This is a genomic window from Segatella sp., assembly GCF_977051555.1.
Genome location: NZ_CDRSSE010000016.1, coordinates 1 through 57671, shown reverse-complemented (window position 1 = coordinate 57671; position 57671 = coordinate 1). Strand labels below are relative to the sequence as shown.

Below are 57671 nucleotides of genomic sequence, written 5' to 3'. Positions count from 1 at the left end.
CAGGAGCATCGTCGTGATACCGATATCAATGAACTCAAACTATATTTCAACGATGTCATTTCATGGATAGAGCAGACTTTTGATGATGTCTATCCCAAGATGAAGGGATTGAATTGGGGAGAACTCTACGAAAAGTACCATACTACTCCATACGATCATATCAAGGTTTCACAAAAGGTGAAAGAGCTTTATAACGATCCATGCGTTCAAGATAAAAAGAACGTATTTGAATATGTGCTTGGCGGTTGTAAGGATACAAGACTTCTGAATGTCCGTGTCTTCGATGATAATACCAAGCGCAGGGTTTATGAACGGCAGACGGTAGATGCCAAAAAGAAGCATGAAAGCAATTGTCGTCTTTGTGCTTGTGGCGTTGGACCCAATAAGGATAAAATTTGGGCATTAAAGGAAATGGATGCCGACCATGTACAAGCATGGAGCAAAGGTGGAGCCACAGATGAGAGCAACTGCCAGATGCTCTGCAAGACGCATAACCGTTCGAAAGGCAACAGATAAAATGAAATGTTTAGTTTAAATTAAAATATCAAATTTATGAAAAAGTATTTATTTTTAATGTTGCTCCTGTTTATTGGAGCATTTGCAACTACAGCTTTCACAAGCTGTAGTTCTGACGATGACGATTCTAAGGTTCAAGATTTAAGTATTGTTGGTACCTGGAAAGATCAGTCTAGGACAAAGGATGCTGTATGGACCTTCAACAAAGATGGAAAAGGCTATTGTGAAGAGAAAATGTCAGCGATATCCTATAAAATTGCTTTCACATTTACCTTTGATGGTAATACACTGGCAATTTCTTCAAAAGGCAATGGGAAAACATATAACCAAGCTTATAAAGTTATCATAAACAAAGTTAATTTGATTAAGGCAACAGGTGAAAATGGTGAAACTTTGTCCTTGGAGAAAATAAAATAAAGATTACTAACATTAAGTGTATATCTTTAAACGCGAATTCAACAAGTAATTACACTACCAGCTTATTCGCCAAAATCTCTCTCTTATGGATGAATTTTATTTCTTTGCAGAAAGAATGGCTTGCTGTTGTCATTTACAGGCTCATTTATCGGCTCATTTACAGGCTCATTTACAGGCTCATTTTGTATATGCAACGTTAATTTAATTGACGATAGTGCTGTATCGGTATCAAGCGTAGCGCTGTAATCGGTACCATGCTATCGTCACATTTTAAACAGAAACAAATTTCCCCAACCCGCTTGAGAAAGTAGGTTGGGGCTATTTGTTATGGTATCCTGCATAAAAGAAAAACGTTAGTTTTCACTTTTATCAGTAGCTCAGATTTTGAACCATATCCAAAGGTAGCTGGGTCGCTTTGGCAACCTGTTCTGTTGGAAATCCCATAGCCAGCAAACGTTTAGCCGTTTCTATGTTGGCTTCAGTTCTACCTTCTATTCTACCTTCCCTTTTCGCCGTATCAATAGAGTTCTTGATATCCCGATATGCCATCTTGCTTGCTTCATATTCCCGAATCTCCTGTGGTGTGAATTTGGCAATCTCGGCTTCTTCGAAAAGTCGGTCAAAAACCTTGTCGCACAGCTCCTTTGGGCGTTGGGTAAGCTTATAGAGGTTCTTCAGTGCATATAGCCATTTATCATACAATGTTTCCAGTTCATCCAAAGTCTTGTCGAATTTGGCAATCTCTACATAGATAAACTCCAGCTTGTCGTAAAAAATCTTATGGGTAGCGGTATCGCACAACTGTACATGGTGGCGGATTTCCTCCTTGTCGAAGGCGTCCTCATTCATGTTGAAGTTGAGCAGCGCAACTGTATAGACATGGTTGAGTTTGAAATCCCAGTCACTCCCCTTGGGTGCCTGTTCACGGATAGGGAAAGTAGAGTAGAAGAGGGAACGATCCTTAAAATATGCCTGGTAGGCATTTTGCATTTCAACGATGAACTTCTCGCCGTTTTCTCCTTCGCAATACACGTCGAAGATAGCCTTGCGGTCGGTATAAACATCACCGACGTGCTCTGGGTTCAGATACGAAACGTCCTTAACAACCTGTCTGCCATTAAACAAGCTGTTGAGGAAGCAAATGAGCAAATCCTTGTTCATTGCTGTTCCAAAAATACGCTTGAAGCCGAAATCGGTCAGCAAGCTGATGTATCGTTCTTCTACCTGTTTCATACGCTGTTTGTTTTATATCTTATGCAAAGATAAACTTAATATTTGTAACATCCAAACTTTTAGAGCGTTTTTTTTTTATTTTCTTCTGTCACAGCCTTCGTTCCTATCCTGATTTATTCAGGTTTCCCTGATTTCTTCAGTAAAGGGGCGAGGAACTTATAGGTATATCCTTTTTGCTGCTTTACCATTTCTTCTGGTGTACCGGCAAAGAGGAGCTGACCGCCGCCTCGTCCACCTTCTGGACCCATATCAATCAGCCAGTCGGCGAGTTTGATGACATCGAGATTGTGCTCGATGATGATGACTGTATTGCCACGGTCTACCAGCTTCTGGAGTACATCCATCAGGATGCGGATGTCTTCGAAATGCAGACCGGTTGTCGGTTCATCAAGGATATAGAGCGTCTTGCCCGTATCTCGCTTCGAGAGTTCGGTAGCCAGTTTTACGCGCTGACTCTCACCGCCAGAGAGAGTAGTGGAACTCTGTCCTAACCTGATGTATCCGAGTCCTACATTCTGTAATGCCTTGATCTTCTGCAGAATCTGAGGAACATTCTCGAAGAAATCTACCGCCTGGTTGATGGTCATATCAAGAACATCGGCGATGCTCTTTCCCTTGTATCTTACCTCCAGCGTCTCGCGGTTGTAGCGTTTGCCGTGGCATACCTCACAAGGTACGTAGACATCCGGCAGGAAGTTCATCTCGATGGTCTTATATCCGTTACCCTTACATTCCTCGCATCTTCCACCTTTCACGTTGAAGGAGAATCTGCCCGGCTTGTAACCGCGGATCTTTGCCTCGGGAAGTCCTACGAAGAGTGAGCGGATATCGCTGAAAACGCCTGTGTAGGTAGCTGGATTGCTGCGAGGCGTCCTGCCAATCGGACTCTGGTCTACATTCACCACCTTGTCGATATTCTCGATGCCCTCGATGCTGTCGTATGGCATCGGCTTCTTGAGCGAACGGTAGAAATGCTGAGAGAGGATAGGCTGGAGGGTCTCGTTGATGAGAGTAGATTTGCCTGAGCCGCTGACACCCGTTACGACAATGAGTTTGCCGAGTGGGAAATCAACATCCACCCCCTTGAGGTTGTTGCCCGTAGCTCCGTGAATGGTGATATGCTTGCCGTTGCCTTCTCTGCGGAGGGCAGGCACCTCAATAGCCATCTTGCCGTTGAGATACTGGGCGGTGATGGTATCGGTCTTGAGCATCTCCTGAGGAGTGCCCTGGAAGACTACTTCTCCTCCCTTGCGTCCTGCCTTCGGACCGATATCTACAATCCAGTCGGCAGCCCGCATCATATCTTCATCGTGCTCCACCACAATAACGGTATTGCCTAGGTCGCGAAGTTCCTTCAGACTGTTGAGCAGACGTTCGTTGTCGCGCTGGTGCAGACCGATGCTCGGCTCATCGAGGATATAGAGCACGTTGACCAGTTGGCTACCAATCTGAGTAGCCAGACGGATGCGCTGACTCTCACCACCCGAGAGAGAAGCCGACTGGCGGTTAAGCGAGAGATAATTGAGTCCCACATCCAGGAGGAAGGTAACGCGTGAGCGCAATTCCTTGATGATTTCGTGAGCCACCTTAGCTTTCATCGAAGGCAGATGCTGTTCTACTTCTTCGAGCCAATCGCGCAGTTCATCGATGTCGAGACTGGCTACTTCGGATATATTCTTATCCCAGATCTTGAAAGAGAGCGATTCCTTTTTGAGTCGCAAGCCGTGGCATTCAGGACATTCGATGGTAGAGATAAACTGGTCTGCCCATTTCTTGCCCGCTGCACTCTCGTCATCCTCCATCACCTTCTGCAGGTAATCAATGATGCCATCGTATGCGCAGAAGTAGTCGGTAGAGGTATGTACCTTCTCCTTTTCAATCTTCACGTTTTCGAGCGAGCCATAGAGAATTTCCTGCATGGCATCGCCCGGAATCTCGCAGATAGGCGTCTTCAGGTTGAGGTCATACTTGCTGAGCAATGATTCTATCTGCCAGAAAATCATCTGGTTCTTGTATTTGCCAAGCGGAGCGATGCCTCCTTCATGGATGCTGAGTTTATCATCAGGAATTACCTTCTTGATATCAATCTGGTTCACCTTTCCCAAGCCCTTGCAATGCGGACAGGCACCTTCGGGAGAGTTGAAGGAGAACATGTTAGGAGCAGGATCCTGGTAGGCGATACCTGTTACAGGGTCCATGAGTCGCTTGGAGTATGTCTTAGCCTCCTTGGCACCTTTCTCCAGAACCATCACCATGCCGTCGCCCTGTTTCATAGCCGTTGCCACACTCTTGCGGATGCGTTCCTCATCCTCTTCCTTTACCACCAGTTTGTCGACCACAGCTTCTATATTGTGGTTCTTGTAGCGGTCGGTTTTCATATTGGGAACGATTTCGAGGATGTTGCCGTCGAGTCGCACGTAGAGATACCCCTTTCTGCGCATGCTTTCGAAGAGTTCGCGATAATGACCTTTGCGCTGGCGAACGAGGGGAGCGAGCAGGAAGATAGCCTTGCCCTTATAATCGCTGAGAATCATGTCGATGACCTGTTCCTCGGTATATTTCATCATCTCCTCGCCACTCTGGTAGCTGTAGGCAGTACCGGCGCGAGCATAGAGCAGACGGAGATAGTCGTAAATCTCGGTGGTTGTGCCCACGGTAGAGCGAGGATTCTTGTTGGTGGTTTTCTGTTCGATGCTGATGACCGGACTCAATCCCGTAATCTTGTCAACATCCGGGCGTTCCATATTACCCAGGAAGTTGCGGGCATAGGCAGAGAAAGTTTCGATATATCTGCGCTGACCTTCGGCAAAGATGGTGTCGAATGCCAGCGAACTCTTGCCCGAACCCGAGAGTCCGGTAATCACGGTGAGGGAATCACGCGGAATCTCCACATCTATGTTCTTGAGATTGTGGACCCGTGCGCCCCATACATTTATCTTTTCTTCTGAATTCATATTCCAATTCTGCTAATTGCTGTTTGCCTAATAGTTACTGTTCTGCTCTTCGGTATAACCTCTGAGCAGGTTGACATCACGTTTGATGTTATACACCACGCCATCTGCCCCCTTTGCCTTGACGAGACAGAAGTAGACTCCTTCCTTTACCGGTTTTCCGCGGTAGGTACCATCCCATCCCGTGGCAGGATCGGTCCAATCATAGAGTTTCTGTCCCCACCTATTATATATATAGGCGTGGAACTCCTCGATATTCCGGTAACCATCCTTGGGCTTGTAGATGTCGTTGATGCCATCGCCATTTGGAGAGAAGGCATTCGGCATGAGAAGAGAACTGACCTTGGTCGTCTCTTCTGTGTTGGCCTCTTCGTCGTCGTTAACTTCCTGAGCGTGTAATTGACACGTCAAAAGTGGCAACATGGTGCAAAGTAATGCTATTTTTCGTCTCATTTCTAAAATAATTTGTGCAAAGATAATAAAAAGATGAGAGATATTGCGTCAGATGCAAGATTTTTTGTATTTTTGCAGATGAAAACATGAAATATTTGAAGATATCGTTAAAAAAATCTTGAGATATGAGACAAAAAATGAGATATTTCCTGCTGTTCGTTGGGCTTATGCTCAGTGTCAGCATTGGTGCGCAGACTGTAAAGTGGCGCGACATTTACACGGTTAAGAAGAAAGATACCATCTTTGGTATCGCCAATAAATATGGATTGAGCCTTCCGGAACTGATGGATGCCAATCCAGAGATGAAGCGTGAGGGATACATGCTGCAGAAGGGAGCTACGCTCTTTATTCCATACACCAAGGACCAGAAGAACCCTAACCAGGTGAACGGTCAGAAGTCGGGCAATGGGGAAACGGTTCAGAAAACAGCTACAGCTCCGGCCACTTCAAAGGCTGCTGTTGCCAGAAATGCGGTAAAGGTAGGCGTGATGTTGCCTTTGCACAATGTAGATGGCGACGGCAAACGAATGGTAGAATATTACCGCGGATTGCTGCTGGCTTGCGAAACCCTGAAGCAGCAGGGCGCCGATATTGATGTGCGTGCCTGGAATGTTCCTATTGATGCTGATATCCGGAATACGCTCTTACAGGAAGGTGCTAACCAATGCGACATCATCTTTGGTCCGCTTTATACCAAGCAGGTGGCTCCGCTTACCAACTTCTGCAAGACCTACGGCATCAAAATGGTGATTCCGTTCTCTATCAGCGGAGATGATGTAGAAAGGAACAAAGAGATTTTCCAGGTTTATCAGAGTGATGATGCGCTGAATGATATGACCATCAAGGCATTTCTGAATCGTTTTGCCAATGTGCATCCTATCTTTGTAGACTGCAATGATTCTACTTCTAGAAAGGGCAACTTTACGTTCGGTCTCCGCAAGGAACTGGAACGTAGGAAAATCAATTATAGCATCACTAATGTGAATTCAAGCATCGAGCAGTTTGCCAAGGCTTTCATGCCTTCAAAGCAGAATGTGATTATCCTGAATACGGGACGTTCGCCACAGTTGACTCAGGTGTTGAACAAGCTCGACGAATTTGATGCGAAGTTTCCTGGTGCAGCCATCTCGCTCTTCGGCTATACCGAATGGCTGATGTATGCCAAGTATAATCTGGAAAGATTCTATAAGTATGATACTTATATCCCTTCCACCTTCTATTATAATCCGAACTCAGCACAGACCAAGGCGCTTGAGAGCCGTTATGAGCGCTGGTTCCATCAGCCTATGATGGTGGCACAGCCAAGATTCGCCATCACCGGTTTCGATCACGGAATGTATCTGATTCAGGGTGTCAAGAGATACGGAAAGAACTTTACAGGTGAGCGCCAGCAGATGACCTACCAGCCAGTTCAGACTCCACTCCGTTTCGAGAAGACCAGCAGAGGAGGATACAAGAACAAGAGCTTCCAGTTGATTCACTATACCTTTAATCATCAGATAGAGGCGGTGAAGTACTAGTTTATAGTTTACAATTTATAGTTTACAATTAATAGTTGATAATGAATAGAAATATAGGGCTGCTGATTCTGATGCTGATCTTCGGAATCCCGGTTTCGGCACAGATAGGAGAACATCGTAGTGATTTCGCCATAGGTTTTAATGGGGGCTATATGATGAGTAGCGTAGGATTCACACCCGAGGTACAGCAGAAGCAGCACGGAGGACTGACGGGCGGTTTCTCGATGAGATATACCTGCGAGAAATATTTCAAGACCATCTGTTCTATCTATGCCGAGGTTAACTATTCGCAGGCTGGATGGGAAGAGGATATTCTGGATATGGAGAATAATCCGGTGATTATCACCGAAACCCAAGAGGCGATGGCTTACAAGCGTACCATCAACTATATTCAGGTTCCGATCTTTGCACATCTGGCATGGGGTAGGGAGACAAGAGGACTGAATATCTTCGTGAATGCCGGTCCGCAGTTTGGACTCTATCTGAGTGATTCGCAGAAGACGAACTTCTCGGTAGAGCACATGCCTGCAACCGATAATAACCGAGTAAGTCCGGTGGTAGCTCAGGATACAATGGCAGTCAAGAACAAGCTCGATTATGGTATCGCCCTGGGTCTGGGTGCAGAATACAGCATTCCGAAGGTGGGGCATTTCCTTGCCGAAGCCCGCTACTACTATGGCTTGGGTAATATCTACGGTGCTTCTAAGCGTGATTATTTCGGAAAGAGTAACTACGGACAGATTGTTCTGAAACTCTCTTATCTCTTTGATATCACCAGAACGAAGAACGTGAAGAGGAAATAGTTTACAGTTGAGAGTTGAAAGTTAATAGTTTATAGTTAATAGAAATTAGTAGATAGTGATAATGAAATTATCATTTATGTTTTAAAGAAAATGAGTACAATAGAAAAAATGCAGATGAAATTGAGCGACTCGAAGTCTGCTCGCTGGACCGCCCTCCTCATTGTGAGTATCACGATGATGTTCGGTTACTTTTTTACAGATGTGATGTCTCCACTGGAGCCTCTCTTGACAGCAGCCAAGGGAGCAGAGAATGGTCTCGGACTCGGATGGAGTTCGGATGAGTACGGCTTCTTCTCTGGAGCTTACGGATACTTCAATGTGTTCCTCCTGCTTCTCTTCTTCGGTGGTCTTATCCTCGATAAGTTTGGCATCCGTTTCACTGGTATCCTCTCTACCGTCTTGATGTTTGGTGGAGCCTTGTTGAAGTGGTATGCTTTAGGTCATGAGTTTGACGGAATGGTTGCTGTACCATTCTTTGGTACTTACAGTACGCAGGTAGTAATAGCTGCTCTTGGTTTTGCCATCTATGGTGTGGGATGCGAGATATGCGGTATCACAGTGAGCAAGGTTATCGTGAAGTGGTTTACGGGTCATGAGTTAGCTCTGGCAATGGGTGTACAGGTAGCTACGGCTCGTTTGGGAACTGCTGCAGCACTGAGTGCTTCTCTTCCTTTTGCCAAGGCGATGGGTGGTGTATCAGCTTCTGTTGCTTTGGGTGCAGTATTACTTTGTGCAGGTGTACTGGTTTATTTGGTTTATTGCGTGATGGACAAGAAGGAGGATGCTTCTGCGGCAGCTGTGGCTACTGAGCCGGAAGAAGGTTTCAAGTTTTCAGACTTGGGCGGTTTGTTCAAGACAACAGGTTTCTGGTATGTGGCATTCCTTTGCCTGATGTTCTATGCCGGTGTATTCCCATTCCTGAAGTTTGCTACCAAGCTGATGATTTTCAAGTATGGTGTGTATGCTAATTTGGCAGGTCTGATTCCTGCGATGTTGCCATTCGGTACCATCTTCCTCACACCGCTCTTCGGTAGTATATACGATAAGTATGGCAAGGGTGCTACGCTGATGATTATCGGCAGTTGCCTCCTGACCTTTGTGCACGTCATGTTTGCCCTGCCAATCAACTCATGGGTGCTTGCCATCGTGCTGATGCTCATCCTGGGCATCGCATTTGGACTGGTACCATCAGCCATGTGGCCATCCGTGCCAAAGATTATCCCAATGAAACTCTTAGGAACTGCATACGCCCTTATCTTCTATATCCAGAACATCGGACTGGCTCTCATTCCTGTATGGATTGGTAAGGTGAACCAGGCTAACACGGGTGCTGACGGTGTTATCGACTATACCCAGACGATGACCATCTTTGCAGCCTTTGGTGTAATTGCCATTATCATCTCTTTCCTCCTCTTGTTTGAAGACAAGAGAAAGGGATATGGATTGCAGAAACCTAATGTGAAATAAGTGAAGAGCGAAGAACAAAGAGCAAATTGAGTGAAGGGTAAAAAACGAAGAGTGTAGAATCCGTTTGTTCTTTGTTCTTCTAAATCTTTGAAAGTGTAATTTTTAAAAGAAAGGAAATAACCATGAATGCGACACCTGAATCATTGATTAAGGACTATGCTGACCCGATAGAGCAGCAGGAGATTGACAAGTTTGTATGTTCAGAGATGGGCAGACAGATACACCGGTATATCAAGGGTATGTCGGGTACCAAGCAAGCTATGTTGAAATTTGAGGAAAGGCTAGCCAGCCTCTCTGTACCAGAGAAGGAAAAGGCGATAGCCAAGTATATTGATCTGAACAGAAAAGCATTGGATGGTCTTGACTTGAAGATGATTCTGGTCCGTTCGGTAGCCAACTATTGTGATACCTTCCAGTATATGCTGGATTTTGTCAACGATAAGCGCAAGATGGTTTTCTATTACCAGCGCATCAAGGCGAAATACATTCAATATCATGAGGTATTTGAGCAGGATGGAAAGTTCGGTATGAAAGATCATCAAGGCAACATCTTACTCTCGCCAACTTATGATTTCTTGCGCACCTGCTACATTTATAATGATGACTTGAGCATCATGCCGGTAATAGCTGAGAAGAATGGCAAGATGGGACTTGTAATGCCGGATGGTAACGATACGGTAGTGGCGGATTTCCTTTACGACGAAATTTGCTTGCGTGATGAATATCCTTACTTCGAAGCATCAAAAGATGGCGAGAACGGATTTCTTGACAAGATTGGTAACTTTGTGAATAGTTTATAGTGATTAGTTATTAGTGATTAATTATTAGTGATTAGTTATTAGTGATTAATTATTAATTAATAGTAAAAAGAGAAAGGGCAATCAGGTTGGGATGAACCAACTGATTGCCCTTTTTTACTTTCGTTGCTATGAGCAACTTAGTTTTTATCTATTTTCTCTCGTCTTCTATCCGAATGAATTAATCACTAATCACTACTAATTATCCTAAGTATTTCATCAAGATTTTAATCTTGCCGCTATCACGGAGCTTGATGATACTCTTTTCGCGAATCTGGCGAACACGCTCACGGGTAAGGTTGAACTCGCTGCCGATTTCCTCCAAACCCTTCTCGTGGCAACCGATACCATAGCAGTAGCACAGAATCTTGCGCTCACGGTCTTTCAATACAGAGTTGAGAACTCGGTCAAGCTCGCTCGCCATAGATTCGAAGTCAACGCCCTTATCGGTACGGCTGTCATCACCCGAAGCCATCACGTCGACCATAGCATTGTCGTCATCATCGCTACCGAATGGAGCGTCGATACTCATGTGGTGATTGTCTGCCTTGATAGTCTGGTCGATTTTGCTTTCTTCCATCTTTGTGATTTGAGCGAGCTCAGCAACAGAAGGTTTGCGCTGGTTCTCCTGCTCAAACTTACTGATTTCTGCACTGATCTTACTCAAGGCACCTACCTGGTTCAAAGGCAAGCGAACGATACGGCTCTGCTCAGCAATAGCCTGCAGGATGCTCTGGCGAATCCACCATACGGCGTATGAGATAAACTTAAAGCCGCGGGTCTCGTCAAACTTTTCAGCAGCCTTTACCAAACCGATATTACCCTCATCGATGAGGTCGGTAAGAGAAAGACCTTGGTGCTGATATTGCTTAGCAACAGATACAACGAAACGAAGGTTTGCCTTTACCAATTTCTCCTTGGCACGTTCTCCCTCACGACCGCCTTTGCGAATCTTTTGGGCAAGTTCGATTTCTTCGTCGATAGAGACCATAGGCTCTCTACCAATCTCCACCAAGTACTTGTCGAGTGCTTCACTGGAACGGTTGGTTATACTCTTACTAATCTTAAGTTGTCTCATAAATATCCTTTTACCTTTCTATTTAGAATTTTTTGAAGTATTTTTGTGTATCCCGAAACCTCCTCATGGTTTCGGGGTGCAAAGGTACGAAAAAAAATGTAATTACGTTGTAATATAAACGGATTTTTTTAATCTGATTTGTCTGTTTCTTAGAATTTTAGCCGGTTTCTTGTAGAAAAATGCTATGAGAAGTGCGTTTTTTTGTGCAATAAGTTTGAAATATGGAATAATTTATGTATCTTTGCACAAAAATTGCGAGAAAAGAATAACTAAATAATAAAATAACAACAAAACAAAAAATTATGTTTGAGAATCAACCAAAAGGTCTGTGGGCCTTAGCTTTGGCAAACACGGGTGAGCGTTTCGGCTATTACACCATGCTTGCTGTGTTCTTGCTTTATTTGCAGGCCAACTTCGGTTTTGAAACCGGATTGGCAAGTACTATTTACTCTACATTCCTGATGATGGTTTATTTCCTTCCTATCATCGGTGGTATCGCAGCCGACAAGTTTGGCTTTGGACGTATGGTTACCACGGGTATCTTCATCATGTTCATAGGCTATCTTGTTCTCTCGCTTCCTCTTGGCAAGGAAACCGTTGCCGTTGCTGCCATGGGTATTTCACTTATCCTCATCGCCTTGGGAACCGGTCTGTTCAAGGGTAATCTGCAGGTGATGGTTGGCCGTCTCTATGATGAGCCACAGTATGCCAGCAAACGTGATTCAGGTTTCTCTCTCTTCTATATGGCTATCAACATCGGTGCCATGTTTGCTCCTACTGCAGCCATCAAGATTATGAAGTGGGCGCAGGAGAGCCTGAGCGTGTCGGTGGAAGATTCATACCACTTCGCTTTCGCTGTGGCTTGTGCTTCGCTTATCGTTAGTATCGCCATCTACTATGCCTTCAGCTTTACATACAAGCATGTTCTTGCTTCTGAGACCAAGAGTAAGGATGATAAGACTTCTGCCAAGGAGACAAACGAACTTTCTAAGGCTGAGACCAAGGAGCGCATCATCTGCCTCTGTCTCGTATTCGCTGTGGTTATCTTCTTCTGGATGGCTTTCCACCAGAACGGTAATACATTGACACTCTTTGCCCGCGATTATACTCAGAAGACATCTGAGGGTCTGCAGTCAATGGCGTTCGATGTTACCAACCTCGTAGCCTGCATCTTCGTGGTTTACGGTTGCTTCGGTCTGGCACAGAGCAAGACTGGCAAGGGTAAGGGCATCTCTCTTGGCGTAATAGTTGCTGCTATCGCTTTCCTCTTCTACAAGTACAGCAACCTTGAAGGTTCTGTAGATGTTGAGGCTCCTATCTTCCAGCAGTTCAACCCATGCTATGTAGTGGCATTGACACCAGTGAGCGTTGCTTTGTTCTCATGGCTCCACAAGATTGGCAAGGAGCCTACATCGCCTGAGAAGATTGGCTTGGGTATGCTCGTTGCAGCTCTTGGTTTTGTATGGATGGCTGTAGGTTCAATGGGTCTGGAGCTTCCTTTGACACAGGGCGATCCTGCTACAGAGGGTACACGTGTAAGTGCTAACCTCCTCATCTCTACTTACCTTATCCTTACATTCGCAGAGCTTCTGCTTTCTCCAATCGGTATTTCGTTTGTATCGAAGGTAGCTCCTCCAAAGTATGCAGGTTTGATGATGGGTCTCTGGTTCGGTGCAACAGCCATCGGTAACCAGTTGGTTATGATTCCTGGCATCATGTGGGGTCAGAACTTCAACCTTATTGCTATCTGGGGTGTTCTCGCAGGTATCTGTCTGGTTTCAGCCCTCTTCATCTTCTCTATCATCAAGAAGTTGAACCGCGTAAGCTAAATCAAAAATATCGAATATAAAAAACGAGGTAACAGGCGCATGACCTGTTACCTCGTTTTTATTAGTATTGGCTTTTTACCAATATCCTGTTTTCCTTTATTTCTTCTTGTATTGCGAAGGCAGGCAGCCGTATTCTTCCTTAAAGAATTTGGCGAACTGCTTGGGTGATAAACCTATATTATAGGCAATCTCTGAGATGGAGAGGTCGCCGTTTTGAAGATAGGCGAGGCCATGTTTAAGGCGGATGGCTCGCATAAATTCCAGTGGCGACTTGCCCGTGGTAGCCATCAGCTTCTTGTAGAGTGCGCTTCGGCTCAAGTTCATCTCTTCGCTGAAGTTTTCAACGCTGAACTCAGAATCTGATAAGTGCTGTTCTATGAGGGTTGTTGCCTTGGCTATCCAAGCATCTTCCTGCTTTCTTGTAATATCTTCCTGTTTTAGAGAAACATCATTCCCATCCTCATTCTCTTGCGCCACCGAAAGCTCCGGAGCGGATAGGGAGGCGTATGCTTCTTTCCTGGTATTCCTCCTTTTCCTTACTTGCCAGAAGATAAGAACAAGAAGTAGGACATAGAGCATGAAAGCTTTTCCTGACAGCCAGATAGGGGGCAGAACGTTTAACGATAGGGTAGCTATTGTATCATCATTGCCATCAAGGGCTTTTACTTGCAGGGTATGCTTGCCCCATGACAGTTGTACCAGTTGGATGCAATTTCCATCAGCCAGTTTCCAGTCTTCCTCCTCGTCCAAACGGTAAGTAAACTTTAGAGGTGCCGCATGTGTATAATCCAGTGTTGATACAAACAGTTTGATATTATCGTTATGCTTGAATTCCAGTCTCTGAGATTTGCTTGAAGGAAAAGGCATCACTTTATCGTTGACTTGCAATTCTGTGAACACCACATTTCTGGTTTTCATGCTTTCTTCCAGAAGAGAAGGGGTTAGGCGGATGTATTTGCCACAGCCTCCTGCCAGGATGTCTCCGTTGTTGGTACAGTAGATTGCCTTCTTGCAGAAGGTGATGTCGCCCAATCCGTCGCTATTCACAAACTTTCTGAGATGGAAAATGTAATTGCCTTTTTCGTTCTTGGCTACTCTTATATTGAAGAGAGCTTTGTTTGTGGTAATCCATATCTCACCCTGTTGATCGCCCGTGATGGCAAGAACATTGTTCAGTTCTTCGTTCCTGCCGAAGGTCTTGAGCAGCCGGAAGTGGGCATCATATATTCTTACGTCTTCGTTGGTGCATACCCATCTCAGTTTTCTGTTGTCTGCATATAGGGCATTGATGTTGGCTGTTTGCAGTTCCATAACGGGTACTTCTTTCAGCTGCTTCTGGGCATTGAGGATATACATACCTGTACTGGTGGCTATCAGCATGATATCTTCCTGTTCAGTGTAGACCAAATCGGTGATGGCATTGGTGCGCAAGATGGAGTTATGGAAAGTATAGTTCTTGAATCTGCCTTGTGGTGTAATGCAACACAGACCACTCATTACACCACCTATCCAAAAGTTACCTTCCTTATCCTGTATTATGCGTCGGACATATTTCAGCTGGACATGTTCTTGCCAGATGGGACGTATCTGTGCATCGGGTGTAAGCTGGTAGATGCTTCCACCATAGGTGCCCAGGTAGATGTTCCTGTCGTTGGCAATTCTGCCACCTATTACCTGATTGCTCAAGAGCTTGCTGTTTCCCGTTTGATAAAGTTTGCCGTTGGTTTCACAGTAGAGCCCATTACCATCGTAGCCTATCCATAGCTTGCCCATGGCATCCTGGCATAGGAAACCGATGTCCTCATTGAATGGAGTTGGAATAACGGAGATGCTGGTGTTGTTGAGATTTGTATAGGCAATGCCCACCTTTGAGCTACCTATCCAAGCCATGTTCTCGTCATCGATAAGGATGGTGCTAATATGGTTGCTCGTGAGGGGATAGAGGGCGTTCTCATTTCGAGTGATACGTTTAGCGTTTCCATCATCTTGACGGATGATGATGCCTGAACTGTTGGTGCCAATCCATAGGTTGCCATGTCGGTCTTCTGCCAGGGCGCTGACGTTTTCATCGCAGATTTTCTCCAATGTTATCGGTGATGATTTCTTCTCTCGTTCTGTTTTTGAGGAATTCTTGCCAATATGCAGACGGTACAGACCATTTATGTATTGGTCGTATGTCCAGATATTACCTTGGATGTCTTGATATATTCTGAGATTCTTCGCTTTGGCTTGTATAGGATAGGTTGCCAGGAGAAAAGCATTTTTTTGCTTCACGTTGACGCGATAGATACGTCCCTTGCTGGTTTGTGCGTATGCTACGCCTTCACGGCAAGTTACCGAGTTGATGGGTTCGGAAAGTTTCATTTGATAGAGACGGTTCTCATCGTATATATAATAATATAAGGTGTTGCCGGAGATGTACCATAGGTTTTTGTCCTGGTCAATGATGACTCTGCCTCCTGTATCCTTCTTCGGGTTGTGATGGCTAATCTTGATTCCTAAACGAGCCAGGATTTCGTTGGCATTATCTTGCATACAGTCTTTGTCAGGATTGTAGCAGAAGATATGGTGGTCGTATGTGGTAACCCAAATCTGGGATGACTTGTCTTGTGCAACCTCGATGATATTTGCATTCTTTTTTCCATCTTTCTGGGTGAGCGTATAGCTTCTGTTGTGGAAACCATCGTATCGGGAAAGCCCATTGAGGGTTCCAAACCAAAGGTAGCCCTGCTGGTCTTTCATGATGGAACGCACGTAATTATCGCTCAATCCAGACTGGATGTCGATGGAGCGGAAACTATATTGTGCCTGCGCACGGGTGGTCGACAATAATAAGATTGCGAAAACGAAAAGATATTTTAGTTTTTTCATACTGCAAAGATAGTGAGATTATTTGAAAATTCCAAATCAAGAAGGTGGAAAATGCGAGAATCGGGTGCCGAAATGTGTATTTTATATTCCCAAATGTGTATTTCACCATTTGGGAAAGCATCAAAACCATTTCAGGACAGTACTTTGCCCGATTCGACTTATCTTTGCATCCGTAATCAATTAACAACTAAAAAGTAAACAATTTTAAACATGAAAAGGTATTTCTTATTGCTCCTCTACCTGTTTATATATATAGGATTGAGAGCGGGAACCGTTGAGGTGAAGTCTAACCTCTGGACTGGAACCCAAGAGATGGGAGACTGGAAAAAGTGGGTCACCATCGAGTCTTCCAATTTCAAGGATGCCGAGGTAGGCAATGTGCTCTCGGTGGATGTTTCACAAATCTCTGACGCTTCGGCACAGATGATGCTTAACAACAGCGCATGGGAGGCGATGGCTGGAACCAGCAGCAAGAGCATTAGCAGTGCTCCTTGCGAGATTAAGTGGGAGATAACCGCCGAGATGCTCGCCGAACTGAAGAGCGGTGGCGTTATCGTAAAGGGTGCCAGTTATACTGCCACCAGTATCGACCTGATTAAGCAGGTTCAGACCAGTGATGCAGAAAAGGGAAATCCTGTAACCAATGTCTGGACTGGCAACAAGACCATCGACTGGTCTCCGGGTGTACAGAACGGTTGGCAGGTATTGGATAAATCATTCTTTGCCCATGTAAAGGTAGGCGATAAGTTGCGCTTCAACTATTCTAATCTTGCCATGGGTGCCCAAGGTCATATTTCTACAGGTGACTGGAAGGACATGCCTGATGGCTCAGCTTACAATAACTTGACATCAAGCTATTTCGAATATACTGTTACTACAGATATGTTGGCTAAATTGCAGGACAGCGGCTGTATCGTAAATGGTATCGGTTTTGTGCTGACCAGCGTAGAAGCCATCGACCCAACACAGATTCCTTCGCTCAACTGCCAGGTAGAGAAGGCCGACATCAAGTGCTGGGAGAAAGGCGAGACTCCTGTTATCAGAGTCAACGTACAGAGCATCGAGAGCAAGGATCAGGAAGTTACAGTGAAGGCGGTGGTTCGTACGGATGATTATAAGGAGTTCAAGACTTATAATCAGACTGTAACTGTTGCATCTGGTGAAACCAAGACTGTAACCATTAAGTTGACAGATTTGAAGCCTGGCTTCTATCATGCTGTAGTAACCGCCAACTATGGCGAGTTGAGCGATTTCAACATCGGCTACGACCCAACAAGTATCGTTTCAGCTCCCGATGCACAGAGCGACTTCATGGAGTTCTGGGACAAGGCTAAGGCAGATTTGGCAAAGGTGGCTCCTGAATATAAGCTCACCAAGATTGACTCTAAGTCAACCAGTAAGCGTAATGTTTATCTCGTAGAGATGAACTCAATAGATGATGGTGACGGCAATCCTGTAACCATCCGTGGCTATTATGCAGAGCCAGTGGCAGCAGGTACTTATCCTGTCATCATCACCCAGAACGGTTATGACAGCGATGCAAAAATCCCAGCCCTTAACTTCTGTCCTAATGGCGATCAGAACAGCGACTGGATTGAGTTGAACCTCTCTGTTCGCGGTCAGGTAATCAACAATCGTGGTGAGAATACGAACAAGTACGGCGACTGGTTTAGCTACAACTTCGGCAACAAGGACACCTATTATTATAGAGGTGCCTATATGGATGTAATTCGCGGCATCGACTTCATCGCCTCTCGCGAGAAGGCTCAGCAGGACAACATCTTCATGATGGGTGGAAGCCAGGGTGGTGCTCTCACCATAGCAGGTGCAGCCCTCGACAACCGCATCAAGGCTATCGCTCCATCTATCCAGTTTATGGGCGACTTCCCTGATTACTTCAAGGTAGGCGCATGGCCAGCATCTAGAGCCAAGGAGCAGCAGAAAGCAAAGAATCTGAGCGATGAGGATATGTATAAGTTCCTCTCATACTTCGACACCAAGAACCTGGCTCCATACATTACTTGTCCTGTTTCTACAGCGATGGGCTTGCAAGACCCGGTTTGTCCTCCTCATACCAATTTCGCCCCTTACAACAACCTGAAGGTGGAGGATAAGCAGTATGTAGTGAATGGCGACTGCAAGCATCAGACACCAAGCACTTGGTACAACGAGTGTCTTGACTTCTTCAAGAAGCATATCACCGACAATAAGGAATATGTTACCGTCAATCTGAACGTATGGAAGGGTGATGTTTCTGTGGATAGCTGGAGTGTTTATCAGAAGATAGAAGCAGACAAGTTTGCCAATGCAGCGGTAGGCGATGAGTTGGAAATTACCATTCCTAGCCTCAATGGTAGCAACCATCAGTTGTTCCTGCAGAATGGCAACTGGAAGACTTTGGCTGGAGTAGATGAAAAGTATACTATCTCAAAGGCTCCTTATACCTTCAAGGCAACTATCACAAAAGAGATGCTTGCTGAATTGCAGGACAAGGGTATTGTTGTTAAGGGAATCGGCTACGATCTTTCAAGCGTAGACATTAAGCACAAGGTAGCCAAGGGCGACTCTGAGAACAAGGGCAATGCCTATACTCCTCTCTGGACTGGTTCTGAGGTTATCAGCTGGGATCCGGTAAGCGGTAATTCTGTATTCGTAAAGGCTGCAGAACTCACTGATAAGTTGGCAAATGCCAAGGCTGGCGATAAGCTCCGCATGAGCTATTCCGGTTTGGGATTCGGCACAGCACAGGGCAAGATTCTTGCCAACTGGACTGCTCTTACCGGTTTGCAGACTGCCAAATTCTCTGGCGGTAGCTACTTTGAATATACGCTGACTGATGAATGGCTGACTGCCATTAAGAAGGATGGACTTCGTGTAAGCGGTACAGGATTTACATTGAACAGCATCGAACTGGTTTCCCCAGAAAAGGAATACACCATCTTCGCCAAGAATGATGATGATGACATCAAGGCTTGGGAAGCTGGTGAGACTCCAAAGCTCGGTATGACTATAACCAATGTAGAGAGCGTGGAAGTAACCGTGCCTTATAAGGTGACACTGATGAAGGATATGGTGGATGACGATACTCAGACACACAGCATCTATCAGACCTACTCTCAGAATGTAACGCTGGCTGCCGGAGAGACCAAGCATGTGGATCTGGTATTCGACAAATTGACAGAGCCTGGATTCTACAAGATGATAGCCAATGTAAACCATAATGATGTATGTTCTTACAACATCGGTTACGACCCTAAGAATGTGCCTGTAAAGGCTACTACTCCTAGCGACTTCTGGAGCTATTGGCAGGAAGGTCTCGACGAGTTGGCTGCAACAGATGCAAAAATCGAGATGGAGGAATTGAAAGATAAGAGTACCGACAAGCGCAAGGTTTATCTTGTAACCATGAAGTCGGTAGCTGATAGCAAGAATGGTACTCCTGTAACCATCCGTGGTTATTATGCAGAGCCAGTGGCTGAGGGCAAGTATCCTACAGTCATCTACTATCAGGGAACAGACGGAGGTTCTGGTACTCCATGGTGCATGAACGCTAATGACAATGCAGACTACTGCGAGTTCATCCTCTCTACCCGTGGACAGATGCTCAACAACCGTGAGCCAAATATCGCAGACAATGTATATGGACGTGACGCGAAGACAGGCAAGACCGATTACTATTCATACGGCTGGGGCGACAAGGAGAAGCACTATTATCGTGGCGCTTATCTCGACTGTGTAAGAGCCATCGACTTTGTGAAGACACGTGCTAAGGTGGATGAAAAGAATCTCTATGCTGCCGGTGGCAGCCAGGGTGGTTGCTTCACTTATGTAGCCGAAGGCTTGACTGGAGCATTCAGAGCCATTGCTCCTTCTATCACAGGTCATGCAGACTTTGAGGAAGGTATGAAGATTGTGAACTGGCCTCGTGCCAACTTCCTGGCTGCAGCAGAAAAGCTCGGTATGACAACAGAGCAGATGAACGAGTTCAACGCCTACTACGATGTAATGAACTTCTCAGAGCACGTAACCTGTCCGGTTATCTCTTGCTTCAGCTTGCAGGATACTACAGATCCTACACGTACCAACCTCGCTCCATTCAACCTGCTCAATAAGGTAAAGGCAGAGGATAAGGTTTACATCATCAACCCATTCCTGGGTCATGCAACACCAGCCGATTGGGGTACTAAGTACATGGAGTTCTTCAAGAAGTACTATTCTAAGTATGATAACCAGGGCTTTGTTCCTGTAACAGGTTTCATTGATGCAGCTAAGGCTGAAGAACTGAAGCTGCAGGAAGGCGTAGCCTTCGATTTGACCGATGCCACCCTTGCCGATGGCGTCAATGAGGTAAATTTTAAGAATCCCAACGCCCTCATCCTGGTGAAGGGTGCGGTAAATGAAGGAGTAGCTACCCCGGAAGTCGCTTTGAACAGCAACAGGAACCTGGTGGTTAAGGGCACAGATGATAACTATTATGCAGTGAAGCAGTTGGAGATTGCAGACCAGAATCCTGTTTATCGTGCATCTCTTGTCAAGACGGGAACAGCTGGTTACAAGTACACCCGTTCTTTGGCAGCCAACACATTTGCGACCCTCTATTTGCCTTGTGCAATAGAGGTGCCTGCAGGCTGCAAGGCTTACGGTTTTGCCAAGTCAGAGGGTAACACCATCATTCTGAAGGAAGTTGCTTCCCTGGCTGTCCATACTCCCTACATCCTGCATAATGGCAATGCTGAGACTGCCGAATTGGTTTGCACAGGCACTGGCGATATGGACTTCACTGCAGAAGATACAGATGAGTTATTCGGCAATCTGAGTGTTCACGGCACATTCAATTACTTCAATGGTGATGGCAGTATAAAGTATGGTATTCAGAAAGCTCAGGGTGAAAACCTCAACCTGAAGAAGGTGGGCACTGGAGCCGTCGTTCCTCCATTCCGTGTGTACTTCACCATTCCTGAGTCAAGCAATGCCAAGGCTTATAGCTTGCACCTGGGTGGAGGAACAACAGGTATCAATGGGGTAAATGCTGCTGAGGCAGTACATACTTGTGACATCTATTCTATTGATGGAAAACTGGTAAAGGCTGGTGCCGCTAGAGTAGAAGGACTTGCCAAAGGTATCTATATTGTCAATGGTAAAAAGCTGTTAGTGAAGTAATATTTGAGAACAATCTTTTAAAAGAAAACATCATGAAGAAACAAGTATATATAAAACCTGAGATTCAGGTTGTTGAATTAGAATCGCAGGGTGCTCTTCTTGCCGGCAGTACCGGTGGTGGAAGCAATACTCCTGGCATCACCAGAGATGAGGGCGGAAGCATAGATGAGGGCTATGTTGATGCCCGACCAAGATATGATATATGGTAGTTTATATATTAGTTTATGTTTGTAGGTTCACTTTTGACCGACTTCTACATTCTGGTAGAAGCTTAAGACATTTAATCACAACGATAAAGGGAATCCGTGAGGACTCCCTTTTTCTATTTTCTTTAACTGTTTATTTCTTCAACCACTTATCTAACCAGCCGAAGAAGGTGCGCTGCCAGAGCACGCCATTCTGTGGCTTCAATACCCAGTGGTTCTCATCAGGATAGATGAGGAGTTCGGCTGGGATGCCACGCATGCGGGCTGCATTGAAGGCGCCCATGCCCTGGTTGGCATTGATACGGTAATCCTTTTCGCCGTGGATGCAGAGGATAGGAGTATCCCACTTGTCTACAAACTTATGAGGACTGTTCTCGTAAGTCTTCTTGGCATTCGCTGTCTGGTCCTTGTTCCAGTAAGCATCCTCGTATTCCCAGTTAGAGAACCAAGCCTCCTCGGTATCGGTATACATGCTCTCCAGATTGAAAGCACCGTCGTGAGAAAGGAATGCTTTGAAACGCTTATTGTGATGACCGGCGAGATAGTATACAGAGAAACCACCGAAGCTGGCACCTACACAACCCAGACGATCCTTGTCTACGTAAGGAAGATTGTTGGCAGCATCATCAATAGCTGAAAGATAATCGTTCATGCACTGGCCTGTCCAGTCGCCAGAAATCTCTTCGTTCCATGCGCTTCCGAAACCAGGGAGACCGCGACGGTTTGGCAATACGATGACATAACCGTTGGCAGCCATGATCTGGATGTTCCAGCGGTAGCTCCAGAACTGGCTTACCGGACTCTGAGGACCACCCTCGCAGAAGAGAAGGGTAGGATACTTCTTGTTGGCATCGAAATTAGATGGCAACATGATCCATACCAGCATCTGCTTGCCGTCGGTAGTCTTTACCCAGCGCTGCTCACACTTACCCAGGTTCAACTGGTTCAGAATATGGTCGTTCTCGCGGGTAATCTGCTCTACCTTGGTACTCTTGGCATCCTTGCCTGGAGTTACGATGTAGATATCAGTAGGGTGGCTCATGCTTGCCTTGGTAGCGAGAAGCTTGTTGCCGTTGTTGGCAAGCGAGATGCTTCCGTAGTCAGCCCACTCGTTGGTAATCTGCTTTACTTCGCCCTTGAAGTTAGCCTGATAGAGGTTCAGGGTTCCGTGCCATACACCGATGAAGCTGAGGCTCTTGTTGTCCTTGTTCCATACGAAGCCCTCTACGCTGGAATCAAACTTGTCTGATACATAGTTCTTCTTGCCGGTAGCGAGTTCGTAAACACAGAGGCGGTTGCGGTCGCTCTCATAGCCATCGCGAGCCATGCTCTGCCAAGCGATGTACTTACCGTCTGCAGAGAACTGAGGGTTCACGTCGTAACCCGGATTGTTCTTCAGATTTTCAGGTGCGTTGACAGCTTGGTTCTTCATGCTCTTTGTAGCATCAATCTTAGGCTCCACATAGCCAGCCTCCTTGCAGAGGTTCTTTGTCTCGCGCGTACCTATATTATATAGGTAGATATCAGAGTCGGTAGAGATGGCATACTGAACGCCCTCTTTCTTGCGGCAGGTGTAGGCAATGGTCTTGGAATCCGGGCTCCATGCTAACTGCTCGATGCCACCGAATGGAGCCATAGGGCACTCGAATGGCTCATCCTTCAGGATGTCTTCGCCTGCGTTGATGGTACCGTCGGCAGCTACATCAGCCACGAATGGGTGGAGAAGGCTCTCTACGTAGTGGTCCCAGTGGCGATAGTTCATATCAGTTACGAGACGGCCGGTTGCCAGAGGGAGATCAGAAGGATTCTCCTTGATGGTTCCGTGGTAAGGGAGTTCCTTGATGAGGATGACCTTCTTGCCGTCAGGAGAGAAGCGGAAACCCTGGATGCCCAACTTGTCGTTGGTGAGCTGCTTGCGGTCGGTTCCGTCTGGGTTCATGCTCCAGAGCTGTCCGTCGCGGATGAAGGCAATCTTCTGTCCGCCCTGAATCCATGCCGCATCTGTTTCGCTCTTGGCATCGGTGGTCAATGCCTTCTGGTTCTTGCCGTTGGCATCCATGATGAAGAGCATCTGGTGGCCCTTGTTTTCCTTTACACTGTAGTAACCCACCTGGTACACCACCTGCTTGCCGTTAGGCGAAGCTTCGGCGCCACCGATACGACCCATAGCCCAGAGAGCTTCAGGAGTCATCAGGTGGTTTTCTACCTTGATGTCATTTTTCTGAATCATAGTCTGTGCATCAGCTGCTGTGCCCATCGTGAGAGCCGCAGCAGCTAAAATCATAGCTTTAATCATGTTTCTAATTTTCTGTTATAATGTTGCTTTGATGTTATTTTGTTATCTTAAATCTTGTCCAAAGCCTGCTTGATATCATCGAGGATGTCTTCTACATCTTCGATACCTACGGAGAGGCGAATCAGGTCTGGTGCAACACCAGCTTCCTTCAGCTGCTCTTCGCTGAGCTGGCGATGGGTGTGACTGGCTGGATGGAGTACACAGGTGCGGGCATCGGCTACATGGGTTACGATGTTGATCATGTCGAGAGAATCCATAAACTTGATGGCTGTCTCGCGATCGCCCTTCAATCCGAAGGCGATAACGCCACAGGTGCCGTTTGGCATATACTTCTGGGCAAGCGCATGATACTCATCGCCCTCCAGACCGCTATAATGAACCCAAGCCACGCGCTCATCGTTCTGCAGGAACTCTGCTACCTTCTGGGCATTGGCACAATGCTGGCGCATACGGAGGTGGAGACTCTGAAGACCGAGGTTGAGGATGAACGAATTCATTGGGGCTGGGATGCTGCCGAGATCGCGCATCAGCTGAGCCACGAGTTTGGTGGTGTAGCCCATCTTGCCGAAAGCCTTCACGTAGGTCAGACCATGGTAGCTGTCATCTGGTGTGCAGAGACCTGGGAACTTATCAGCATGAGCCATCCAGTCGAAGTTGCCGCTGTCTACAACCACGCCACCTACCTGTGAAGCGGTACCATCCATATACTTGGTTGTACTGTGGGTAACGATGTCGGCACCCCATTCGAATGGGCGGCAGTTGATAGGCGTAGCGAAGGTGTTGTCAACGATGAGAGGCACCCCATTCTTGTGAGCGATGCGTGCAAACTTCTCGATGTCGAGAACTGCGCAGCTCGGGTTGCTGATGGTTTCGCCGAAAACAACCTTGGTGTTAGGGCGGAAAGCCTTCTGGATTTCTTCTTCGCTATCGTTCGGATTCACGAAAGTACACTCGATGCCGAGTTTCTTCAGGGTTACGCCGAAGAGATTGAAGGTACCACCATAAATCTCATTAGATGTAACGATATGGTCGCCCGCTTCGCAGATGTTGAATACTGCATAGAAGTTGGCAGCCTGACCGCTGCTGGTCAGCACGGCTCCCACGCCACCCTCGAGTTCGGCAATCTTCTTAGCCACAACATCGTTGGTAGGGTTCTGGAGACGGGTGTAGAAGTAGCCTTCCTTCTTCAGGTCGAAGAGCATAGCCATCTCCTCAGAGTTGTCATACTTGAAAGTGGTGCTTTGATAAATTGGCACTTCAATCGGTTCGCCGTTCTTTGGCTCATAGCCTCCCTGCACGCAGATAGAGGCGGTACGTAAATTCTTTTTCATTTGTCGGTTATTGTTTTCTTTTAAACTTCATGTTTTTGCGATATGACATGTTATGCTGCCCATTGCAAGATGCAAAGATACGGCAAATCCTTGAGAATTAAGAATAATTTGCGTAAAACATTGTTCTGTAGCCAGTTTTTTTTGTACTTTTGCAGTCAAATTTGCAAAATAATAGCGATATAGTTTTATTTAAAGTAGTATGAAGATAGGTTTCGATAACGAGAAGTACCTGAAGATTCAGTCAGAACACATCAAGGAAAGAATCTCACAGTTTGACGGAAAGCTTTACCTCGAATTAGGCGGTAAACTTTTTGACGATCATCATGCCAGCAGAGTTTTGCCGGGTTTTCAGCCTGACAGCAAACTGTGCATGTTCCAGAAAATCAGCGATAGCATTGAGATTGTTATCGTGATTAGTGCAGCCGATATAGAGAAGAACAAGAAGCGTGCCGACTTGGGCATTACTTACGATGAGGACGTACTGCGTCTTCGTGGTGAGTTCCAAAACCGTGGTTTCATGGTGGGTTCTGTTGTCATCACTCATTATAATGGCCAGCCTGCAGCCATCGCCTTCAAACAGCGTCTGGAGCGCGAGGGCATCAAGACTTACTGCCATTATCTCATCGAGGGCTATCCTCATAACGTGAGTCTGATTGCCTCTGACGAGGGATTCGGTCAGAACGATTATGTTGAGACTGAGCGTCCTCTGGTTATTGTTACTGCGCCGGGTCCTGGTAGCGGTAAGATGGCGGTTTGTCTGAGTCAGCTTTATAATGAGAACAAGCGCGGGGTGCGTGCCGGCTATGCCAAGTTTGAAACATTCCCTGTTTGGAATCTCCCATTGAAGCATCCGGTAAACATCGCATACGAGGCTGCTACTGCCGATCTGAACGATGTGAACATGATTGACCCGTTCCATCTGGAGGCTTACAACAAGATAGCCATCAACTATAACCGTGATGTAGAGATTTATCCTGTGCTTAATGCGCTGTTCGAGGGCATCTATGGCAGCAATCCATACAAGTCGCCTACGGATATGGGTGTGAACATGGTAGGTTTCTGTATCTCTGATGATGAGGCTTGCTGCGAGGCTTCCAAGAACGAGATTGTCCGCCGTTACTATGCGGCTACCAACAAGATGGCGGCTGGCGCTTGCAATGATGATGAAATCAACAAGATTCAGATGCTCTTCAATCAGGCTAAGATTACTACTGATTACCGCAAGGTGACAGTAGCTGCCAAGAATCATAAGAAGGAGACCGGACATACTTCTTCTGCCATTGAGTTGGAGGATGGTACCATCATCTGCGGTCATAGCAGCGAGTTGTTGGGCTGTAGTGCAGCCTTGCTCCTGAATGTTACCAAGCAGTTGGCAGGCATCGACCATGATTTGAAGTTGATTCCTCAGTCGATGATTGAGCCTATCCAGCATACCAAGGTGAATTATCTCGGTGGTCACAATCCTCGTCTTCATACCGATGAGGTTCTCGTGGCCCTCTCTGTTCTTTCAGAGAATGATGAGAACTGCAGAAAGGCATTGGAGCAGTTACCTAAGCTTCGCGGCTGTCAGGCTCACTGCACCGTGATGCTGAGCGATGTAGACCAGAAGATTTTCAAGAAACTCGGAGTGGATATTACCTGCGAGCCGGTATTGAAGAAGTAAATTCTTTTCAAATAAAATACCCCCGAAAAGGTGTAATTAATAATGTTGCTTGATTAATTATACCTTTTCGGGGGTAATGTTATGCGTTTGTGGCTGGAGTTACTCCTGTCACATTAGCTAGCGTATCACGGATAAAACCATTGATGGTTGTTCCTGCTTGCATTGCCATCATCGCAATACGACTATGGATTTCAGGAGTGATGCGGATATTTAAGTTGCCACTATAAGGTACACGAGGTGCCTTTCCATTGGCTTTACATAAGGCAAGATAATCATCTATTGCGCCTTCAAAATCCTTGCGTAATTCATTAACGTCTTGACCTTCGTAGGTAATCATATCCTTGCTCATTCCGAGAACCTTACCATATAGGCAATTGTCCTCCTCACTATAATCTACGCTACCCGTATAACCTTTATATTTTAATAATCCCATATTCTGTTCCTCCTATGTATTTGACTGTAAATGTAACTAAAAATAGTTACACTACCAAGTTTTTGGGGCTTTTTAACTATCTTTTCTGGCTTTAAGTATGTAATCATATAAAAAAAGCGTAATGAACACCTTTTAGGGTAATCCATTACGCTCTTATTTATCTAGTAATCTTTATTTTCCGAGATTATTCTTTTTCTCGTTCAGTTCTGCCTGCTTGCGCATCATTTCAGCCTGCTGCTGGCGCTGCATCTCCTGGAGGGCCTGCATTCTTGCCATCAGGCCGCTTGCCTTCTTAGGGTTGTTCTTGTTCTCCTGGTAGCGCTTCTCAAGGATGGCGAGGAGCTTCTCGTCGTCGGTAGTCTTGCGCAGAGTCCACATGATTGCGGCACTGAAGAACAATGAGATGAAGTAGTAGAAGTTCAGACCGGCTGAGTAGTCATTGAACATGAAGAAGAACATCAATGGCATGAGATACATCATCCACTGCATCATCTTCATCTGCTCTGCCTGCTGACCTACCATCTGGTCGCGCTGCTGACGCATGGTCATCCAAGAGTACAACAGGTTGGCTACACAGAACAGGATACAGGTCAAACTCAAGTGGTCGCCAATCAGCCAGATGTTGGTGTTCCATTCGAAGATTGGGTCGAAGGTACTCAAGTCGTTCATCCACAGGAACTTCTCACCACGAAGCTGGATGGCATTAGGCACGAAGTTGAACATCGCAACCCAAACCGGCATCTGAATCAGCATTGGCAAGCATCCTGACAATGGGCTTACACCATACTTGGCATATTCCGCCATCATCGCCTGCTGCTTCTGCATCTGGTCTTCAGGTTTGTTATACTGAGCCGTAGCAGCTTCGAGTTTTGGTTTCAGCACGCGCATCTTGGCTGAACTCATGTAGCTCTTCTTCACCATAGGGTAGGTGATGAGCTTGAGGAGCAAGGTGATGAGAATCAATACGATACCCATAGGGAATATCTTGCTCAACCAGTCGAATACGTAGAGTGTGAAGAAACGGTTGATCCAACGGATGATAGGCCATCCCAGGTATACGAGCTTCTGGAATTCCAAGTCCTTGCCGAAGGTACTTTCCTTCTCGGTATTCTTCAGAATCTGGAAGTCGTTAGGACCGAAGTAGAACTCAAACTCAGATGCCTTCTTACCGGTTGGGTCGAAAGCTGTCTTCATCTTAGCCTGGAACTGCTTCAGGTAGCCCGAACCCTTCTCCTGAGGGATAGAGGTCATGAAAGCATCCTTCTCGAAGTTATCCTTTGCTACGATGATGGCAGAGAAGAACTGGTTCTTGAACGATACCCAGTCGATGGCTTCTTCTATCTTCTCGTCAATCTTCTCGCTACCTTCGTTGAGGTGGTCGGTACCGCCTTCTACATTATGGTAGGTGAGGGTAGTATAACGGTTCTCGAACATGAAACCACGTTCCTGCTGGCGTGCCTTGTCGCTCCAGTCAACATCCATCTTATTATAATTAGGTGAGAACAGACCCGCCATGCCCTGTGCCTGGAGGCTCATGTGCAGCATGTAGTCATCGCCCAATGTATAAGTCATGGTGAGCGTCTTGCCTTCACCAGCCACAGCGGTCAGGGTTACCGACTTGTCGGTCACGTTGGATGGAGTGAAGTAGAGATCGCTGGTGATGATGTTGGCTTCCTTCGCCTCGAGCATGAACTTGAGGCTCTGGTCGTTACCGTCGAAGAGGGTTACGTCCTTGGCATCAGCCGAACCGTCTTTCACCTGCAGGTTGTGTCCCACATAGCCTTTGATGACAGCCTTCTCTACAGTAGCACCCTTGGTGTTGAGTGTTAATTCTACCTTCTCGTTTTTCAATACAATCTTCTTAGCCTGGCCTTTGAGTGCCGAATAGAAGAGGGCGGTTGAGTCTGCCTCAACCTTTGCTTTGGCATTAGTCTGGCGCTTAACAGCGGCAGACTTGCTAGCCTTTTCCATCTCGGCATGTTTAGCCTTGGCGATGGAGTCCTGAACGAATGCCGCTCTCTGTTCTTCGGCAGATGGCTGGTTGTACCAGCTAAAGCCAATCAGCACTACGGCAATCAGGAGGAAACCGATAATGTTGTTCTTGTTCATTTTTAAAATTTGAAATTAAAGGAGTAAAGGGGATCACTCCTTTAACTCCTAATATTTACTTTTTGTTTTCTATTGCTGTCTTTACGAAATCCATGAACAGTGGATGTGGTTTCAGCACCGTACTCTGGTATTCCGGATGATACTGTGTACCTACGTACCACTTCAAGCCTGGGATTTCTACGATTTCTACCAGGTCACTCTCAGGGTTTCTGCCTACGCACATCATGCCGTTCTTCTCAAATTCCTTCTGGAACTCGTTGTTGAACTCATAGCGGTGGCGATGGCGTTCCTGAATATGCTCCTTCTTATAGATATTGAACACGCGTGAACCCTGTTTCAGCACACACTCGTAAGCACCGAGACGCATGGTTCCACCCATGTTTGATATGTTCTTCTGCTCCTCCATGATGTCGATGACATTGTGTGGAGTCTTCTCGTCCATCTCGCGTGAGTTGGCATCCTTGTAGCCCATTACGTTGCGGGCAAACTCGATAACCATCATCTGCATACCCAGGCAGATGCCGAAGGTAGGGATATCGTGGATGCGGGTATAGTGGGCGGCGATAATCTTGCCCTCGATGCCTCGCTGGCCGAAGCCTGGGCAGATGACGATACCGTCCTGACCCTTCAGCTGCTCAGCCACGTTCTCCTCTGTGAGATATTCTGAGTTGATGAAGGTAATCTTCACCTTGTGGTCGTTGTAGGTGCCGGCATGAGAGAGACTCTCGCGGATACTCTTGTAGGCATCCTGCAGGTCGTACTTGCCTACGAGACCGATGTTTACCACCTCTGTAGCCTTGTTTCTGCGGTCGAGGAAAGTTCTCCAAGGACCCAGCGCAGGCTTTTCGCCGATAGGTTCGCCCATCTTGCGGAGGATGGCTGTATCAAGGCCCTGGTTCTGCATGTTTACAGGCACCTCGTAGATGCTAGGAAGGTCTTCGCTCTGGATCACGCAGTCTAAATCTACGTTACAGAAGCTAGCCACCTTCTTCATGATTCCCTCTTCGAGATGTTTCTCGGTGCGGAGAATCAGAACATCAGGCTGAATACCTACGCTCTGCAGTTCCTTCACGGAGTGCTGGGTAGGCTTTGTCTTCAGCTCGCCTGCAGCTTTCAGATAAGGCACGTAGGTGAGGTGCACATTGACGGCGTTCTTGCCCAGCTCCCATTTCAGCTGTCGGATAGCTTCCATGTATGGGGCACTCTCGATGTCGCCGATGGTTCCGCCAATCTCGGTAATCACGAAGTCATAGTGATACTTCTTGCCGAGCAGCTTCACGTTGCGCTTGATCTCGTCGGTGATGTGAGGCACCACCTGGATGGTCTTGCCGAGATAATCGCCGCGACGTTCCTTGTCAATGACTGCCTTGTAGATACGACCAGTGGTGAGAGAATTCGCTTTCGTAGTTTGAATACCGGTGAATCGCTCGTAGTGTCCGAGGTCGAGGTCGGTCTCCATACCATCTACCGTTACGTAGCACTCACCATGCTCGTACGGGTTCAGTGTACCCGGGTCGATGTTGATGTATGGGTCAAACTTTTGGATAGTAATATTGTAACCTCTTGCTTGAAGAAGTTTACCGATGGATGAAGATATGATTCCTTTACCCAAAGAAGAAACCACACCACCAGTAACGAAGATGTACTTTGTTTCAGCCACGATGTTTATAATTTAAATTAGAATTATTTGGGTGCAAAGTTACGACATTTTTGTGAAATGAGCAAAAATATTTCTAATAAAGGGCATAGATTTATGAATTATTTATTACCTTTGTGCCCAAATTTATAAAATTAAGGTATGAAAATAAAATTTGGATTACTCGTTCTTGCGTTCCTTTCGGCTCTGACGCCTGTTTCTGCCCAGCGCAAATTGAAGAAGGTGGAGGCTGGAGAGGCATCGAAGAACAGGTTGGCTGAAATCTATGCCGATTCGCTCTTGAAGTGCCGTCAGCGCATCGATTCCATGAAGATGGATTCGAAGGATAGCAGATATGCTCAGCTCTTCACGCCGCTCACGTTCTATCATGGTCCGGCAGCACGCATGTTGCGACTCAAGCCTCAGGGTGGGGTGAAGGATTCGCTCGGAACGATGCTCGACCAGACGCTGATGGAGGTTTATCTCAAGCGTCCCGACCTGGTGCGCGATACAGAGACTCATCTCAAGGAGGTGGGGGCACCGCTGGCTGCGCAGAGCAAACCGAAGAAGAATCATCCGGACATCGTAGAGCAGGTGGCTCCGAAGGCGATTGAGGTGGATGCGGCTCCGATGGATATCATCATCACCCGTCCTAACTTCTGGACCATAGGTGGCGATTATTATCTCCAGTTCCTGCAAAATTATGTTTCTGACAACTGGTATAAGGGTGGTGAGAGTAATTATTCGGTGCTCGGAAGAGTGACTATGTTTGCCAACTACAATAACAAGCAGAAGGTAAAATGGGATAATAAAGTGGAGATGCGTCTGGGTTATCAGACTTCGAAGGGTGATACGGTTCATACGCTGAAGACGAGCGATGATATGATTCGATACACCGGAAAACTTGGTCTGCAGGCTTCCAAGAAGTGGTATTATACCATCCAGCTGATTGGTCAGACTCAGTTTACGCATGGTTACAAGAGTAACGATAAGACGGTTTATTCCGATTTCTTCTCGCCATTCAATCTGAACCTCTCTGTCGGTATGGATTATAATGTAGACTGGTTCCATCATCGCCTGAAGGGTAGTGCTCATCTGGCTCCTCTGGCTTTCAACTGGAAGTATGTGGGCAGAGCGGATCTGGCTACGCGATACGGACTGGATGAGGGTAAGCATGGCATGACCGATTACGGTTCTGAGTGTACCTTCGACCTGGCTTGGCAGATAGCGGATAATATCAAGTGGAAGACCCGTCTCTGGGGATACACCACTTACAAGCGTGCTGAAATAGAGTGGGAAAACACCATTACCTTCCAGTTTAACCGCTACATTTCTACCAACATCTTCCTCTATCCGCGTTTCGACGATGGTGTGAAGCGCAAGGACGACCAGAGCTACTGGCAGTTTAAGGAATTCATGTCAGTAGGTTTCTCTTATTCGTTCTAGGGTAAGTTTCCCCCACACGCTAAGATAGTTTGCCCCACACGCCCTGAAAGGGCAGAAGCTCCTAGCCCAGGGCAACACCCTGGGTTAAAACCCGCAATCAACAAAGTCGCCCTGTAAGGGCAAAAGCTTTCTAATATCTTTAAAGCTTTTGCCCTTACAGGGCGTTTTTGTATATGCCAATAATACCCAGGGCGCTGCCCAGGGCTAGGAGCTTCTGCCCTTTCAGGGCGTGTGGAGCAATCTTCCTTCTGCCCTTAACCTTTTTCCTTCGACCAATGGCCGTGGGTTCGGGGCGTGTTTAGAATCGGAAGCAAACCTCGGCATCTGCCATGGAGTAATTGTGCTTCGCGAGTGTCTTGTCGTTGATGAGTGCATACTCGGTAAGGATAGAGATACGCTTGCCGATGTGGAAGTTCAAACCAGCCTCATACTGGGTTCTCTGCATGTTGCTCTTGCCGTTAGGCTGATACATGTCGTAACGCGCCTTCACGTCGATACGGCTGTTCTTTGGCAGCTGAGCCAATGGGGCGATAACCAATCCATATACACCCTGTGCCTTGTTGCCGATTTTTGCATTCAGATTGCAGTCCTTGGCGTTGGCATCGTTGAAGTTGGTGATGCTCTTGTCAAAAGCCTTGCCGGTAGAGTGGATATACTCAGAACGTACGGTCCAGCCGTCTTTCTTGTATTCGAAGGAGAAGGCATAGCGGTTTTGGCTGAGCTTGCGAACGCCAGAGCGTTCCTGAATGTCGGCAGTATAGGAGGCATCATGCTCGTCGGTCCATGTTCCCTTTCTTGCATAAGAACCGGTCCATCCGAAGGCACCGATGCGCATGCCGCTTACTGGCATTACCCATACACCTCCGATGATGTTCTTCTGATTATCAACGTCCTTGGTATTGGTTCCCTGTCCGTTGAATACACCAATCTGATAGTGCAGCAGGTTTCTGCCGTTGGCATTCTTGAGGAAATCACCCTGGAACTGAAGACCGATGTCACGGCCGTTGGATGCGTGCTCTCCGGCACGGTCGCTGAAACCTGCCAGCTTGCTCACGTTCTGTGAATATCCCATGAAGCCCTGGTCGATAGGGTGCATCGGATTCTCAAAGGTGAATGGGTTCTTAAACTGACCAATCTTCACCTTGAAGTATTCATATTTCTGCCATTCAGCAAACAAATCCACCATTCTCGGACTGGAACCGAGGGTGGAGGTGTTGCCGTTGAACTGGATTTGAGTCTTCCAGTAGAAGTCGCCTGCAATGCGACCTTCGAGAGCGATACGCGCCATACGGATGTTGAATGAGTTGGATTCGGCATCTTTCTGTCCGCTGTACTGATACTGGGTCATTCCATAACCCGACAATTTCACGTTGCTCAACCATGCTGGTATTTCGATGGTCTGCTTCTTTTGGGCGCTGGCTGAGAGCGAAGCTACAGCCATGAGCGCCAGGATGATACTCTTTTTCATCTTTTTTCTATTTTGATTTCTAGGTTTATCTCTTTTCGAGCAGTACCACGTTCTCTACGTGAGGGGTGTGAGGGAACATATCCACCGGCTGTACGGCTGCTACCTTATACTGGGCATCCATCAGTTGCAGGTCGCGTGCCTGTGTAGCCGGGTTGCAGCTTACGTATACGATGCGCTTTGGGGCTGCATTCAGAATCACGTTTATTACGTCTGGGTGCATTCCGGCACGTGGAGGGTCGGTGATGATGACGTCAGGACGACCGTGCTGCGCGATGAAATCGTTGGTCAGGATATCCTTCATATCGCCTGCATAGAAGAGGGTATTCTCGATGTTGTTCACCTGAGAATTCACCTTTGCATCCTCTATGGCCTCTGGCACGTACTCGATACCGATTACTTTCTTTGCCTTGTGAGCTACGAAGTTGGCGATGGTTCCGGTTCCGGTATAGAGGTCGTAAACCAGCTCGTCGCCGGTAAGGTTAGCAAACTCGCGAGCCACGCAGTAGAGGTGGTAAGCCTGCTCGGTATTGGTCTGGTAGAAGCTCTTCGGACCTACCTTGAATTTCAGGTCTTCCATTAGTTCGAAGATGTGGTCGTTGCCCTTGAAGAGGCTGAGTTCCAGGTCGTTGATGGTGTCGTTGCCCTTCTGGTTATCCACGTACATGAGTGATGTAATCTGAGGGAACTTGTCAGCCACCTGCTGCATCAGCTCCAATGCTCTCTGCTCATCGCCCTCCTCATCGTAATGGAACTGGAAGACGAGCATCCACTCGCCGGTGTTCGAATTACGGATCATCATGTTGCGGAGCAAACCGTGCTGCTCACGGAGATCGTAGAAGGTATAGTCGTGAGAATCAGCATATTCGAAGACGAAGTTGCGGATTTCGTTGCAGAGGTCATCCATCAGCCAGCACTTCTTGATAGGATAAATCTTGTCGAAGGCTCCGGTGATATGGAAACCGATGGCGTTCTGGGCGTGGCGCTCCTTGAGTGAAGATACGGTGTCATCCTCTTTCTGTGGAAGCTGAGCCAGTTCCTCGGCGGTGAACCATCGCTTGTTGCTGCATCCGAACTCAATCTTGTTGCGGTACTCCTGAGTCTTCACGCTGCCCATGATAGGGCGGAATTCAGGGAGTTCAATCTTTCCGATGCGGGTAAGCTGGTCTTCCACCTGCTTCTGCTTAGCCTTGATCTGCTCTTCGTAAGGCAGGTTCTGCCATTTGCATCCGCCGCAGATACCGAAGTGCTCGCACATAGGCTCCTGTCGCACCTCGCTCTTCTTGATGAAGCGAACCACCTTGGCTTCGCAGTACTTATGTTTCTTCTTTACTACCTGCAAGTCGACAACATCGCCTGGCACACAGAATGGTACGAAGACGACCTGATCGTCTACTCGTGTGATGCACTTACCCTCGGCTGCTACAGCCTCGATGGTGATGTTCTCTAACAGAGGTAATGGTTTACGTTTTCTTGCCATAATAATGTTTTGTATTTTTTATGGGTGCAAAGATACTGCAATTTTATGAGAAATGCAAGAGTTGTCCCGAATTATTTGCTTTTAAAAGTAAAAAGGCGTTTAAAGGTAAAAAAGTAAAAAGATTGCCGGACGATAACAAAAGTAACAAAAGTAACAGGTAACTTCTGTGCTTGTAATGGTGAAAATGTGAATGTGAATGTGAATTTGAAATGTAAGTGAAGAAAACGGACTGTCATGTGTATCCTTTTGTTATGGCTGTTTATTGATGATTTTTGATAATATATATTTTAATTGTGCGTACGCGCGTACCTTATTATATAAGAATTAAATGATATTAATATCATTACATGCATTCATTTACATTTCAAATTCACATTCACATTCACATTTTTACATCAGAGGTCACCTGTTACTTTTGTTACTTTTGTTATCGCCTGATATCTTTTTTACCTTTAAATCCTTTTTTACCTTTTTACCCTTTTACCTTTAAAACTGCGTCGCGACGCAGCCGTTGCTACGTCGCGACGCAATCTTTCGTACGTCGGGACGTAGCCATCGCTACGTCGGGACGCAGTTTCGGGGGCATCGGCAGGGGTGTAAAAGGCATCGTAATACAGTCCGAAATCCCGGGAAGTGCACTTTCAAATTCGTCACATTTCTTCCTATAGGATTCTGGATTGTTAAATTTCTGCCCGTGTGTGCGTCAACAGTATAAAATGTAATCTCGAGATAGCAAAAAAGCGTGTAAAAGTTTGGTAGTATCAAATAAAAATCGTATCTTTGCATTACAATTAATAATTAACAACGTATAACGGAATAAAATATTATACCTATAACAATTATGAACGAAAAAAGAGTTTATACATTCGGAAACGGAAAAGCAGAAGGCAATGCCCAAATGCGAGAAGTACTTGGTGGTAAAGGCGCAAACCTTGCCGAAATGAACCTGATTGGTGTACCTGTTCCTCCAGGTTTCACCATTACAACAGACACTTGTAATGAATATTATGAAGTGGGTGAGGACAAAATCAAAGAACTTCTTCAGGACGAAGTGATGGCTGCTGTGGCTCATACTGAGGCGTTGATGAACAGCAAGTTCGGTTCTGTAGAGAATCCACTCCTCGTATCAGTACGCTCAGGTGCTCGTGCATCTATGCCTGGTATGATGGATACCATCCTCAACCTCGGTTTGAATGACGAAGTAGCTGAGGGATTGGTCAAGAAGACCGGTAACCCTCATTTCGTATACGATTCATATCGCCGTTTCGTACAGATGTACGGTGACGTCGTTATGGGATTGAAGCCTGTAAACAAGGAAGATATCGACCCATTTGAGGCTATCATCGAAAAGGTGAAGGAAGAGCAGGGCGTTACACTTGACAAGGACCTCTCTGTAGAGTCGCTCAAGAAGCTCGTTGAACTCTTCAAGGCTGCCATCAAGGAGCAGACTGGTCAGGATTTCCCTACCAACCCAATCGATCAGCTCTGGGGTGCTATCTGCGCTGTGTTCCGTTCTTGGATGAATGAGCGCGCTATCCTCTACCGCAAGATGGAAGGTATTCCTGATGAGTGGGGTACTGCCGTATCTGTCATGGCGATGGTATTCGGTAATATGGGCGATACATCTGCTACAGGTGTTTGCTTCTCACGTGACGCTGGTAATGGTGAGAATCTCTTCAATGGTGAGTATCTTATCAACGCACAGGGTGAGGACGTGGTAGCCGGTATCCGTACTCCACAGCAGATTACAAAGATCGGTTCCCAGCGTTGGGCTGAGCGTGCAGGTATCTCTGAAGAGGAACGTGCTGCCAAGTATCCTTCTATGGAAGAGGCTATGCCTGAGCTTTATAAGGAACTCGATGCGCTGCAGGATAAGCTGGAACATCACTATCACGATATGCAGGATATGGAGTTCACCGTACAGGAAGGCAAGCTCTGGTTCCTCCAGACCCGTAACGGCAAGCGTACAGGTACAGCTATGGTGAAGATTGCCATGGATCTCCTCCACGAGGGCATGATTGACGAGAAGACTGCTATCCTTCGTTGTGAACCACAGAAGCTCGATGAACTTTTGCATCCTGTGTTCGATAAGTTGGCGCTCTCTAAGGCTAAGGTCATCACTCAGGGTCTCCCTGCATCTCCAGGTGCTGCCTGCGGTCAGATTGTATTCCATGCTGACGATGCTCAGGAATGGCATGAGGACGGCAAGAAGGTGATCATGGTTCGTATCGAAACATCTCCTGAAGACCTCGCTGGTATGTCAGCTGCCGAGGGTATCCTTACCGCTCGTGGTGGTATGACTTCTCACGCTGCCGTTGTTGCCCGTGGTATGGGTAAGTGCTGTGTATCAGGTGCCGGCTCTATCAATGTAGACTACAAGACTAAGACTGTTGAGATTGAGGGCGTAGTTTACAAGGAGGGTGATTACATCTCTCTGAACGGTTCTACTGGTCAGGTTTACGCAGGACAGATTGAGACAAAGGCTGCAGAGCTTTCAGGCGACTTCAAGGAGCTGATGGATCTCTGCGACAAATATACAAAGATGGAAATCCGTACCAATGCGGATACTCCACACGATGCTGAGGTAGCCCGTGCATTCGGTGCCAAGGGTATCGGTTTGACTCGTACAGAGCACATGTTCTTCGATGATCAGAAGATTGTTGCGATGCGTGAGATGATTCTGGCAGACTCAGTTGAGGGTCGCGAGAAGGCACTTGCCAAGCTCCTCCCATATCAGAAGGCTGACTTCTACGGAATCCTGAAGGCTATGGATGGTTGCCACGTGAACATCCGCTTGCTCGACCCACCTCTCCACGAGTTCGTACCTCACGATTTGGCTGGTCAGGAGACCATGGCTAAGGAGATGGGCGTAAGCGTAGAGGAAATCAAGAGACGTGTGAATTCTCTGGCAGAGAACAACCCTATGCTCGGTCATCGCGGTTGCCGTCTCGGTATTACATTCCCAGAGATTACAGCTATGCAGACCCGTGCCATCCTCGGTGCAGCCTGCGAGTTGAAGAAGGAAGGTTACAACCCATGTCCTGAAATCATGGTTCCGCTCATCGGTACCGTTCAGGAGCTCAAGCAGCAGAAGGGTATCATCCTCGCTACTTCTAAGGAGGTATTCGCTGAGTACGGCGTAGAGGTTGAGTTCGAGATTGGTACTATGATTGAGATTCCTCGTGCTGCCCTTACAGCAGGTCAGATTGCTGAGGAGGCTCAGTACTTCTCATTCGGTACTAACGACTTGACACAGATGACCTTCGGTTATTCTCGTGATGACATCGCTTCCTTCCTCCCTGCATACATGGAGAAGAAGATCTTGAAGGTTGACCCATTCCAGGTTCTCGACCAGGAGGGTGTTGGTCAGCTCATCAAGATGGCAGTAGAGAATGGTCGTGCTACCCGTCCTAACCTCCGCACAGGTATCTGCGGTGAGCATGGTGGTGAGCCATCATCTGTTAAGTTCTGCGCTAAGGTTGGCATGAATTACGCTTCATGCTCTCCATTCCGCGTGCCAATCGCCAGACTTGCTGCGGCGCAGGCTGCTGTAGAGGAATAACAACAGATAGTTGTAAATCAATAGGTTAAGAGGAAAGTCCTTATTTTAAGGGCTTTCCTCTTAATTCGTTTATATCAATAGTAGCACTAAAATGATACAAATGATACTCTTTGTTTAGAAATGTTTTTGAGAAATTTATATTGATGTTTAGAACGTGTTTAGAAGAATATGGCAACATTTAAAGTAGTAGTACAGAAACAGAGAAATGACGGATTCTATGCCGTATATATAAGAATTACGCACAACCGTGGCGTAAAGTATTTGAGAACAGATAAGATAGTTGACGCAAAGGGCATCAACAAGAAGAACAAAGAGGTTAAAGACCCTTTTGTTCTTCAAGCCTGTTCTAATAAAATTGCTCATTTTGCAGAAATGCTGAATAAGGTGGAGATAAGGAAATGGGATGTCCATGATGTAGTGGCGTATCTGGAGAAGGGTACTGATGATGTATGCTTCTCTGACTATGCAAGAAAATATCACGATGATATGTATAACAGTGGTCACGAGCGAAATGCTCGTAACTATGAACTGGCATACCAGCATCTTGAAAGATACACCGGAACCAACAAACTGATGTTCTCACAGCTCACTTCTCATCTTATAAATGGATGGATCAAGTCACTGGAAAAGACAGCCAGAGCTAAAGAAATGTACCCGGTTTGCATAAGACAGATATTCAAACAAGCATTGATTGACTTCAATGACTATGACAGTGGTGTTATTCGTATAACAACCAATCCCTGGATAAAGATTAAAATACCGAAAGCAGATGTTCCGGAGAAGAAGGCTATCACAATGGAGAAAGCCAGGGAATTTTTCTCTGCCCCACTCCCGGAGAGTGACAGGAAAAAACCTTTGGCTGAGATGGGACGAGATGTAGCCATGATGGTCATGTGCCTTGCCGGTATGAATACGGTAGATATCTACCTGCTCAAAAAGGAAGACTATAAGGATGGCATCATAGCTTATGAGCGTGCAAAAACAAAGAATGCTAGAAATGATAATGCTTACATCGAAATGAGAGTTCCTGGTATATTGCTTCCTATATTTGACAAGTATATGGATAAAACGTCTTCTCCATATCTTTTTGATTTTCATCAGCGCATGTCAACAAGTGACAGTTTCAACGCTAATGTTAATGTAGGAATACGTCAGATTTGCGAGAAATCGCTAGGATTGGCTCATGGCAAGACTTATTGTGTCTATACATTTCGCCATACTTGGGCAACTGTTGCTCAAAATGAGTGTGGTGCTACCTTATCTGATGTTGGTTTTGCGATGAACCACTCTGATAAAAATAGGGTTACACGTACTTATGTAAAGATAGACTTTTCTCCTGCCTGGGCATTAAACGAGAAGGTGATAAATAAGATATTCTTTACAGAAGATAAAACTACACGACATAATCATGATGAGAAGGATCCAAAGCAGTTTACCAGATTCTCATATAAGCAACTCATTAAGGGTACTTTGTATTTTAGAGGCAAGGTTCTTGCTCAGGTTGAAGATGTTGGATATAATAATGTAAATGAAATTATTAAAGAATTGATGTCTCGGATTCCAGAAACAATACCGTCAAAGACGTTGGTTCAGATTCGTATTGAAAATAAGGATAAAAACGAGACACAGGATTATACAAGAGAGGTTAAATAAAATAGGGATGGATTTTTTCTAAAAAAGTCATCCATCTGCCGAGTGGATGACTTTTTTAGTTTTTCCTAGCAGCTCCTTCATCGGTCGCAGCCTTCCGGTTGAACCATTCAGCTTCACCGGTGCAATAGGTATCTCCGATGGTTGTTGTTTTGGCGCAAATAGTGGCTATTATGCTAGGTCGTTTTGTTTTTATGCCATATAGCGGCTATTTGGTTATATCTATTTATATATATTGTTATTGTGTTATATAGCTATATACTTATATTTCTATATAGGTATTGTGCTATTTGTCTATTGCTTTATTGCATGCTTACAGTATGGGGGTATTACTTTCTTTATATCTATATTTTATTTTTGTTCCTTACTTCGACCTCTATTTTTTATGATAGTGGTTGCCGTCTCTCTATCATCTGGCTTTTTACGGTGCAAAGGTATGGTGGTTCTGTCAGATACCAAACACCAGGCGATGCCTTATTCGGCTAAAACTTTTCCGGAATGCCTTCCACAAATGTTGCACATTTGGGTTTTCCAAAAAACTTTCTACCGAATTGTTTGGTGTTCTGACTCTTGGGAACCACCATTTCTTAATGCACGTAAAAAGGCTATATGATGACGAGATGACGGAATGATAAAAAAAATATCGGATTGAAAGGAACAAAAAACCGTAAAAGGCAACGAATCCTCAAATCCAGAATAAATTTTATGTTGAACCATTTAAAATTTTAGAGTATGAATGTAAATAATGCTATTAATGTATTTAAGAACATCGTTGGTGTCGAGGTTGCGACTATCCAAGACGTAGTAAAGGCACAAAGTGCAGGTCTTTATATTACTGGTAAAGATGGATGGGGGTATGATTACGACATCGAGGATGAAGAGGATGGTGAAAAAAGAACTCCAACCGAGCAAGAAATCTTCGACCGCATCACCAAGGCACTTGCAACCGGAGAAAAGGTTTACGCATGCATGACGCTTGCCAATGATTTGTGCGTGACAAAGGACACTAACACAATAATACAGAGTAACTTTTTTGTTAATCAGAAAGTATACACTATGCATGAAAATAAGATTATGAAGGGCGAAATCATCTATCTTTCTCTTTCACGTGGCAAATCAAAAGGAGAAGCACACAATGCTCTTCTAGGTGATATGGCTGAAAAGTTGTACTACTTTATTGGTTTCTACTTCACAAGAGGAAATACCCCTAAGATGAGTGACTCGGAAAAAGAGGATATTATTGACAAGATTCGCTCTTTGGCTATGGATGATTACGTAGTATTGAAGACAGAAAAGGGTGAATATCTTCCTAGACTTGTCAAAGAGATTTTTGAAAGTAAGGAGACTCTTGTAGAGAACTTAATGGAGAAAAACTAAATGGTGGAGAGAGACGGCATTGATAATGTAATCTTTTTGGTAAAAATATAAATGATAGGAATCTAGAGATTTTCTAGGTTCCTATTTTTTTTTGAGTTTCGGGCTGCTCCCTCATCGGTCGCAGCCATCCGGTTGAACCATTCAGCTTCACCGGTGCAAGAGGTATCTCCGATGGTTGTTGTTTTGGCGCAAATAGTGGCTATTATGGTAGGTCGCTTTGTTTTTATACCATATAGAGGCTATATGATTGGTTTCCTTCTGCTTGGTTATATCTATTTATATATATTGTTATTGTGTTATATTACTATTGGCTTATATATCTATATAGGTATTGCGTTATTTATCTATTGCTTTATTGCATGCTTGCAGCATGGGGGATTACTTTCTTTATATCTATATTTTATTTTTGTTCCTTACTACGACCTCTATTTTTTATGATTGTGGTTGCCGTCTCTCTATCATTTGGCTTTTTACGATGCAAAGGTATGGCGGTTCTGTCAGATACCAAACACCAGGCGATGCCTTATTCGGCTAAAACTTTTTCGGAACGCCTTCCACAAATGTTGCACATTTGGGTTTTCCGAAAAACTTTCTACCGAATTGTTTGGTGTTCTGACTCTTGGAACCACCATTTCTGAATGCACGTAAAAAGGCTATATGATGACGAGATGACGGAATGATAAAAAAAATATCGGATCGAAAGGAACAAAAAACCGTAAAAGGCAATGAATCCTCAAATCCAGAATAAATTTTTATGTTGAACCATTTAAAATAGTTAGAGTATGAATGCAAATCTTCATTATGACTGCAATGGTGAATCATGGACTATCCTAGATTTTCACAGCAGTATTACTTTCTCTACTGAGAGAGGTCTGAAACAGGCGATTAACCGAAAGATTAATCGTGATTTGGAGAGCGGAAATCTGAGACGGCACTTTGGAACCGGCTCTAGAGTGAATGTAAACGTGTATTGCAAAGAGCTTGGATTTACAGAAAAGCCACTTGCAACTACCCATGTGAATGTATATTGATTTAATGAAAGGATTTAGATATGAGCAAATTCATTGAAGTGACAGCAGGAACAAAAGTATTGGTTAATACCGACGAGATTGCTTGCATTGAGCCAACCGAAGATTATAAGGACGGCAAGGAGGTTTGTGTGATTACCCTCATACACACAACAAAGCGTAACGTTGAGGGGCGCAAATTTATAACGAAAGAAAGTTATGAGGAAGTCAAGCAAATGATTATCGGGACTAAGTAGTATCATGTTTAATGTTCTTATCCGGTAGTTGAAAGGTTACCGGATAAGATTAACTAAAGGAAATAATATGAAAAAATATCAAGTTGAAATCGTTGAAAAAATAGTTTTTCAAGTAAGCGTTGAAGCCGCAAACGAGGCAGAGGCAGAGAATATGGCAAGAGACCAATACGACAAAGGTATCTTAGAAGGTAATGGAGAAAAGGAATGTGTAACATTTGATGTTATTGATGATTAATTAATACGTCTATGAAAAAGTTAACAAAAAACCGTAAAAGGCAATGAATCCTCAAATCCAGAATAATTTATGTTGAACCCTTTAAAAAAAGTTAGATTATGTTTGAAATTGCAGTTAAGGTACCTGTTTGGAATATTGAGGCGGTTTGTGGCTACAAGCCAATTACCACTTTTTGGAATGATTTCTCGGTGGCAGATGCTTTTGGCACTTCAGCCGTAGCAGACACGTTCAAGCGTGCCTTTGCAGAATGGAAAGGTAACTATAAATACCTTACCGAATTAGTGATGGTGCTAAATCATAAGATTTGGCAATGGTTTGAGAAAAATGCTGCTTTGGCTGCCATGTACAATGATTTTTGGGAAATAGCAGACCAATATGCTCTTAACAATCTTAAGGGCGAGGAGTTGGATTACTTCTACACAGTAACAGATTAAAAGGAAACGGAGAGGCTAACCACCTCTCCATAAAACACAAACTTTTATTATGAAACTCGTAATTTTAGACTATGAAAATTCTCAGGTAAGAATTATTAATAATTGCCCAACTAATTGGAATAGTGAAAATATAGAAGACTTGGAAGACTATATGTTTGACGGAGAACACCTCAATCTTAACCCCGACATGTGCTACTATATGCATGGCAATGGAATTGAGGTTGTTAACGAAACATATACTCCTAAGAGCAAGAATATGCCTTCGAAGGTGGACTTTTCTTCAAGAAAAGAAAAACTCCACGAAGAAATGTTGCAGTGTATTAAAAAATTAATGCTTTCTGCAAGTCAGACAATTCTTGACTTGACTCAAAATGAGAATGGGGAAGATATTAGCTATTTTGCATATATTATCCGTTCTCTAGATGTATGCGAGGATGTTGAAGAAGTTGAGGTAATGCAAATCAAGTTGGAAAATGATACTTTGTGGTATATGGCTAAAGGTAAGGAAATCGTTGATGAAGATTGGCAAAATTTGTCTGATGATGTCATTTCAGGCAATCTTGATATGCTTTACGGTGCGGTTTATGCCAAAATCGAGGAAGAAATGAAGAAATAATTTATATATAAAAGGAGATTGTAAAACTGGTCTCCTTTTTCGGACTGCTCCTTCATCGGTCGCAGCCATCCGGTTGAACCATTCAGCTTCACCGGTGCAAGAGGTATCTCCGATGGTTTTGTTTGGCGCAAATAAAGGATATTATGCTAGTTCACTTTGTTTTTATACCATATAATGGCTATGTGGTAGGTTTTTCTTTATATCTATACCTTCGCCGTTTAAACCCTTTCCCTGCTTTCTCTTCCAGGAACAACGTTGGTGACCCTTCCAGGGAAGACAGGGAAACTGCACTAATGCAATGCATGCATCACCTTAGAGCAGCTTCGGGAGAGAGGTCGACCCTTCATGTGGGGCTTGCCGCCACCACACCCCTTTTTGAAGAAGAGACATATAGGAAGGTCTGCAGAATGGGAAGGGATGCTCCCTTTTCAGCGAAGATGAACCATGCTCATCTCCACCAGGGAGCCATCCTTGGCCATCCTTCTTGACACGTGCCTATGGCACTCTTCCTACAACTCTCTTCTTCTCTAGCCCCAATGCAAGTATGCTGGCGCATGTTGCATTGCCCAGCTGCCAAACCGAGGGTGGCTACTGGGCAGGGGAGAGAGGTCTTCTTTCCACGGCACAGGTGCAGTGTGGAAAGAACGGAGGGTTTGATGTTTTTCTGCTTGGTTATATCTATTTATATATATTGCTATTGCGTTATATTGCTATATACTTATATATCTATATAGGTATTGTATTGTTTATCTATTGTATTTTTGGGCATATTAGGTATTCTATCTTTAAGGGAACTGTCATATCTTTAGGCTCCTTATTATGGCTAGAATAACAGTTGTTGCGGTATTTCTATCTTTCATTGAGCATTCTTACTATCTGTTCTTGATATCCTGGCAGTGTGCTTCCGGTTATGCTATTTCTTACCTTTATCCTTAATGAATGTTTCAGCCAAATCCGATCTCTACATACAGTCTTTTTTCAAGAGTTGGTGGCAGCGTATTGTTTAATCGTTTCAATGTTGACGATTACTTCTTTTTTATAGTTTCCATTCTTTTCTAAGGTCTTTTTGCATAGGAATTGGCTGGTGCTGCTCTTTCGTTCTTATCTTTTATCCACGTCTTTAGTATCAAAACCTTTAGTGAAAGTATAGTTCTTTGCTTCAAAGCATTTTTTGATATTTTGTCACCACCATTTTACTTTGCAAAGTTAGCACAGACGGTGTTGGCAAGGGCACACATCCTGCTTACCTCAATATTTTTTTCAGACTTTTTGGGTGCAGTTGCTCCTTAATCAAAAACTCCCAAAGCCCAAGGGGTGAAAATAATATTGGGTATCTCTTGCCGTGCTCACCTGCTTTCTGTTTGCTTGTCTTTAGCACGTAAAATTAGTAGTAACAATTTAAAAAATACAATTATGAATGCAATGAACAATTTCACTATCTCAGGTTTCGTCGTTAAGGACGCAGAAGTTAAGAACTTTGAAAAGAGCAGCATCGCTCGCTTCGGATTGTCTTTCAAGACTTCAGAAAAGAATGGTAACACAGAAGTGGTTAAGTCTGCCATCGTCAATATTGAAACATGGATCAAGAATGATGATGCTGCCACACAGGAACTCCTGAAGAAAGGCTCTCTCATCAAGATTGAAGGATTTTTTAAGGCTGATCCATACACCAAGGATGGTAAGAGCGTTAACCAGTACAGACTTGTAGCTACCAAGATTGAACAGGTTCAGAAGAAGGCTCAGTAAGAAGACATTTCTTATATTCATATTCTATACTATATAAGGAGCTGGCTATTAATTAGTCAGTTCCTTTTTCTATACCTAGTATTTGGGTATTACTGTATATATCTATATGTTTCTATTTATATATAGCTATATGCTTATATATCTATATAGGTATTGTGTTGTTTTTCTATTGCTTTATTGCATGCTTGCAGCATGGGAGTATAACTTTCTTTATATCTATTTTCTATTTTTGTTCCTTACTTCGACCTCTATTTTTTTATTATTGTGGTTGCCGTCTCTCTGTCATTTGGCTTTTTACGGTGCAAAGGTATGGTGGTTCTGTCAGATACCAAACACCAGGCGATGCCTTATTCGGCTAAAACTTTTCCGGAACGCCTTCCACAAATGTTGCACATTTGGGTTTTCCAAAAAACTTTCTACCGAATTGTTTGGTGTTCTGACTCCTAGGAACCACCATTTCTTAATGCACGTAAAAAGGCTATATGATGACGAGATGACGGAATGATAAAAAAAATATCGGATCGAAAGGAACAAAAAACCGTAAAAGGCAATGAATCCTCAAATCCAGAATAATTTATGTTGAACCATTTAAAATTTTAGAGTATGAATGTATTTCTCTTTTATCGTACAGATAATTGGAACTCCCATGATAGCAAGGATTTGGTATACATCGGGACAAACAAAGAGGCTAGTATCAAAAAACTAATGAAGTTGGAGAGCGAGCCTATCACAAAGGAACAGGCTGAGGACATCCGAAGAATGAACCAAAGCCAGTGCAACAACGTTGGGTATGAATGGGAAGTTGAGGTTTGGACTCCTAACCATTTGAAAGAGTAACTTTAATCTTTAAGCAGATAGGAGATTGATATTTATGGCAAAGGAAGTACATGTAATTTTAAAAGGAGACTGCTATTCTATGAATACTTATTGCAGTACCCTTAAAGAGTTTTTGGAAATGCGCAATCTTAAGAGAAGCGATGTTTCTGATTGGTGGAAAGAGTAATGGTATGATTACAATATCGGAAGAACGAATTTGCGGAGGGTGCAAGCATCATGTTTATCACTTCTCTCCAATATCACAAGATTACGATTACTATACTTGCAGACTGCATAAATGCCCTAGCAAGTGTAATCAAGGTATTAACAATTAGAATTACGATTATGAAGAAGAAAAATAAATATTGCTATGGTTGGGCAATTTGGACTAACTGGGGTAGCGGTTGGGAAAAAGAAAGTGTTTACGACAAGAGTTGTGAATCATACTCCCAAGTGAAGAAAGATGCAAAGGAATACAGAATTGCCGGAGCACAAACGAGAATTACAAACACTAGATGGCTGAACGCCAGCTAATGTATAAAGTTATTAATCAGGTGGGGAATATCCCCACCATCTTACTATTTGAATTATGAAACAGTATATTAGTTTTAGCTACAACGAGGAGTATTTACCTACTCCTCGATGTAAGAAGTTAAGAATACGTGAGGTTCAAAGTTCTACATCAGTAAATATCAGGGAATGTAGCAAGGAAGACGCACCTCTTGTTATGGTGGTAAAAAGCTATAATTGTGAAGATTGCGAAGTCAGAGTGTTTAGAGGAAAACTTTATCGCAATGTTCAATGGCGTGACATGAAAAGAATTGATGTTGACCCTTTGGAACAAAACAAAACTGTTAACACAATGAATTGGCAACAAGCAATTTGGGGGCATGATTATTACAATGCTTGCCGTTGGACTGGTGAGATAGGTGATGCTACTTCTAAAGCCAATATTAAAAAAAGAGCAAGTAAATATCTTATAATTGGTGATATGGTTTTTATGAGAACAACAGAGCCTATCTATAATATAACTTGTTTCGGTTGCAATGATAGTGCAGGAATGTTTGTTGATTATGCGGATAAGGATTCTACGTATTACTATAATTATTCAGCCTTGCAGCGTGAAGAATGCCACGAGGAATTGAAAAAAATACTTTCTTATTGCCGTAATAAATATGATAATTCAAATTCATATAACATAAAGGTTTTGGATCCTAACTACGTTAAATTTAAGAGACATAAACGTAAATGTAAATGATTATCAGAGGTGGCAAGTCTGTTGCTGCCTCTTTTCATTTTTTCGGGCTGCTCCCTCATCGGTCGCAGCCATCCGGTTGAACCATTCAGCTTCACCGGTGCAAGAGGTATCTCCGATGGTTTTGTTTTGGCGCAAATAGTGGCTATTTTGCTAGATTGCTTTGTCTTTTATACCACATAGCTGCTGTATGGTAGGTTTTTATATCTATACCTTCGCCGTTTAAGCCCTTTCCCTGCTTTCTCTTCTAGGAACAACGTTGGTGGTCCTTCCAGAGAAGACAGGGAAACTGCACTAATGCGATGCATGCATCACCTTAGAGCTGCTTCGGGAGAGTGGTCGAACATTCATGTGGGGCTTGTCGCCACCACACCCCTTTTCGAAGAAGAGACATATAGGAAGGTCTGCAGAATGGGCAGGGATGCTCCCTTTTCAGCGAAGATGAACCATGCTCATCTCCACCAGGAAGCCATCCTTGGCCATCCTGCTTGACACGTGCTTATGACACTCTTCCTACAAGTCTCTTCTTCTCTAGCCCCAATGCAATATACTGGCGTATGTCGCATTGCCCAAATGCCAAAACGAGGGTGGCTACTGGGCTTCGGGAGAGAGGTCTTCTTTCCACGGCACACATGCAGTGTGGAAAAAACGGAGAATTTGATGGGGGTTATCTTGCTTGATTATATCTATTTATATATATTGTTATTGTGTTATATAGCTATATACTTATATATCTATATTGTTATTGCGTTGTTTATCTATTGTGTTGTTTGTTTATTGCTTTATTGCATGCTTGAAGCATGGGAGTATTGCTTTCTTTATATCTATATTCTATTTTTGTTCCTTACTTCGACCTCTATTTTTTTATGATAGTGGTTGCCGTCTCTCTATCATTTGGCTTTTTACCGTGCAAAGGTATGGCGGTTCTGTCAGATACCAAACACCAGGCGATGCTTTATTTGGCTAAAACTTTTCCGGAACGCCTTCCACAAATGTTGCACATTTGGGTTTTCCGAAAAACTTTCTACCGAATTGTTTGGTGTTCTGACTCTTGGAACCACCATTTCTTAATGCACGTAAAAAGGCTATATGATGACGAGATGACGGAATGATAAAAAAAATATCGGATCGAAAGGAACAAAAAACCGTAAAAGGCAATGAATCCTCAAATCCAGAATAATTTATGTTGAACCATTTAAAATTTTAGAGTATGAAACAGATAGACGAAATATTACAGAGACAGCTTGATAAGAACATGGAGTTCTTTATGAAGTACTTTCCTGCTCGTATCAAGAATGTTGGTGAGGATGCAGTTGCAGCTCGCAAACTTGTATGGGCATTCAAGGATGCTAGAGACAATGCGTTTGAGAAGGTGGCTGAACTTGCAGCAGAACATCTTGTAAAGACGTATGGAGACAGATTAAAGAAAATGGCATTTGTTTGTGTTCCAACAAGCAAGAGAGAAGATTATTCTACACGTTTTCGAGCATTCTGTAAGCGTGTCAGCGAGTTGTCCGGTATAGAGAATGGTTTTTCTCATGTTGTAGTTATGCAGAGCAGAAAGGCAGTACATGAACATTGCAGAGGAAAGAAGAAAGAGGAAATTAGACCTCAGATAATAGATTTCGATATACCATTCTTCAAAGATAAAGAGGTTTGCGTATTTGATGATGTGGTAACTACCGGCAAAAGTTACGCTCGATTTGCCAATCTTCTAGAGGAGAACGGAGCAAATGTAGTAGGAGGAATGTTTTTAGGTAAGACTTTTTATAAATACAAATAACGTAAGGTATGAACTATAATATGAATGAAACAATGGCTTTTACGGGGCATCGGTCGATAGCCCCATCAAAAGCCGGTCTGATAAGACAGAATGTGAGAAAGCAGATAAAAGACTTATATATCAAAGGAATAAGATTTTATCTTTGCGGAATGGCTCTAGGTTTTGATATGTTGGCAGCCGAAGAAGTATTAGCCTTAAAGAAAACACTTCCAAGCCTTAAACTCATAGCGGTGGTACCTTTCACGAATCAGAGTAACCGGTGGAACCATCGAGACCAAGAACGTTACAGAAAGATTTTGGAATCGGCAGATGAAACGATAGTTTTGAGTGACGTTTATTTCTCCGGATGCTATTTGGCTCGCAATGATTACATGATTTCGCACTCTGCAGGTGTGGTTGCTTATTTCGATGGCACGCCTAAGGGTGGTACTTTTTATACTATCAGAAAGGCTAGAGGAAAAGGAAAAAACATATTGAATCTGTTTACCTAAAAAGAAAAAGGAGTATATCTGTATGAGGTATGCTCCTTTTTTATATCAACTGCAGCACCCAAAATCTGTTGCGAAGATTTAGGGTGCTGCAGTTTTTATATCTATATGTTTTTTATTAACTGCTTAATAACTAGTAATATATTCGTTTTGTCTAGGTTTTGCAAACGTTAATTTCAAAGGTATATCAAATCGAGGCTCTTTATTATGCCTAGATTTTATACTTTTGCAGCGTTTTAATATTAATCGAAAATTATATGAAGATAAAAAATCACGTTTTGTGTATGATGGCTATAGCATCTCTACTGGTCAGCTGCAATAGCCATCCGAAGTTTGAAACATCGGTAGATGCAGTAGAAGGCTGCAAGAAGGAGCTTGCAACCTTGAAGGGAGAAAAGGAAATGTCGATAGAACAACTTACAAAAGCCACCTCGTCTTGGCTGGAAACACAAGACTCGGCTTATAGCGTTTTCTCACGTGACACTTCCATTAATTTACGAAGTCCGGTGGCTTTGGCATTTTTTGTGGTCTCGGACTCTATCCGTGGAGAGTTGAAGCGATTGGCTTTTTCGCAACCTCGAAGTTTAAACGATGTGATGTATCTCAAACTCAATACCGCCACATCCAGCGAGAAAATCGAAAAAGCAGATGCTTACAAAGAGGCTATCTCCTTTTTCGAGCGTTTGGATAAACAGGAAGCTTTTCCAACCCTCAAAGAAACCCTTCGTGCCTATTATTATCTTTTAAGCAAAGCCAAGCCATTCCGAACGGAAGAGCAACTGATTGAGTTCATATCTAAGGAAGATAAATGCTTCCGTTCTCTGATGACGCATTTGAACGAGGTTTCCAATGAGCATCTTCAGCAGCTCACTGATGCCACCTCAAAGGTATATGATGGTTTATATGATTCTGTCGGCAACAAAGCTGATGATGTGAACGACCGTACGATGCTTTACCTTACCATGCGCTACAACCGTAGAATTATCCAGAATGCAGCAGCATGCAAAGAAGATATTGAAAGCGGTAAGAAACTCGATAGAACACAGAGAGCCAATTACCGGTGGATGCTCATTCAGCCATTCATGGCTATAGATGATTATTCCACATCTGCTCTCACGAAAGAGCAGAGAAAAGAACTTCTCGAAATATCCAAATATATTCCTTCTCTTCTGTCTAAACTAGATTTGCAGAAGCAATCCAAAGAAGAGGAAGATAAATTTACTGAAGTCCTCTCTCAATATTTCTTGAAATCATATTTATCAACAACTTTATAGCACATATTATGAATATTTTAGTAGATTACAACCAGCTTGAAAATGAAGTTTTGAAAGATTCTATCTCAGATTTCCTCTCAGAAATGAGAGAAAATCTACCAGAGGTGTTCAACTCCTTAGAGATGAAAACAGTGTTGCACGGCAATTATGCTGAGGTTTATTTCCAACTCTGTTCACAAGCCATGATAGAGGAACTGACAGATGACCTGGCAAGGAAGCTCGGATGCCATGTTCTATATGCCGTGAAGGAAGGTGAAGGCAAGGATTACAAGGTAGTCGCTTATTCTATGCCTGTAGAGAACAGGATGTATATCATCTATATCTCTTCCTGGCAGTATGGTGTGGTGGATTCCATGACCGTTCATTTCTATGACAGCATGGAAAACATGTACAGGCAGATTACCAAGGAGTATACTTCTGCCCCAAAGCAGTGCTTTATCCTGGAGAAAGAGAAGTTCTCTGAGGTACTAAGAAATTTCTATTAAAAGTCGGGTGTTATGTTTATATTATCATTAAAAGTAATTTTGGCGTTTGTATTAACTGCCATTCCGTTTGCTTATCATACTTGGGTTCAACCCAACCAGGACAGATCACCTCTTCTGAGAAATCTGTCAACAGCAATGATGGCATGTTTGCCAAAGATTCGTGGAGTGGTGAAGAAAGCAAGATCATTTCTTTCGTGGTACTACGACAAGATGAAAACCAGTATGAGCGCAAGAAAACTTTTTACACTGGCTTTGGTGATGGTTCTTCTGGCTGTTCAGTATGTTGATTACGAAACTACCCTCTATGCAATTAGAACAAATCACTTGATTGGAGAATGCTCTTCATTTTTGGAAATGAATAAAGCTGAGGGAATCAGTTGTCTTTGGAATGTATGGGAGAAAAATCTGTTTTTTCTCCCATCGCAAACATCCTACAATATAATAACAATAAATCTGTTATGTACCTTTCTGCTTTTCAACTATCGTATAGCTGAGAATGTTCTTACTTGTTTGAATCAGAAGAAAGTTATATTTTCATTGTCGGCAGCAGTTTCTGTTGTTCTCATCCTGATAGATGGAAGGCTCTTGATTGGTTCTGAATGCATATACATTCTTTTGGGCGCAGGAGCCATTTTTCCAAAGTTCGTAGGACATGGACAGGATGGCTCAAAAGAATCTCTCAGACACATTGTAAGGGAGCTTCGAGAATGGAAAGAGATTTCCCGAAAGGCTGCTTAGCTTTTGCTACAGCCTTGTCATTGAATTAGTTTAAATAATAGATTGTAAATATAGAATCATTCATATGATACTTGAAAATAAAAAAACAAGAGACATTGGTGATGCAAAAATCGTTCAAAAGTCCATGAATGGAACAACGAAATCAGCCGAAAGGAAATACTCAATATATGTTCCTTTTGAGCTAATGGACTTTTTAGGTGATGATCTTATGATAGTGAGTCCAAAGCGTTTTTCGAAAATCAAGGCTTTCCGGTATTTGCTGTCCCGGCATATTGATGGCCTTGAAAATGGAGAACTGAAACGCAACTACATTTCTCAACTTAGCAAAGACTGGAAATGGACTCGTCAGACAGTAGTCTCATTTTTAAGATCTCTCCAAGAGATGAATGTAATCGATATCAAACTCATTCTTCGGGCTAAAATGGTTTCCATTAATCCTACCATTATAGTCTCTAATCTTAGCAAAGAAGAACTTGACAAGATGGCTCAGTTATCGCTTACTCAGCTTTCCTCAGCCTCGTCACATATCTCTTCTAGAGAAACAAAGTAAATCAGCAAGTAGAAATAGTAACAATCGCAAAGTAAGGTTCTTTTACAAATGCGCTTGCGCATGAGAGGGAAGTTTTTCACGTCTTTAGTAGCCTAATACTAAGTTCCGTCTGGAACTTATAAATCCCCCAAAAACGATAAGTAAATCGTTTTGACATTCGTGCGGCAAGCCGTGGGGTATTAGGCTCAGGGAAAACTTCCCTAAGAACCCTTCTTTAAAAAATCAGCAACATGAGTGGACCAAAAAATGTTATAGATATGAGACCAGGAAAAGGTTTCACTACATCACAGAGTAATGAGCATCTAAGACGGATGGCTGACAAAGAATCTGCAAAGAAAGCTCAATGGAATTATGACCCTTCGAGAGAACGTCTCAACTTTGAAATAGGGAAGGGTGGAGTAGTAAAAGAGGTTGATAAGATGAAAACAATTCCACAAAGAATTAAGGAGAATCTGGAAGCACGTGGAATTAAAGATCCCAATATTCCTTTAATAAATCAAGGGAAGGATCCGTATTACCGCACCGTTGCAAACTTCATTTTGGGTGGCAACCGAGAAGTAATGAGAAATCTTGCTTTTGGAAATCAGAAGGTGGATTGGGAGCATGGAGCTGACAATTCAGACTTGAAGAGAATGCCGGAAATTGAGGCATGGGCAAAAGATGCTTATGCCTTCATGTGTAAAAAATATGGAGAGCAAAATATTGCTGCTTTTGTCGTTCATCTGGACGAAACGAATCCACATTGCCATTGTACAGTCCTGCCGATAACAAAGAAAAATAAGTTTTCCTTTTTCGGTGTTTTTTTGAAAGGGAATAATACAAAGGATGCACTTTCAGAATATATGGATAGCCTTCATACCGAATATGCGGAGGAGGTTGGATTGAAGTATGGTATGGAAAGAGGGGATAGCATCAAGGAGACAGGAGCCGTTCATCGTACCACAGAAGAGTATCGCAGGAAACTCTGGAAGGATGCTCAGGAGAAGGAAGAAGAGGTTCGAGAAAACACCAGAACCATCGAACAGCAGAATTCAACGATTACCAATCAGCGTGGTATTATTGCATCACTCAGCAGGGAAATCAAGCATTCAGCAGCTCGTCTGAAGGCATTGGCTACTATGATCAAGAATCTTGAAACTCATAAGGCTGACCTGGAATATGAGGTTGAAAAACTCAATAAAGACCTTACTACAGGAAAGATTTCTAAGGAAGAAGCAGACCGCAAACTTTCACAAATCAATGCCGAAATCAAGAAGACAGAAGAGAAAATACTTGACAAGACTGATAAGCTGAAAATAGCAGAAAGCAAACTCCATGGTGCAGAACTACGGAAGGCAGAATTGGAAGCGAAAGCCCATGAAGCCGAAGAAAAGAGAAGTTCAGAAGAGCAGAAGACAGCTTTGGCTGTTGAAAAAACGGCAAGGGCAGAAGATAGATATCAGGAGATTAGAGCCAAATACAAGGAAGTCGCTCCGGCTGTAAATGTTCAAGTAATTCATGAAATGGAAACCCTAGGATACCATTCTGCGGCTTTTGACATGAAGAACAGACTATCCAAATATAACGCTCTAAAAGACTCACTTTCGTATGAACAGAGAGAGTTTTTGGATAAGATGATGGACGATATTTTTGATGGTTCTGTTATTGTTAGTATGGCAGAAAATGCTGCTTCGATTTGTTCAATCGCAGCTTCATTGTACTTGGGATATCTTGATAATGCTACAAGAATAGCACAAAGTTATGGCGGTGGAGGTGGACCAGGAACAGGATGGGGAAAGCGTGATGATGAGGATGATTTTGCCTTTAGAAGAAGGTGCTTCGGGATGGCAATGAAAATGATGAGACCTGGACATCAGCAACGTCGAAAACGTTAGTTAATGCTACTATTATAGGTGGAGCCAAGAAGTCCCAAAATACTTCTTGAAAAGATAGGGAAATATGCACTTTCTATAATAGAAAAACATGGAATAAATGTATGATAGTTGCTCATTTTGAATGTAATTGTGCATAAAAGTTGCATTTTAATTGGTAAAAAATGTCGGTTTATATATTATTAATAATATAAATTCTTAAATTTGCCACGTTTTTTGTAATTTTACACCCAAAAAAGTTAAATCAAAGCAATATTTTGCTTATAAAATGAGAAAATATGAAATGTATTAAAGTTAGAATAGACCAATTGGGAAGAATCCGGGATTCTGAAATCCTGGTATCTCCTCTTATGGTGTTTTCTGGAGAATCTGGATTGGGTAAAAGTTACTTGGCTTTATTGTGCCATTACTTTTTCGAATTGTTGATTAATACCAGCAGACTTAATCATTTCTTTGTAGATAACAATATTGATTTTAATATTCTATCTAAGGATTTTAAAGATGTTGGTACTGCTCTGGAAATAAAAAAACAGGATTTGGAAACATGGATGGCAAAGGATGCTATTCTTTATCTCCGCTATATGTTGGGATATGATGGAATTTCTGGTCAGATAGAGATAACACTTCCTGAAAGTGTTCCTGATACAATGGCTTTTACCTATAAAAATGAGCTAACAGGTTTAGTTGATAAAGAGGAGATTTATACAATATTGTCTCTGGGAAATCTGAGATTCAGAATCCAGGAAAAAACACAATTTGATGAGTCTCCATTTGCTTTCCTGTTGCGTTTTGTATTGATTGATTACATCTTTGGCAATTACCAAAAGTTGGATAGTACATTCGTTTTGCCACCATCACGTGGTCCTATCTTGACAGAACAAATCATACCTACTACAGGTATGTATTCCGAGTTCCTTAGCGATATGGCTGGACTCAATCGTATAAAACCAAGACCTGATACTGCATCAGAAATAGTCTTGAAGTTGTTTAGAACGATTTTGGAAGGAGAAGTAGACAAAGAAGAAACAACTTACATTTATACTACAAATGACGCTTCAATGCCTGTGTCTGCAGCAGCAGCTTCTATTCGTGAAATAGCTCCACTGCAAATTTTGGCAAAGAAACAGGATGTTAGCAGATGTGCAATCTTAGTGGAAGAACCTGAAGCTCATCTTCATCCACTCAAGCAACGTATGATGGCTGATATTATCGGTGCTCTTAGTCATAATGGGGCTATAATGCAAATAACTACTCATAGTGATTATTTCCTAAGGAGATTGAACGAGTTGATAATGTTTGCAAAAGCAAAAAAGACTACGGATGATCCAGATAAGCTTAGAACTCTTTCAGAGAAAGTGAATATTGTTGAGGATATGTCAATAGATGAGTCTATTATAGGCGCTTATTTGTTGCGAAAGCAAGCTGATAACACGTCAATTGCTGTAAAGCAAGACATAAGTAATGGTATTCCATTTGCTGCATTTAGAGATGCGATTTTGGACAACATGAATTATCAAGATATTTTAGGAGATTATTTACAAGATGTCACTGAGTAAAACATTTACAACAATATTCGATAAAGCCATAAGTAATGGGCATGCTCATGAATATAATAACAAATGGGTCGTTGAAGAACATGGACAAAGTGCTACAATGACCCATTTGGAAGTGACTGCCGATGGTAAGTTTTTGGGATTTGACCAGAGCTTGGTTAAAGGGGTAAAAGACACTACTTCCAAGATGTCTTCTAAATTGGACGATAAAGATTGTGATGGTATCGCTTTTCTAAATGACAATTCTAAGAAGGAACACCTTGTGTTTGCAGAATTAAAATCGGGCTTTGATGTTCAAAAAATCACAGGTGCTTTCCATCAGATTACAATGTCGTTTATCAAAATGCATGCTTGGCTATCACTATGCAAGGATTACAACTTAAGTGAAATAAAAGTTCACTTTATTACAGCCTGTAAGTGTTGCAAGGATAAAAATCAAGAAGATAGTGTCAGACTTCGTATTTCTCAAGCCCAACAACTTGGCAAAGACACGTTTGAAACTAAGTTCTTGAAACCATTACTGGATAACCATAATATCAAAGTTAAGTTATCAAGTTTTGGTGATATTCAGAAACTTCCATTCCATGATTGTATATCAGAAAAGGAAGTCAATATGTATCTACAGTTGACAAAGAATTTTCCTGATTCACAAACATCTCTTGCAATTTCTTAAAATAGTTATAACGTAAAACAGACCGACATGAACTCTTGTTCACATCGGTCTGTTTTTGTCACAGCCATCTACTTCTTTTATGCGTTTTTATCACAAGTGGTGTATAAGTAAATCCTTCTTGGGTCATTTTCAAGCCCTCGC

43 protein-coding genes and 1 pseudogene (1 of these 44 running past the window's edge) are annotated in these 57671 nt (G+C 43.8%); 32 read left to right on the top strand and 12 right to left on the bottom strand.

Annotation, left to right across the window (positions count from 1 at the left end; translation table 11 throughout):
* Both ACWJAO_RS05885 and ACWJAO_RS05880 read left to right on the top strand, forming a co-directional pair.
* A protein-coding gene (locus tag ACWJAO_RS05885; RefSeq protein ID WP_449139587.1) for an HNH endonuclease family protein crosses the window boundary here: on the top strand, window positions 1-516 show its final stretch. The gene continues 648 nt to the left of window position 1, outside the view; only the last 516 of its 1164 coding nucleotides appear in the window; its start codon lies beyond the left edge, outside the window; its stop codon occupies window positions 514-516.
* Window positions 517-552: 36 nt separating this feature from the next.
* A complete protein-coding gene (locus ACWJAO_RS05880) occupies window positions 553-933 on the top strand; it encodes a DUF5640 domain-containing protein (protein WP_006847033.1) in 381 nt (126 codons plus the stop codon).
* Between the two features lie 369 nt (window positions 934-1302).
* Here ACWJAO_RS05880 and ACWJAO_RS05875 read toward each other — a convergent pair whose 3' ends face one another.
* The 3 genes and pseudogenes from ACWJAO_RS05875 to ACWJAO_RS05865 form a co-directional block, all read right to left on the bottom strand.
* A complete protein-coding gene (locus tag ACWJAO_RS05875) occupies window positions 1303-2166 on the bottom strand; it encodes an Rpn family recombination-promoting nuclease/putative transposase (RefSeq protein ID WP_449139586.1) in 864 nt (287 codons plus the stop codon).
* 113 nt (window positions 2167-2279) lie between these two features.
* Window positions 2280-5120 (bottom strand): excinuclease ABC subunit UvrA, encoded by a 2841-nt coding sequence (uvrA, locus tag ACWJAO_RS05870; RefSeq protein ID WP_288574060.1) that lies wholly within the window; start codon window positions 5118-5120, stop codon window positions 2280-2282.
* Between the two features lie 27 nt (window positions 5121-5147).
* A pseudogene (locus ACWJAO_RS05865) lies at window positions 5148-5456 on the bottom strand (T9SS type B sorting domain-containing protein); the annotation flags it as partial.
* A gap of 239 nt (window positions 5457-5695) precedes the next feature.
* Here ACWJAO_RS05865 and ACWJAO_RS05860 point away from each other — a divergent pair.
* From ACWJAO_RS05860 to ACWJAO_RS05845, 4 genes are all read left to right on the top strand, one after another.
* Window positions 5696-7090: a LysM peptidoglycan-binding domain-containing protein gene (locus tag ACWJAO_RS05860; RefSeq protein WP_449139585.1), complete on the top strand. Its 1395-nt coding sequence runs from the start codon at window positions 5696-5698 to the stop codon at window positions 7088-7090.
* A 41-nt stretch (window positions 7091-7131) separates the two neighbouring features.
* Window positions 7132-7893, top strand: coding sequence for a porin family protein (locus tag ACWJAO_RS05855; RefSeq protein ID WP_449139584.1), 762 nt, complete (start codon window positions 7132-7134; stop codon window positions 7891-7893).
* A gap of 90 nt (window positions 7894-7983) precedes the next feature.
* Complete coding sequence (locus ACWJAO_RS05850) at window positions 7984-9360, top strand: MFS transporter (protein WP_449139583.1); 1377 nt, start codon at window positions 7984-7986, stop codon at window positions 9358-9360.
* Window positions 9361-9482: 122 nt separating this feature from the next.
* Complete coding sequence (locus ACWJAO_RS05845) at window positions 9483-10160, top strand: hypothetical protein (RefSeq protein ID WP_449139582.1); 678 nt, start codon at window positions 9483-9485, stop codon at window positions 10158-10160.
* 199 nt (window positions 10161-10359) lie between these two features.
* Here the strand turns inward: ACWJAO_RS05845 and ACWJAO_RS05840 are convergent, their stop codons facing one another.
* Entirely contained in the window at window positions 10360-11235 is an 876-nt protein-coding gene (locus ACWJAO_RS05840; RefSeq protein ID WP_006847025.1) for a sigma-70 family RNA polymerase sigma factor, read from the bottom strand.
* 302 nt (window positions 11236-11537) lie between these two features.
* Between ACWJAO_RS05840 and ACWJAO_RS05835 the strand changes: the two genes are divergently transcribed.
* The gene (locus tag ACWJAO_RS05835) at window positions 11538-13064 is read left to right on the top strand and encodes a peptide MFS transporter (protein ID WP_449139581.1); all 1527 of its coding nucleotides are present in this window, start codon (window positions 11538-11540) and stop codon (window positions 13062-13064) included.
* A 96-nt stretch (window positions 13065-13160) separates the two neighbouring features.
* Here ACWJAO_RS05835 and ACWJAO_RS05830 read toward each other — a convergent pair whose 3' ends face one another.
* Window positions 13161-15935 carry a two-component regulator propeller domain-containing protein gene (locus ACWJAO_RS05830; RefSeq protein WP_449139580.1) on the bottom strand — a complete coding sequence of 925 codons (2775 nt, stop codon included), beginning with the start codon at window positions 15933-15935 and terminating at the stop codon, window positions 13161-13163.
* Between the two features lie 210 nt (window positions 15936-16145).
* Between ACWJAO_RS05830 and ACWJAO_RS05825 the strand changes: the two genes are divergently transcribed.
* Window positions 16146-21095 (top strand): acetylxylan esterase, encoded by a 4950-nt coding sequence (locus ACWJAO_RS05825; RefSeq protein ID WP_449139579.1) that lies wholly within the window; start codon window positions 16146-16148, stop codon window positions 21093-21095.
* Between the two features lie 32 nt (window positions 21096-21127).
* Entirely contained in the window at window positions 21128-21304 is a 177-nt protein-coding gene (locus ACWJAO_RS05820; protein WP_449139578.1) for a hypothetical protein, read from the top strand.
* Window positions 21305-21434: 130 nt separating this feature from the next.
* Here ACWJAO_RS05820 and ACWJAO_RS05815 read toward each other — a convergent pair whose 3' ends face one another.
* Both ACWJAO_RS05815 and ACWJAO_RS05810 read right to left on the bottom strand, forming a co-directional pair.
* The gene (locus ACWJAO_RS05815; RefSeq protein ID WP_449139577.1) at window positions 21435-23597 is read right to left on the bottom strand and encodes an alpha/beta fold hydrolase; all 2163 of its coding nucleotides are present in this window, start codon (window positions 23595-23597) and stop codon (window positions 21435-21437) included.
* A 47-nt stretch (window positions 23598-23644) separates the two neighbouring features.
* On the bottom strand, window positions 23645-24928 hold the full coding sequence (locus ACWJAO_RS05810; RefSeq protein ID WP_449139576.1) for an O-acetylhomoserine aminocarboxypropyltransferase/cysteine synthase family protein: 1284 nt from the start codon (window positions 24926-24928) through the stop codon (window positions 23645-23647).
* Window positions 24929-25127: 199 nt separating this feature from the next.
* On the opposite strand from ACWJAO_RS05810, the gene ACWJAO_RS05805 reads away from it, so the two are divergent.
* Window positions 25128-26591: a DUF1846 domain-containing protein gene (locus ACWJAO_RS05805; RefSeq protein WP_449139575.1), complete on the top strand. Its 1464-nt coding sequence runs from the start codon at window positions 25128-25130 to the stop codon at window positions 26589-26591.
* A 79-nt stretch (window positions 26592-26670) separates the two neighbouring features.
* Here ACWJAO_RS05805 and ACWJAO_RS05800 read toward each other — a convergent pair whose 3' ends face one another.
* From ACWJAO_RS05800 to ACWJAO_RS05790, 3 genes are all read right to left on the bottom strand, one after another.
* On the bottom strand, window positions 26671-27024 hold the full coding sequence (locus ACWJAO_RS05800) for a type II toxin-antitoxin system HicB family antitoxin (RefSeq protein WP_117727056.1): 354 nt from the start codon (window positions 27022-27024) through the stop codon (window positions 26671-26673).
* Window positions 27025-27195: 171 nt separating this feature from the next.
* Window positions 27196-29133: a membrane protein insertase YidC gene (gene yidC / locus ACWJAO_RS05795; RefSeq protein ID WP_449139574.1), complete on the bottom strand. Its 1938-nt coding sequence runs from the start codon at window positions 29131-29133 to the stop codon at window positions 27196-27198.
* 55 nt (window positions 29134-29188) lie between these two features.
* The gene (locus ACWJAO_RS05790) at window positions 29189-30793 is read right to left on the bottom strand and encodes a CTP synthase (protein WP_449139573.1); all 1605 of its coding nucleotides are present in this window, start codon (window positions 30791-30793) and stop codon (window positions 29189-29191) included.
* Window positions 30794-30931: 138 nt separating this feature from the next.
* Here ACWJAO_RS05790 and ACWJAO_RS05785 point away from each other — a divergent pair, with 138 nt between their 5' ends.
* A complete protein-coding gene (locus tag ACWJAO_RS05785) occupies window positions 30932-32215 on the top strand; it encodes a DUF3078 domain-containing protein (protein ID WP_449139572.1) in 1284 nt (427 codons plus the stop codon).
* 298 nt (window positions 32216-32513) lie between these two features.
* Here the strand turns inward: ACWJAO_RS05785 and ACWJAO_RS05780 are convergent, their stop codons facing one another.
* A complete protein-coding gene (locus tag ACWJAO_RS05780) occupies window positions 32514-33683 on the bottom strand; it encodes a porin (protein WP_449139571.1) in 1170 nt (389 codons plus the stop codon).
* A 25-nt stretch (window positions 33684-33708) separates the two neighbouring features.
* Entirely contained in the window at window positions 33709-35160 is a 1452-nt protein-coding gene (gene rlmD, locus ACWJAO_RS05775) for a 23S rRNA (uracil(1939)-C(5))-methyltransferase RlmD (RefSeq protein WP_449139570.1), read from the bottom strand.
* Between the two features lie 841 nt (window positions 35161-36001).
* On the opposite strand from rlmD, the gene ppdK reads away from it, so the two are divergent.
* The 21 genes from ppdK (at window position 36002) to ACWJAO_RS05670 (ending at window position 57530) form a co-directional block, all read left to right on the top strand.
* Window positions 36002-38722: a pyruvate, phosphate dikinase gene (ppdK, locus tag ACWJAO_RS05770; RefSeq protein WP_449139569.1), complete on the top strand. Its 2721-nt coding sequence runs from the start codon at window positions 36002-36004 to the stop codon at window positions 38720-38722.
* Window positions 38723-38890: 168 nt separating this feature from the next.
* Window positions 38891-40375, top strand: a complete 1485-nt coding sequence (locus ACWJAO_RS05765) for a phage integrase SAM-like domain-containing protein (protein ID WP_449139568.1) — start codon at window positions 38891-38893, stop codon at window positions 40373-40375.
* Window positions 40376-41104: 729 nt separating this feature from the next.
* Entirely contained in the window at window positions 41105-41749 is a 645-nt protein-coding gene (locus ACWJAO_RS05760) for a hypothetical protein (protein WP_270533272.1), read from the top strand.
* 782 nt (window positions 41750-42531) lie between these two features.
* Window positions 42532-42780 (top strand): hypothetical protein, encoded by a 249-nt coding sequence (locus ACWJAO_RS05755; protein WP_449139567.1) that lies wholly within the window; start codon window positions 42532-42534, stop codon window positions 42778-42780.
* Between the two features lie 20 nt (window positions 42781-42800).
* On the top strand, window positions 42801-43013 hold the full coding sequence (locus ACWJAO_RS05750; RefSeq protein WP_449139566.1) for a hypothetical protein: 213 nt from the start codon (window positions 42801-42803) through the stop codon (window positions 43011-43013).
* A 67-nt stretch (window positions 43014-43080) separates the two neighbouring features.
* Window positions 43081-43248, top strand: a complete 168-nt coding sequence (locus ACWJAO_RS05745) for a DpnD/PcfM family protein (RefSeq protein WP_270533265.1) — start codon at window positions 43081-43083, stop codon at window positions 43246-43248.
* A gap of 98 nt (window positions 43249-43346) precedes the next feature.
* A complete protein-coding gene (locus ACWJAO_RS05740; RefSeq protein WP_153091044.1) occupies window positions 43347-43682 on the top strand; it encodes a hypothetical protein in 336 nt (111 codons plus the stop codon).
* 49 nt (window positions 43683-43731) lie between these two features.
* Window positions 43732-44298 carry a hypothetical protein gene (locus tag ACWJAO_RS05735; RefSeq protein ID WP_449139565.1) on the top strand — a complete coding sequence of 189 codons (567 nt, stop codon included), beginning with the start codon at window positions 43732-43734 and terminating at the stop codon, window positions 44296-44298.
* Window positions 44299-45711: 1413 nt separating this feature from the next.
* Window positions 45712-46044: a single-stranded DNA-binding protein gene (locus ACWJAO_RS05730; RefSeq protein WP_153091041.1), complete on the top strand. Its 333-nt coding sequence runs from the start codon at window positions 45712-45714 to the stop codon at window positions 46042-46044.
* A 603-nt stretch (window positions 46045-46647) separates the two neighbouring features.
* On the top strand, window positions 46648-46881 hold the full coding sequence (locus ACWJAO_RS05725; protein ID WP_153112804.1) for a hypothetical protein: 234 nt from the start codon (window positions 46648-46650) through the stop codon (window positions 46879-46881).
* 324 nt (window positions 46882-47205) lie between these two features.
* Window positions 47206-47394, top strand: a complete 189-nt coding sequence (locus ACWJAO_RS05720) for a hypothetical protein (protein WP_153089450.1) — start codon at window positions 47206-47208, stop codon at window positions 47392-47394.
* 55 nt (window positions 47395-47449) lie between these two features.
* Window positions 47450-48118: a hypothetical protein gene (locus tag ACWJAO_RS05715; protein ID WP_287835285.1), complete on the top strand. Its 669-nt coding sequence runs from the start codon at window positions 47450-47452 to the stop codon at window positions 48116-48118.
* A gap of 1207 nt (window positions 48119-49325) precedes the next feature.
* Window positions 49326-49898, top strand: a complete 573-nt coding sequence (locus ACWJAO_RS05710) for a ribonucleotide-diphosphate reductase subunit alpha (protein ID WP_153113940.1) — start codon at window positions 49326-49328, stop codon at window positions 49896-49898.
* Between the two features lie 8 nt (window positions 49899-49906).
* Complete coding sequence (locus ACWJAO_RS05705) at window positions 49907-50389, top strand: SLOG family protein (protein ID WP_449139564.1); 483 nt, start codon at window positions 49907-49909, stop codon at window positions 50387-50389.
* Window positions 50390-50670: 281 nt separating this feature from the next.
* The gene (locus tag ACWJAO_RS05700) at window positions 50671-51660 is read left to right on the top strand and encodes a hypothetical protein (protein ID WP_449139563.1); all 990 of its coding nucleotides are present in this window, start codon (window positions 50671-50673) and stop codon (window positions 51658-51660) included.
* Between the two features lie 8 nt (window positions 51661-51668).
* On the top strand, window positions 51669-52145 hold the full coding sequence (locus ACWJAO_RS05695) for a hypothetical protein (protein ID WP_294823341.1): 477 nt from the start codon (window positions 51669-51671) through the stop codon (window positions 52143-52145).
* A gap of 12 nt (window positions 52146-52157) precedes the next feature.
* Window positions 52158-52883 (top strand): hypothetical protein, encoded by a 726-nt coding sequence (locus tag ACWJAO_RS05690; protein WP_449139562.1) that lies wholly within the window; start codon window positions 52158-52160, stop codon window positions 52881-52883.
* 64 nt (window positions 52884-52947) lie between these two features.
* On the top strand, window positions 52948-53433 hold the full coding sequence (locus ACWJAO_RS05685) for a hypothetical protein (RefSeq protein ID WP_449139561.1): 486 nt from the start codon (window positions 52948-52950) through the stop codon (window positions 53431-53433).
* A gap of 230 nt (window positions 53434-53663) precedes the next feature.
* Window positions 53664-55307 (top strand): MobV family relaxase, encoded by a 1644-nt coding sequence (mobV, locus tag ACWJAO_RS05680; protein WP_449139560.1) that lies wholly within the window; start codon window positions 53664-53666, stop codon window positions 55305-55307.
* Window positions 55308-55582: 275 nt separating this feature from the next.
* Complete coding sequence (locus ACWJAO_RS05675) at window positions 55583-56860, top strand: AAA family ATPase (protein ID WP_449139559.1); 1278 nt, start codon at window positions 55583-55585, stop codon at window positions 56858-56860.
* Window positions 56847-57530 (top strand): hypothetical protein, encoded by a 684-nt coding sequence (locus ACWJAO_RS05670; protein WP_449139558.1) that lies wholly within the window; start codon window positions 56847-56849, stop codon window positions 57528-57530. Before ACWJAO_RS05675 ends, ACWJAO_RS05670 begins: the two co-directional genes overlap by 14 nt.
* The last annotated feature ends 141 nt before the right edge of the window (window positions 57531-57671 follow it).

Coding starts and splice junctions, on each gene's coding strand:
- ACWJAO_RS05830 (WP_449139580.1), bottom strand. CDS start 15,935: ATGAAAAAACTAAAATATCTTTTCGTTTTCGCAATCTTATTATTGTCG.
- ACWJAO_RS05675 (WP_449139559.1), top strand. CDS start 55,583: ATGAAATGTATTAAAGTTAGAATAGACCAATTGGGAAGAATCCGGGAT.
- ACWJAO_RS05805 (WP_449139575.1), top strand. CDS start 25,128: ATGAAGATAGGTTTCGATAACGAGAAGTACCTGAAGATTCAGTCAGAA.
- ACWJAO_RS05750 (WP_449139566.1), top strand. CDS start 42,801: ATGAGCAAATTCATTGAAGTGACAGCAGGAACAAAAGTATTGGTTAAT.
- ACWJAO_RS05855 (WP_449139584.1), top strand. CDS start 7,132: ATGAATAGAAATATAGGGCTGCTGATTCTGATGCTGATCTTCGGAATC.
- ACWJAO_RS05720 (WP_153089450.1), top strand. CDS start 47,206: ATGAAGAAGAAAAATAAATATTGCTATGGTTGGGCAATTTGGACTAAC.
- ACWJAO_RS05820 (WP_449139578.1), top strand. CDS start 21,128: ATGAAGAAACAAGTATATATAAAACCTGAGATTCAGGTTGTTGAATTA.
- ACWJAO_RS05745 (WP_270533265.1), top strand. CDS start 43,081: ATGAAAAAATATCAAGTTGAAATCGTTGAAAAAATAGTTTTTCAAGTA.
- mobV (WP_449139560.1), top strand. CDS start 53,664: ATGAGTGGACCAAAAAATGTTATAGATATGAGACCAGGAAAAGGTTTC.
- ACWJAO_RS05705 (WP_449139564.1), top strand. CDS start 49,907: ATGAACTATAATATGAATGAAACAATGGCTTTTACGGGGCATCGGTCG.
- ACWJAO_RS05690 (WP_449139562.1), top strand. CDS start 52,158: ATGTTTATATTATCATTAAAAGTAATTTTGGCGTTTGTATTAACTGCC.
- ACWJAO_RS05860 (WP_449139585.1), top strand. CDS start 5,696: ATGAGACAAAAAATGAGATATTTCCTGCTGTTCGTTGGGCTTATGCTC.
- ACWJAO_RS05835 (WP_449139581.1), top strand. CDS start 11,538: ATGTTTGAGAATCAACCAAAAGGTCTGTGGGCCTTAGCTTTGGCAAAC.
- ACWJAO_RS05755 (WP_449139567.1), top strand. CDS start 42,532: ATGAATGCAAATCTTCATTATGACTGCAATGGTGAATCATGGACTATC.
- ACWJAO_RS05700 (WP_449139563.1), top strand. CDS start 50,671: ATGATGGCTATAGCATCTCTACTGGTCAGCTGCAATAGCCATCCGAAG.
- ACWJAO_RS05685 (WP_449139561.1), top strand. CDS start 52,948: ATGATACTTGAAAATAAAAAAACAAGAGACATTGGTGATGCAAAAATC.
- ACWJAO_RS05785 (WP_449139572.1), top strand. CDS start 30,932: ATGAAAATAAAATTTGGATTACTCGTTCTTGCGTTCCTTTCGGCTCTG.
- ACWJAO_RS05810 (WP_449139576.1), bottom strand. CDS start 24,928: ATGAAAAAGAATTTACGTACCGCCTCTATCTGCGTGCAGGGAGGCTAT.
- ACWJAO_RS05710 (WP_153113940.1), top strand. CDS start 49,326: ATGAAACAGATAGACGAAATATTACAGAGACAGCTTGATAAGAACATG.
- yidC (WP_449139574.1), bottom strand. CDS start 29,133: ATGAACAAGAACAACATTATCGGTTTCCTCCTGATTGCCGTAGTGCTG.
- ppdK (WP_449139569.1), top strand. CDS start 36,002: ATGAACGAAAAAAGAGTTTATACATTCGGAAACGGAAAAGCAGAAGGC.
- ACWJAO_RS05760 (WP_270533272.1), top strand. CDS start 41,105: ATGAATGTAAATAATGCTATTAATGTATTTAAGAACATCGTTGGTGTC.
- rlmD (WP_449139570.1), bottom strand. CDS start 35,160: ATGGCAAGAAAACGTAAACCATTACCTCTGTTAGAGAACATCACCATC.
- ACWJAO_RS05825 (WP_449139579.1), top strand. CDS start 16,146: ATGAAAAGGTATTTCTTATTGCTCCTCTACCTGTTTATATATATAGGA.
- ACWJAO_RS05875 (WP_449139586.1), bottom strand. CDS start 2,166: ATGAAACAGGTAGAAGAACGATACATCAGCTTGCTGACCGATTTCGGC.
- ACWJAO_RS05840 (WP_006847025.1), bottom strand. CDS start 11,235: ATGAGACAACTTAAGATTAGTAAGAGTATAACCAACCGTTCCAGTGAA.
- ACWJAO_RS05845 (WP_449139582.1), top strand. CDS start 9,483: ATGAATGCGACACCTGAATCATTGATTAAGGACTATGCTGACCCGATA.
- ACWJAO_RS05850 (WP_449139583.1), top strand. CDS start 7,984: ATGAGTACAATAGAAAAAATGCAGATGAAATTGAGCGACTCGAAGTCT.
- ACWJAO_RS05780 (WP_449139571.1), bottom strand. CDS start 33,683: ATGAAAAAGAGTATCATCCTGGCGCTCATGGCTGTAGCTTCGCTCTCA.
- ACWJAO_RS05740 (WP_153091044.1), top strand. CDS start 43,347: ATGTTTGAAATTGCAGTTAAGGTACCTGTTTGGAATATTGAGGCGGTT.
- ACWJAO_RS05730 (WP_153091041.1), top strand. CDS start 45,712: ATGAATGCAATGAACAATTTCACTATCTCAGGTTTCGTCGTTAAGGAC.
- uvrA (WP_288574060.1), bottom strand. CDS start 5,120: ATGAATTCAGAAGAAAAGATAAATGTATGGGGCGCACGGGTCCACAAT.
- ACWJAO_RS05695 (WP_294823341.1), top strand. CDS start 51,669: ATGAATATTTTAGTAGATTACAACCAGCTTGAAAATGAAGTTTTGAAA.
- ACWJAO_RS05725 (WP_153112804.1), top strand. CDS start 46,648: ATGAATGTATTTCTCTTTTATCGTACAGATAATTGGAACTCCCATGAT.
- ACWJAO_RS05880 (WP_006847033.1), top strand. CDS start 553: ATGAAAAAGTATTTATTTTTAATGTTGCTCCTGTTTATTGGAGCATTT.
- ACWJAO_RS05815 (WP_449139577.1), bottom strand. CDS start 23,597: ATGATTAAAGCTATGATTTTAGCTGCTGCGGCTCTCACGATGGGCACA.
- ACWJAO_RS05800 (WP_117727056.1), bottom strand. CDS start 27,024: ATGGGATTATTAAAATATAAAGGTTATACGGGTAGCGTAGATTATAGT.
- ACWJAO_RS05735 (WP_449139565.1), top strand. CDS start 43,732: ATGAAACTCGTAATTTTAGACTATGAAAATTCTCAGGTAAGAATTATT.
- ACWJAO_RS05670 (WP_449139558.1), top strand. CDS start 56,847: ATGTCACTGAGTAAAACATTTACAACAATATTCGATAAAGCCATAAGT.
- ACWJAO_RS05765 (WP_449139568.1), top strand. CDS start 38,891: ATGGCAACATTTAAAGTAGTAGTACAGAAACAGAGAAATGACGGATTC.
- ACWJAO_RS05715 (WP_287835285.1), top strand. CDS start 47,450: ATGAAACAGTATATTAGTTTTAGCTACAACGAGGAGTATTTACCTACT.